The organism is Vibrio sp. SCP2, from assembly GCF_059295395.1.
Genome location: NZ_JCAFVV010000002.1, coordinates 634387 through 692057, shown reverse-complemented (window position 1 = coordinate 692057; position 57671 = coordinate 634387). Strand labels below are relative to the sequence as shown.

At 43.5% G+C, this 57671-nt stretch carries 55 protein-coding genes and 2 tRNA genes (2 of these 57 only partly in view); 32 read left to right on the top strand and 25 right to left on the bottom strand.

Annotation, left to right across the window (positions count from 1 at the left end; all coding sequences use genetic code 11):
• On the top strand, positions 1 to 1729 hold the 3' portion of the coding sequence (locus AC5O63_RS11010; protein ID WP_494504991.1) for a bifunctional molybdopterin-guanine dinucleotide biosynthesis adaptor protein MobB/molybdopterin molybdotransferase MoeA. 41 nt of this gene lie to the left of the window's left edge; the window shows 1729 of its 1770 coding nt (coding positions 42-1770); the start codon falls outside the window, past its left edge; the stop codon is at positions 1727 to 1729.
• Positions 1730 to 1788: 59 nt separating this feature from the next.
• Positions 1789 to 2055, top strand: coding sequence for a DUF2960 domain-containing protein (locus AC5O63_RS11005; RefSeq protein ID WP_494504990.1), 267 nt, complete (start codon positions 1789 to 1791; stop codon positions 2053 to 2055).
• 62 nt (positions 2056 to 2117) lie between these two features.
• Here the strand turns inward: AC5O63_RS11005 and nagK are convergent, their stop codons facing one another.
• Both nagK and AC5O63_RS10995 read right to left on the bottom strand, forming a co-directional pair.
• Positions 2118 to 3026: an N-acetylglucosamine kinase gene (gene nagK / locus AC5O63_RS11000; RefSeq protein WP_494504989.1), complete on the bottom strand. Its 909-nt coding sequence runs from the start codon at positions 3024 to 3026 to the stop codon at positions 2118 to 2120.
• 144 nt (positions 3027 to 3170) lie between these two features.
• Positions 3171 to 3911 (bottom strand): tRNA-uridine aminocarboxypropyltransferase, encoded by a 741-nt coding sequence (locus AC5O63_RS10995; protein WP_494504988.1) that lies wholly within the window; start codon positions 3909 to 3911, stop codon positions 3171 to 3173.
• A gap of 69 nt (positions 3912 to 3980) precedes the next feature.
• Here AC5O63_RS10995 and AC5O63_RS10990 point away from each other — a divergent pair, with 69 nt between their 5' ends.
• Positions 3981 to 4769, top strand: coding sequence for a sterol desaturase family protein (locus tag AC5O63_RS10990; protein WP_494504987.1), 789 nt, complete (start codon positions 3981 to 3983; stop codon positions 4767 to 4769).
• A 48-nt stretch (positions 4770 to 4817) separates the two neighbouring features.
• Here AC5O63_RS10990 and AC5O63_RS10985 read toward each other — a convergent pair whose 3' ends face one another.
• A complete protein-coding gene (locus AC5O63_RS10985; RefSeq protein ID WP_494504986.1) occupies positions 4818 to 6848 on the bottom strand; it encodes a methyl-accepting chemotaxis protein in 2031 nt (676 codons plus the stop codon).
• An 85-nt stretch (positions 6849 to 6933) separates the two neighbouring features.
• Here AC5O63_RS10985 and AC5O63_RS10980 point away from each other — a divergent pair, with 85 nt between their 5' ends.
• A complete protein-coding gene (locus tag AC5O63_RS10980; protein ID WP_486794026.1) occupies positions 6934 to 7449 on the top strand; it encodes an NlpC/P60 family protein in 516 nt (171 codons plus the stop codon).
• Between the two features lie 4 nt (positions 7450 to 7453).
• On the opposite strand, the gene AC5O63_RS10975 is transcribed toward AC5O63_RS10980, so the two are convergent.
• Positions 7454 to 7798 carry a DUF3802 family protein gene (locus tag AC5O63_RS10975; RefSeq protein WP_171324423.1) on the bottom strand — a complete coding sequence of 115 codons (345 nt, stop codon included), beginning with the start codon at positions 7796 to 7798 and terminating at the stop codon, positions 7454 to 7456.
• 341 nt (positions 7799 to 8139) lie between these two features.
• On the opposite strand from AC5O63_RS10975, the gene AC5O63_RS10970 reads away from it, so the two are divergent.
• A complete protein-coding gene (locus AC5O63_RS10970; protein WP_494504985.1) occupies positions 8140 to 9006 on the top strand; it encodes a fructosamine kinase family protein in 867 nt (288 codons plus the stop codon).
• Positions 9007 to 9252: 246 nt separating this feature from the next.
• Positions 9253 to 9456 carry a CPXCG motif-containing cysteine-rich protein gene (locus tag AC5O63_RS10965; RefSeq protein ID WP_004748960.1) on the top strand — a complete coding sequence of 68 codons (204 nt, stop codon included), beginning with the start codon at positions 9253 to 9255 and terminating at the stop codon, positions 9454 to 9456.
• A gap of 45 nt (positions 9457 to 9501) precedes the next feature.
• On the opposite strand, the gene AC5O63_RS10960 is transcribed toward AC5O63_RS10965, so the two are convergent.
• A complete protein-coding gene (locus AC5O63_RS10960; protein WP_272785030.1) occupies positions 9502 to 10110 on the bottom strand; it encodes a riboflavin synthase subunit alpha in 609 nt (202 codons plus the stop codon).
• A gap of 152 nt (positions 10111 to 10262) precedes the next feature.
• Here AC5O63_RS10960 and AC5O63_RS10955 point away from each other — a divergent pair, with 152 nt between their 5' ends.
• Complete coding sequence (locus AC5O63_RS10955; protein ID WP_494504984.1) at positions 10263 to 11633, top strand: MATE family efflux transporter; 1371 nt, start codon at positions 10263 to 10265, stop codon at positions 11631 to 11633.
• Between the two features lie 61 nt (positions 11634 to 11694).
• Here AC5O63_RS10955 and AC5O63_RS10950 read toward each other — a convergent pair whose 3' ends face one another.
• Complete coding sequence (locus tag AC5O63_RS10950) at positions 11695 to 12546, bottom strand: DNA ligase (protein ID WP_494504983.1); 852 nt, start codon at positions 12544 to 12546, stop codon at positions 11695 to 11697.
• Between the two features lie 304 nt (positions 12547 to 12850).
• Between AC5O63_RS10950 and AC5O63_RS10945 the strand changes: the two genes are divergently transcribed.
• The 20 genes from AC5O63_RS10945 (at position 12851) to AC5O63_RS10850 (ending at position 34651) form a co-directional block, all read left to right on the top strand.
• Positions 12851 to 13171, top strand: coding sequence for an STAS domain-containing protein (locus AC5O63_RS10945; protein ID WP_004748956.1), 321 nt, complete (start codon positions 12851 to 12853; stop codon positions 13169 to 13171).
• Between the two features lie 33 nt (positions 13172 to 13204).
• Positions 13205 to 14044, top strand: a complete 840-nt coding sequence (locus tag AC5O63_RS10940; protein ID WP_494504982.1) for an OmpA family protein — start codon at positions 13205 to 13207, stop codon at positions 14042 to 14044.
• Positions 14031 to 16124: an SLBB domain-containing protein gene (locus tag AC5O63_RS10935; RefSeq protein ID WP_494504981.1), complete on the top strand. Its 2094-nt coding sequence runs from the start codon at positions 14031 to 14033 to the stop codon at positions 16122 to 16124. The genes AC5O63_RS10940 and AC5O63_RS10935 overlap by 14 nt, the downstream gene beginning before the upstream one ends.
• Entirely contained in the window at positions 16124 to 16819 is a 696-nt protein-coding gene (locus AC5O63_RS10930; protein ID WP_494504980.1) for a P-loop NTPase family protein, read from the top strand. Before AC5O63_RS10935 ends, AC5O63_RS10930 begins: the two co-directional genes overlap by 1 nt.
• 8 nt (positions 16820 to 16827) lie before the next feature.
• A complete protein-coding gene (locus AC5O63_RS10925; RefSeq protein ID WP_494504979.1) occupies positions 16828 to 17628 on the top strand; it encodes a phosphate/phosphite/phosphonate ABC transporter substrate-binding protein in 801 nt (266 codons plus the stop codon).
• Positions 17629 to 17640: 12 nt separating this feature from the next.
• On the top strand, positions 17641 to 19953 hold the full coding sequence (locus AC5O63_RS10920; protein ID WP_494504978.1) for an ATP-binding protein: 2313 nt from the start codon (positions 17641 to 17643) through the stop codon (positions 19951 to 19953).
• 22 nt (positions 19954 to 19975) lie between these two features.
• Positions 19976 to 21445 carry a sigma-54-dependent transcriptional regulator gene (locus AC5O63_RS10915; RefSeq protein WP_494504977.1) on the top strand — a complete coding sequence of 490 codons (1470 nt, stop codon included), beginning with the start codon at positions 19976 to 19978 and terminating at the stop codon, positions 21443 to 21445.
• Entirely contained in the window at positions 21426 to 22445 is a 1020-nt protein-coding gene (locus AC5O63_RS10910) for a glycosyltransferase family 4 protein (protein ID WP_494504976.1), read from the top strand. Before AC5O63_RS10915 ends, AC5O63_RS10910 begins: the two co-directional genes overlap by 20 nt.
• Positions 22446 to 22600: 155 nt before the next feature.
• A complete protein-coding gene (locus AC5O63_RS10905) occupies positions 22601 to 23806 on the top strand; it encodes a glycosyltransferase family 4 protein (protein ID WP_494504975.1) in 1206 nt (401 codons plus the stop codon).
• The gene (locus tag AC5O63_RS10900; RefSeq protein WP_494504974.1) at positions 23799 to 24980 is read left to right on the top strand and encodes a glycosyltransferase family 4 protein; all 1182 of its coding nucleotides are present in this window, start codon (positions 23799 to 23801) and stop codon (positions 24978 to 24980) included. The genes AC5O63_RS10905 and AC5O63_RS10900 overlap by 8 nt, the downstream gene beginning before the upstream one ends.
• Before the next feature lie 42 nt (positions 24981 to 25022).
• Positions 25023 to 26450 (top strand): lipopolysaccharide biosynthesis protein, encoded by a 1428-nt coding sequence (locus AC5O63_RS10895; protein ID WP_494504973.1) that lies wholly within the window; start codon positions 25023 to 25025, stop codon positions 26448 to 26450.
• 47 nt (positions 26451 to 26497) lie between these two features.
• Positions 26498 to 27844: an O-antigen ligase family protein gene (locus AC5O63_RS10890; RefSeq protein ID WP_494505014.1), complete on the top strand. Its 1347-nt coding sequence runs from the start codon at positions 26498 to 26500 to the stop codon at positions 27842 to 27844.
• Between the two features lie 90 nt (positions 27845 to 27934).
• Positions 27935 to 28681, top strand: a complete 747-nt coding sequence (locus AC5O63_RS10885; RefSeq protein ID WP_494504972.1) for an acyltransferase — start codon at positions 27935 to 27937, stop codon at positions 28679 to 28681.
• Positions 28674 to 29789, top strand: a complete 1116-nt coding sequence (locus AC5O63_RS10880) for a glycosyltransferase (protein ID WP_494504971.1) — start codon at positions 28674 to 28676, stop codon at positions 29787 to 29789. Before AC5O63_RS10885 ends, AC5O63_RS10880 begins: the two co-directional genes overlap by 8 nt.
• Positions 29786 to 31216 (top strand): GumC family protein, encoded by a 1431-nt coding sequence (locus AC5O63_RS10875; protein WP_494504970.1) that lies wholly within the window; start codon positions 29786 to 29788, stop codon positions 31214 to 31216. The genes AC5O63_RS10880 and AC5O63_RS10875 overlap by 4 nt, the downstream gene beginning before the upstream one ends.
• Positions 31217 to 31369: 153 nt before the next feature.
• Positions 31370 to 32461: a glycosyltransferase gene (locus AC5O63_RS10870; protein WP_494504969.1), complete on the top strand. Its 1092-nt coding sequence runs from the start codon at positions 31370 to 31372 to the stop codon at positions 32459 to 32461.
• Positions 32458 to 33645 carry a glycosyltransferase family 2 protein gene (locus AC5O63_RS10865; protein WP_494504968.1) on the top strand — a complete coding sequence of 396 codons (1188 nt, stop codon included), beginning with the start codon at positions 32458 to 32460 and terminating at the stop codon, positions 33643 to 33645. The genes AC5O63_RS10870 and AC5O63_RS10865 overlap by 4 nt, the downstream gene beginning before the upstream one ends.
• 10 nt (positions 33646 to 33655) lie before the next feature.
• Positions 33656 to 34294 carry a sugar transferase gene (locus AC5O63_RS10860; protein WP_494504967.1) on the top strand — a complete coding sequence of 213 codons (639 nt, stop codon included), beginning with the start codon at positions 33656 to 33658 and terminating at the stop codon, positions 34292 to 34294.
• 167 nt (positions 34295 to 34461) lie between these two features.
• A tRNA-Val gene (locus tag AC5O63_RS10855) sits at positions 34462 to 34538 on the top strand.
• 36 nt (positions 34539 to 34574) lie between these two features.
• A tRNA-Val gene (locus AC5O63_RS10850) sits at positions 34575 to 34651 on the top strand.
• A gap of 33 nt (positions 34652 to 34684) precedes the next feature.
• Here AC5O63_RS10850 and AC5O63_RS10845 read toward each other — a convergent pair.
• Genes AC5O63_RS10845 through AC5O63_RS10835 form a run of 3 tightly spaced genes read right to left on the bottom strand, consistent with a single transcriptional unit; the run spans position 34685 to position 37388 of the window.
• Complete coding sequence (locus AC5O63_RS10845) at positions 34685 to 36031, bottom strand: sensor histidine kinase (protein ID WP_494504966.1); 1347 nt, start codon at positions 36029 to 36031, stop codon at positions 34685 to 34687.
• Positions 36028 to 36714 carry a response regulator transcription factor gene (locus tag AC5O63_RS10840; RefSeq protein WP_494504965.1) on the bottom strand — a complete coding sequence of 229 codons (687 nt, stop codon included), beginning with the start codon at positions 36712 to 36714 and terminating at the stop codon, positions 36028 to 36030. Before AC5O63_RS10840 ends, AC5O63_RS10845 begins: the two co-directional genes overlap by 4 nt.
• A gap of 38 nt (positions 36715 to 36752) precedes the next feature.
• Positions 36753 to 37388, bottom strand: coding sequence for a hypothetical protein (locus AC5O63_RS10835; protein WP_494504964.1), 636 nt, complete (start codon positions 37386 to 37388; stop codon positions 36753 to 36755).
• Positions 37389 to 38118: 730 nt separating this feature from the next.
• Here AC5O63_RS10835 and AC5O63_RS10830 point away from each other — a divergent pair.
• On the top strand, positions 38119 to 38772 hold the full coding sequence (locus AC5O63_RS10830; protein WP_367939408.1) for a winged helix-turn-helix domain-containing protein: 654 nt from the start codon (positions 38119 to 38121) through the stop codon (positions 38770 to 38772).
• Complete coding sequence (locus AC5O63_RS10825) at positions 38765 to 39232, top strand: hypothetical protein (RefSeq protein WP_272785053.1); 468 nt, start codon at positions 38765 to 38767, stop codon at positions 39230 to 39232. Before AC5O63_RS10830 ends, AC5O63_RS10825 begins: the two co-directional genes overlap by 8 nt.
• A 74-nt stretch (positions 39233 to 39306) precedes the next feature.
• On the opposite strand, the gene tnaA is transcribed toward AC5O63_RS10825, so the two are convergent.
• The 8 genes from tnaA to AC5O63_RS10785 form a co-directional block, all read right to left on the bottom strand.
• Positions 39307 to 40716 (bottom strand): tryptophanase, encoded by a 1410-nt coding sequence (gene tnaA / locus AC5O63_RS10820; protein ID WP_494505013.1) that lies wholly within the window; start codon positions 40714 to 40716, stop codon positions 39307 to 39309.
• A gap of 285 nt (positions 40717 to 41001) precedes the next feature.
• On the bottom strand, positions 41002 to 41907 hold the full coding sequence (locus tag AC5O63_RS10815; RefSeq protein ID WP_494504963.1) for a VirK/YbjX family protein: 906 nt from the start codon (positions 41905 to 41907) through the stop codon (positions 41002 to 41004).
• A gap of 151 nt (positions 41908 to 42058) precedes the next feature.
• On the bottom strand, positions 42059 to 43345 hold the full coding sequence (locus AC5O63_RS10810; protein WP_494504962.1) for an ATP-binding protein: 1287 nt from the start codon (positions 43343 to 43345) through the stop codon (positions 42059 to 42061).
• 18 nt (positions 43346 to 43363) lie between these two features.
• Positions 43364 to 44089: a response regulator gene (locus tag AC5O63_RS10805; protein WP_494504961.1), complete on the bottom strand. Its 726-nt coding sequence runs from the start codon at positions 44087 to 44089 to the stop codon at positions 43364 to 43366.
• Positions 44090 to 44243: 154 nt separating this feature from the next.
• On the bottom strand, positions 44244 to 45491 hold the full coding sequence (locus AC5O63_RS10800; RefSeq protein WP_494504960.1) for an aromatic amino acid transporter: 1248 nt from the start codon (positions 45489 to 45491) through the stop codon (positions 44244 to 44246).
• Between the two features lie 165 nt (positions 45492 to 45656).
• Positions 45657 to 46274: an IbrB-like domain-containing protein gene (locus AC5O63_RS10795; RefSeq protein ID WP_494504959.1), complete on the bottom strand. Its 618-nt coding sequence runs from the start codon at positions 46272 to 46274 to the stop codon at positions 45657 to 45659.
• Positions 46264 to 47505, bottom strand: a complete 1242-nt coding sequence (locus AC5O63_RS10790; protein WP_494504958.1) for a DUF3440 domain-containing protein — start codon at positions 47503 to 47505, stop codon at positions 46264 to 46266. Before AC5O63_RS10790 ends, AC5O63_RS10795 begins: the two co-directional genes overlap by 11 nt.
• A gap of 392 nt (positions 47506 to 47897) precedes the next feature.
• Positions 47898 to 49163 (bottom strand): hypothetical protein, encoded by a 1266-nt coding sequence (locus AC5O63_RS10785; protein ID WP_494504957.1) that lies wholly within the window; start codon positions 49161 to 49163, stop codon positions 47898 to 47900.
• A gap of 258 nt (positions 49164 to 49421) precedes the next feature.
• Here AC5O63_RS10785 and AC5O63_RS10780 point away from each other — a divergent pair, with 258 nt between their 5' ends.
• On the top strand, positions 49422 to 49616 hold the full coding sequence (locus AC5O63_RS10780) for a DUF2986 domain-containing protein (RefSeq protein ID WP_272785061.1): 195 nt from the start codon (positions 49422 to 49424) through the stop codon (positions 49614 to 49616).
• A gap of 91 nt (positions 49617 to 49707) precedes the next feature.
• Here the strand turns inward: AC5O63_RS10780 and AC5O63_RS10775 are convergent, their stop codons facing one another.
• Positions 49708 to 49893, bottom strand: a complete 186-nt coding sequence (locus tag AC5O63_RS10775) for a hypothetical protein (RefSeq protein ID WP_494504956.1) — start codon at positions 49891 to 49893, stop codon at positions 49708 to 49710.
• A gap of 70 nt (positions 49894 to 49963) precedes the next feature.
• Here AC5O63_RS10775 and AC5O63_RS10770 point away from each other — a divergent pair, with 70 nt between their 5' ends.
• Positions 49964 to 50800, top strand: coding sequence for an alpha/beta fold hydrolase (locus AC5O63_RS10770; protein ID WP_004745182.1), 837 nt, complete (start codon positions 49964 to 49966; stop codon positions 50798 to 50800).
• Between the two features lie 88 nt (positions 50801 to 50888).
• Here AC5O63_RS10770 and AC5O63_RS10765 read toward each other — a convergent pair whose 3' ends face one another.
• From AC5O63_RS10765 to AC5O63_RS10755, 3 genes are all read right to left on the bottom strand, one after another.
• Positions 50889 to 51785: a hypothetical protein gene (locus tag AC5O63_RS10765; RefSeq protein WP_004745183.1), complete on the bottom strand. Its 897-nt coding sequence runs from the start codon at positions 51783 to 51785 to the stop codon at positions 50889 to 50891.
• A 158-nt stretch (positions 51786 to 51943) separates the two neighbouring features.
• A complete protein-coding gene (locus AC5O63_RS10760) occupies positions 51944 to 52423 on the bottom strand; it encodes a LabA-like NYN domain-containing protein (protein ID WP_004745186.1) in 480 nt (159 codons plus the stop codon).
• A 34-nt stretch (positions 52424 to 52457) separates the two neighbouring features.
• Positions 52458 to 52829 carry a DoxX family protein gene (locus AC5O63_RS10755; RefSeq protein ID WP_494504955.1) on the bottom strand — a complete coding sequence of 124 codons (372 nt, stop codon included), beginning with the start codon at positions 52827 to 52829 and terminating at the stop codon, positions 52458 to 52460.
• A 112-nt stretch (positions 52830 to 52941) separates the two neighbouring features.
• Between AC5O63_RS10755 and AC5O63_RS10750 the strand changes: the two genes are divergently transcribed.
• Complete coding sequence (locus AC5O63_RS10750) at positions 52942 to 53826, top strand: LysR substrate-binding domain-containing protein (protein WP_494504954.1); 885 nt, start codon at positions 52942 to 52944, stop codon at positions 53824 to 53826.
• A 34-nt stretch (positions 53827 to 53860) separates the two neighbouring features.
• On the opposite strand, the gene cobA is transcribed toward AC5O63_RS10750, so the two are convergent.
• From cobA to nirB, 4 genes are all read right to left on the bottom strand, one after another.
• Positions 53861 to 54619, bottom strand: coding sequence for a uroporphyrinogen-III C-methyltransferase (gene cobA / locus AC5O63_RS10745; protein ID WP_494504953.1), 759 nt, complete (start codon positions 54617 to 54619; stop codon positions 53861 to 53863).
• A gap of 140 nt (positions 54620 to 54759) precedes the next feature.
• The gene (locus AC5O63_RS10740) at positions 54760 to 55608 is read right to left on the bottom strand and encodes a formate/nitrite transporter family protein (protein ID WP_494504952.1); all 849 of its coding nucleotides are present in this window, start codon (positions 55606 to 55608) and stop codon (positions 54760 to 54762) included.
• Between the two features lie 126 nt (positions 55609 to 55734).
• Entirely contained in the window at positions 55735 to 56058 is a 324-nt protein-coding gene (nirD, locus tag AC5O63_RS10735) for a nitrite reductase small subunit NirD (protein ID WP_005473845.1), read from the bottom strand.
• Positions 56059 to 56072: 14 nt separating this feature from the next.
• On the bottom strand, positions 56073 to 57671 hold the 3' portion of the coding sequence (gene nirB, locus AC5O63_RS10730; protein WP_494504951.1) for a nitrite reductase large subunit NirB. The gene runs 960 nt beyond the window's last position; only the last 1599 of its 2559 coding nucleotides appear in the window; its start codon lies off the right edge, out of view; its stop codon occupies positions 56073 to 56075.

The window sequence follows — 57671 nt, the reverse complement described above, 5'->3', positions numbered from 1 at the left end:
GTATTCAGGTACGGGGAAAACAACGCTGTTAGAAGCACTTCTGCCAAAGTTAACAGAAGCGGGTCTACGTATCGGTATGCTAAAACACGCACACCATAATTTTGACGTTGATAAAGAAGGCAAAGATAGTTACCGACTAAGAAAAGCTGGCGCCTCGCAAATGTTGATCTCCTCAAGAAACCGTTTTGCGTTAATGACAGAAACGCCTGAGCAGGAATCTGAGTTTGCCTACCTGCTATCACGCTTCGACACGGACAAGCTTGATGTTGTTTTAGTTGAAGGCTGTAAAAACATCGCCTTTCCTAAGATTGAACTTCATCGTGAAGCAGTAGGTAAACCTTGGCTATACAACAATGATGACAACATCATCGCAATTGCAGCAGACTCAATTGTTGAAGATAGCGACCTACCGCAAATGAACATCAACGACTTAGATGCAATCGCGGGTTTTGTCACTGAGTATGTACAGAGCCAAGCAGAGCCAAAGAAAAACGAAGCAGCTTGTTGCGACACCCTCTCCCCTGCTTTTCTATCCGTAGAGCAAGGACGTGACAAAATTCTTTCACTGGTTAACCCTGTTACAGAATCTGAAAAATGCCCTATCACACAATCATCCGGCCGGGTGTTATTTGAAGATGTCATCTCTCCGGTCAACGTCCCACAATACACGAACTCAGCGATGGATGGCTTTGCTATTCGTGGTGAAGATGCCGATTTAGATAGCTTTCAAGTCGTCGCTGAAGTTTTTGCTGGTCACGCTTACGATCATCCGCTAGAAAAAGGTCAAGCGGTCAAGATCATGACAGGTGCTCCTACCCCTCTAGGTGGCGATACCGTTATTATGCGCGAACAAGCTCAACATGATGGTGACATTGTCACATTTTCTGCAAGCATCAAAGTCGGTCAGAATGTACGACAGGCTGGAGAAGACTTAGCAATAGGCTCTTCCGTGTTTACCACTGGTCAGCGAATCGCTTCACCAGAGATGGGAATGATCGCATCTCTGGGCATGGCCGATTGCAGCGTTTATCGCAAACTTAAAGTCGCCATTTTCTCTACTGGTGATGAAGTCCAAGACCCTGGTAGCGAGCAAAAGCAAAACTCCATTTATGATTCGAACCGTTTCACCATCATGGCGATGCTAGAGACCTTAGGCTGCGAGATTCTCGACTTCGGTATTATCGAAGATGACGAAGCCCTGATGATAGAAGCGTTAGAAAATGCAGCATCACAAGCGGATGTCGTCATGACTTCTGGTGGAGTTTCTGTCGGTGACGCCGATTACATTAAACTTGCATTAGAGAAACTTGGTCAAATCGATTTCTGGCGAATCAACATGAGACCAGGTCGTCCACTCGCCTTTGGTCAAATACAAAACAAGCCGTTTTTCGGTTTGCCGGGTAACCCTGTCGCGGTCATGGTTTCGTTCATCAACTTTGTAGAACCTGCTTTAAGAAAAATGCAGGGAGAGCAAGGCTGGCAACCTCTTAAAGTTAACGCGATAGCCACAGAGAGCCTGCGTTCTCGCCAAGGCCGCACTGAGTTCAGCCGTGGCATCTATGAACTCGATCATCGCGGTCAATTGACGGTTCGTACAACAGGCAAGCAAGGGTCAGGAATCCTACGCTCTATGAGTGAAGCAAACTGCTTGATTGAGATTTCACCAGCGATAGATACAGTTAAAGTTGGTGAAAGCGTGACAATCATCCCGCTTCAAGGCAGAATCTAGCCCACAGAGACGAGGTCAGCCATGCTGACCTCTTTAGTTTTATCGATTTGGAATTATTTATGGCTCGCACAATCCTGTATACCTACAAAGACGAAGAGAAAACGTTAACCTTCTCATACCAGCAACATCGCAACATTCATGAAGCGGTAGCTGAAGCTGAAGGCATCGATATCTCTGAGTACTTGAAAATGGAGCAACAAATCGAAGCGATTTCTGATACTAAAGCAGTACGCAATTACCGTGACAACCACTTTAAGAAGCTTGGCTTTGGGCGTATCACCCTGCAGAAAAAAGAAAACCTTGGGGTTGGAAAAAAGAATAAGTAATACCAAGCGGGATAAACAAAAGGGCTGCAATCGCAGCCCTTTCTAATCTAATGTCAGTTACCTTACTTAATGTTAAGGAATGCTGCACCACGTACGCCGCCTGAATCACCGTGCTTCGCTTTGATGATTTTAGGGCACTTCGCTACAGAAAGAAGGTACTTAGGTACGCGCTTTGGCATTTCTTCATAGATCAGTTCGAAGTTAGAAAGACCGCCACCGAGTGCAACAACGTGAGGATCATTTGCTGTGAAGATGTTGGCAAAACAGATTGCAAGCAGCTCCATAAAGCGTTCTACATGCTCAGAAGCTTTCGCCTCTCCAGCTTCATAAGCTTTAATGATATCGAGCGCTTTCTTTTCTTCACCAAAGTAGTGAGCGTAGATCAATTCAAAGCCACGACCCGACAGGTAACTATCCAAACAACCTTTTTTACCACAGCCACAGCCTAATAGAGGTGCATTGTCACCAAGGTGGAACCAAGCATCAATTGGCAAGCGCATATGACCTAGCTCACCCGCAACGTGATTTCGGCCAGAGAATACCGCGCCATCATAAATCAAGCCGCCGCCAAAGCCGGTACCAAGAATCAAACCCATCACTGACGGCTCATCTTTCAATTCTTCGTCCCATGCTTCTGAAAGCGCAAAACAGTTCGCATCGTTTTCAATTTTAACGCTACGGCCAATCTTAGCTTCAAGATCCGCGCGCAAAGGCTTTCCTTTTGCCGCAGGCACATTGACTGTAAGAACTGTCGCGTCATCGGCATCTTCCATACCCGGAAGACCAAGGCCGATCTTGCCTTCGCAACCAAATTCTTGATCGTATTTGTTTACCAGACTAGCAATGGTCTCAACCAAAAGTGCATAGTCATCCGTTGGCGTTGGTACTCGCTCAGTCGCAACTCGCTCTAGTTTTTCGTTAAATGCACCAAATTCAATCTTAGTGCCACCAACGTCAAAGCCGTAGTACATCTCTTCTCTCCCAGAAAAATAACTCAAAAATTGGTTTAATTGACTCATTATCCATATAGCTACGCCTACAAACTGTGATTTGGAACAGATTTAGCTCGGAGGCAAAGCCAACTGCGCAGCCCGTATACAACCAAATAGCAATAATTAGAGGGGTTTCTCGTTTCTCATCTCGTCAATGAAACGATTCAAAGCAGGTTTTGCTTCATCTGGCCTGTTTCTCGTCTTACTGTTCATATAGCTTTCGCGAAATACGGCAAACCAACTCGATAAAGTTTGAGCCAGTTTTTCTTCACCAAACTGTTCAAACACTAAACTGGCGACCTCAGCGGTAGCGAGATGTTGCTCGTTGTCTGAACGGCGCATCATGTATTGCGATACTGTGTCCGGATTAATAGAAATAACAGGTAACGCATCTAAATACGGTGACTTGTTGAAGATTCGCCTAGCCTCTCGCCAACTTCCATCCAAAAAGATCAATAGGGGTGTTTTCTCCTCACAAAACTTTGATGCTTCTTGTTGGAGCAATCGGGCTGGTTCGTTAACGTATTCGTCTGGGAAGACGACAATCGGTTGATACTTGGGGTGATTGAGTAGCGCAAGCATCTCTGACGAAGGCTCAGTACGACTCCATTGATAGGCATAACCATCCTTCACCACATCAAGAATCAAACGACCTGTATTGCTCGGCTTAAACACTTCGTTTTCAGACAACAGCAACATCGCCGCAACGCCACTCTCTACATCGGGTTGATGGGCGCACAAACAGTCCTTTTCCGCAACTTGGCAGTACTTACACCGTACAACTTTACTCCCCCGCGCAACAAAAGGTTTGGTTGAACGGTCTAAACGTTGTTGATACAGGTGATGAAAGGCGTGGATTCTCATAGCGTATCGTAGATAATGAACAGGGTGAGCCAGTTTACTCACCAAACGAGCAGTTGCAAGGATTACACGATGCAAAACCCTGAAATGATTCGCTTCAGCTTCTTTCTTTCCGTATTGGTTCTATGCGGGTTATGGGAATGGCTAACGCCACGCAAAAAACTGACACAAAGTAAGCTATACCGTTGGTTGAATAACCTAGGGTTAATCGCATTTAATTCAGCCTGCTTGAGCTTACTGATGCCAATCCTAGCATTTGAATCAGCAATCTATGCGTTGGAAAACAACTGGGGTTTACTCAATCAATTCCAGTTGCCGTTGTATTTGGAAATCATCATTTCAGTCGTACTGCTTGACCTAGCAATTTACTTGCAGCACTTGGTATTTCATCGCGTCCCTATTTTGTGGCGTCTACATCGAATGCATCATGCTGACCAAGATATTGATGTCACAACAGGTACGCGGTTCCACCCTATCGAAATCATCTTGTCGATGTGGATTAAGATTGGTCTAGTTTTGTCGCTCGGCATCTCCCCTATTGCTGTTATCGTGTTTGAAATCATTCTTAATGCCAGTGCGATGTTCAATCACAGCAATGCCTATCTGCCACTAAAGCTAGATAAACTATTGAGGAGAGTAATCGTCACCCCAGACATGCACCGTGTTCATCACTCCGTGATTGAAAAAGAGACCCATTCCAACTTTGGTTTCTTCTTATCAGTATGGGATCAAGGATTCGGAACTTACCGTGAGCAACCCGCTCTTGGGCATGAGTCCGTCAAGATTGGTATTCCACTGTTTCAGTCCAAACAGGAGCAAAGACTCGACAAGATGCTAACTCAACCATTTAGGCAAGAATAGAAAAAGGAGCACTACGCTCCTTTTTGGTGTTGTTTCAGTTTAACCTATTCAAACGACGTACTTGTGGAGCATCGCTTGTTGATGACCTGCAATTTCAGCTACCTGTTCTGAGTTTTCTACCATAGACTCAAGCTGCAGCTTGGTATGCTCTCCCTGCTCTGAAACACGAGTAATAGATTCACTGACATGTGCCGTTGCGCGTTCTTGTTCTTCGGTTGCAACAGAGACTTGTTCAACGCGCGCTTTGATATGTTCAACTGCCGTTTCAATATCAGCAAACGTCGTTTTTACCAGTTCGCTCGATTCCAAAGCATTCGCCATTTCTTGTCTTGATTCTTCAACCGCCACACGAGAGCGCTCTGCTGCACCAACCAGTTGGTTCATACGATCTCGAATATTGGTTGTTTGGTTCGATGTATCACTGGCCAATTTGCGAACCTCATCCGCAACGACGGCAAAACCTCTGCCTTGCTCTCCGGCGCGTGCTGCTTCAATCGCCGCATTCAGTGCGAGTAAATTGGTGTTTTCTGCGATCCCTGATATCAAGTCAACCATTTCACGAATCTGTCTAACACGTTTATCTAGCTCAACCATCGAAGACTCATTTACATTCAATGTGTTTTCCAATGCTTGTAAACGGGCTTGGTTTTCTTCTATCGCGGTTACGCCTTGGCTTGATAGTGCCACTGCAGATTTTGATTCTTCATAAGACTCGGTTGTAATGGTCGAAATTTCACGAATCGAAGCTTCAAGTTGGTTAACGGTGGTGACCATACTTGCCAAAGAATCATTTTGTTCACTTAAGCTTTTGTTTGATTGCTCCGCAGCCCCGTGACTAATTTCTGCGGTTTGATAAAGAGTTTCACAGTTACGCGTCACGGTCGAAATCGACTCGTTGGTTGACGCCATCACTTGGCTCAGCTTTGAAGCAATCTCTTTCATCTCCAACGGACCGAGCAATTTCGCCTGACCCGTAAGATCGTGATTGGTCATCTTATTTAAGTTGCTTAGGATGTTGCTCAAACCTCGGTTGATCCAGTGCTTGAGAGAAAGCCAAGCAATCAATATGACAACCACCAACAGTACCCCACTAGCTAATAAAACCGCTGTTATTGTCTTCATGGTGTCAGTCACAACGCTTTGGCTCTCATCAATCAGTGCTTCGGCCGTCGAGGAGATTTGATTTAGCGTTTCGATGACTTGATTTGCAGTGATGACAACTTCTTCAACCTGCTTAGACTGTGTCGTCACTAATTGCAGTTTTGAAAGGATTTGGTCAACGATGCCATCTTTACCAAAGCCTGATAACACCATATCGTAGCCCGCTGTTAAGCTTGCAAAGTCGACGACATCAGGGTGCCACTCTTTAAAATCATCGTAGGCTAAATTCACCCCAGCTAAGCGATTTTTCATTTCACGATATTCATCTTGAGCTTTTGAGAGATCAGATTGCATCATAAGCTGAACAAACGAGCTTTCCATCGAGCTTACATTAGCGATAAATCGGTTAGCCGCGTCGGCTGACTCGGGATTGTCACCAACAAGGAAAGAGCTTATCCGATTCATTTCTGGACCTACTGAGCCAAGCCCGTAGCGAAAACCATCCATTTCTGCATCAATTTTTCCCTGTCTAGTCAGGATGTCTTGCTGCGTACTAATCACACTTGCGCTCAATGCGTTGAGAGATTGGATAGAATCCGAAAGCTGATCGGTCTGTTGAGCTGAAATAATCTGACTCAAATTAGATGAGACATATAGAACTTGATTGGTAAGCTGCGCAATGTTCGACTCTAGTGAGGTAATTTGTTGTCGGATACCCTCAAGCGTTTGGTTATCTAGGGTTTGGGTGACATAACTTAGCTGCTTTGCTTGCTCCAATATGCTTTGAGTTAACTGTGCATTGGTCATCGCAAGAGGTAAAGCTTGTTCAGATAAGCCAGAAAATTGTAAGTTAATTCGTTCTAAGCCCTTAATGCTCGTGACAGAAAGTAAAATCACCAGTATGGTAATCGTTATAAAAACTGCACTGATTGTGTGTATCAGTGATAATTTGAGTTTGCCTTTTTTCAGCGTGTCCATGTGGAAATAAGGTCCTAGTACTAAAGTTTACAGGGAGGCATATTATGTCTGTATTGTTACGCTTAGATTTCAGCAAAGGTTATTAATGAAGCATCGAGTATTTAGTGCGAGTCACTTCAAAACCGCTCTTTTATGCCTAGCCATTGCGGGTTGTAGTAACCAACCCAACCCTGAATTTAGTGCACAAAACAGCGCAGTGCTGACCGCACAGGAAGAGATCACAAAAAGTTCATTACTGGATGTTTATAAAGTCTGGAAAGGAGCGCCTTATCGCTTGGGAGGCTCAACGTTAAGCGGCGTTGATTGTTCCGCATTCGTTCAAACGACCTACAAAGATGCCTTAGGGCTGCAACTGCCGAGAACGACATTAGCTCAAGTTGAACTAGGTAAAGAAATTGAGTACTCAGATGCGCATGTGGGGGACTTAGTCTTTTTTAGAACAGCGCCGAAAGTGAGGCATGTTGGTGTGTATATCGGCAACAAGCAGTTTATGCATGCATCGACATCAAAAGGTGTGATTATTTCGAGATTGGATAACCCATACTGGGCATCAAAATATTGGCATTTCAGACGAGTTGCTTACTCGCCTGAAATGAACTGAATCATTAATCGTATTTAGCGACCGCTGAATCGAATAAATTTTTAACTAGGGCAATATACTCATCCAAAAAGCCAATCTGCTCATTGGTCGCTGGTTTTGCCCAAACACCTGCAAGCACTTCACTTAAGTCTTCAACGACTGAGTCTGCTTCTTTCAGCAATTGGAAGCGAACACTGGAGTGCAATTCTGGGTTTTGCTCAAAGATCGCCATAATATTGCTCGCGACCATATCAGTAACGACATCTTCCACGCTTTCTGTCCCGATATCGCCATCTTCCGATGCGAACACATCCAGATTAAAAGCCAAATGCTCAATTAAAGCCAAGTAACCATCGGTTTCAACAACCACAGCCCATCTCCGTTATAAATTATGTCGTTGACTAACATCTTTAATACTAAGTCATATCAATCGATATATACAACCAAAGTCGAATAGGTTGCTGACTTCCTGCACAAATTCAGCAATCTTTCTTGATTAAAGCTAGCATAGGATCAAGTTCGTTGGCGTTATAAATGGCTCAACAAGTATAATCTTGGAAAAAGTAATAAACGCTTAGTAGAGCGAGCTCACATTTTTACGTTGATGGCTGTCAATACGTCTAAATGATTGAATTTTTTGCACTATGAATCAGTATTCACTCAAAGCTTCTTCTACACTATTAGCAAAGCAACGAAATTCTAGGATGATTTATGTGGCAGGCCATTTCTAAGCAGCTTTCCGAAACCTTGATGTTTTCTTATGACATTGTAGAAAAAGAAAAAGTTCAAGGTGGTGATATTAGTGATTGCTATATGGTTTCAGACGGTGAGCAACGCTACTTTGTAAAACTTAACAACCGTGATTTTTTGCCTAAGTTTGATATAGAAGCGGAAAACATCCGTATATTGCGTGAAAGTAACACTGTCTTTGTCCCTGAGTTGATTCTTACAGGTAAATCCAAAGAACACTCTTTTATCATTCTTAACTACTTGCCGACTAAACCTCTCGACGACAGTAAGAACAGTTATGCCTTTGGTCAACAACTGGCCCGTCTGCATCAGTGGGGCGAGCAAAAAGAGTATGGTTTCGACCAAGACAACTATATCGGTGCGACTCTCCAGCCTAACAAGTGGAACCGCAAGTGGTCTCGATTTTTCTCAGAACAACGAATCGGTTGGCAACTCCAACTGCTGAGAGAAAAAGGCATCAATCTCGTCGATATCAACGAGTTTACCCAATTAGTCCATGATAGATTAGCTAACCACCAGCCTAAACCTTCATTGCTCCACGGCGATTTATGGCATGGCAATGCTGCAAATTCTGTATTTGGCCCTATTTGTTATGACCCTGCTTGCTATTGGGGCGATCGTGAATGTGACATTGCAATGACCGAATTATTCGAAGGCTTCCAACCGGAGTTTTATCAAGGTTATGAAAGTATCGCTCCGTTAGACTTTAGCTACAGCGAACGAAAAGACATTTACAACCTTTATCATGTGCTCAATCATTACAATCAATTTGGTGGTCACTATTTAGACCAATCAGAAAGACTGATAAAGCAAATACTTTCATACTAAATATAAATACTTCAATATTTACAATTAGTTACCTTCTCTCAATTTATTCGTTGTCAAATATTTTCACTATCAATAGTGAAGTACGGGGCAACGAATTTTTGTTTTCCTTACCTAAGTCATGTTTTGTACTTAATTCAGGTCTAATAGAAACTTCTCCGCTTAAGATTAAAGTGTCTACAGGGGCTCTCCTTTCTAGCAAGGAGGCAGTTAGGCACTGGTTTTCGATGGGTTGTAAGGAAAGAAGTTATGCGAAAATATACAGAGAAGATGGTTTCATGCCCTCACTGCGGACATTCAATTGGTATTACATTAGATGCTTCAAACGGTAGCCAAAATTTTTACGATGACTGCCCAGCATGTTGTCACGCAATTCACTTAAGTATGACGGTTGACGAGCAGATGGATAAAATCGAACTCCTCGTGGATGCAGATGACGAACAGATTTTTTAAAAAAGCGCCGTAAGGCGCTTTTTTTAAGTCAATGGAATAAGAGCATTAAGCCCTACTTGCTAATACTCGCTCTACAGTATCAACGATTGCTTGAGTTTGAGGATCAAACTCAACATTAATCTTATCCCCAATTTTTCGTTGACCAAACAGTGTTCTTTCTAACGTTTCTGGAATTAGGTGGACCGAGAAACGGTTCTCTTCAACTTCACCAATGGTTAAAGAACATCCATCTAGCCCAATGTAGCCTTTGGCTAGCACATATTTGATCATTTCAGCTGGGATACTAAACCAAATAGTTCGGTTGTTAGGCGTATCAATAACGTCAACGACCTCTCCCATCAATGAGATATGCCCAGACATAGAGTGCCCACCAATCTCATCGCCAAATTTAGCAGCACGCTCAATATTCACTGAGGCCCCGACTTTGAGCTCGCCGAGATTGGTCAGTGCTAATGTAGCCTGCATAAGATCAAAGTCGATCAAATCACCATTAATATTGGTCACTGTAAGGCAACAGCCATTGTGAGCAACTGAAGCACCGATGGTTAATCCCTCACCCATTTCCTGCGATAGCTTAACTGTGTGAGTCTGAAATTTTTCTTTTTTTTCTATGGCAATGACTTCCGCCATTCCCTGAACAATTCCTGTGAACATCAATCATTTCCGCGAGTTTTTGATGGTGCTTAGTGTGACATTTCTTTATCATCACGCACAATCATTTTCTCTTTTGTTCTCACGTTTCAATCACAAGAGATAGTCATTCGAACAACTTGTCATTGTTATCATCTAGTTTTGGAGTTTCCCTTTTGCATCGCTATAAAACAGAAGCCAATACATTAATAAAATTAGCGACCCCTGTACTTATTGCTTCAGTAGCACAAACAGGTATGGGCTTCGTCGATACGGTAATGGCCGGTGGCGTAAGTGCTACCGATATGGCCGCCGTTTCGATTGCTGCAAGCATTTGGCTACCTTCTATCTTATTTGGAGTCGGGCTGTTGATGGCGTTGGTGCCTGTTGTTGCCCAACTTAATGGTTCTGGTAGGCAACATAAAGTGCCCTTTGAGATCCAGCAAGGTATCGCAATGGCTTTACTTATTTCAGTGCCTATTGGTGCGGTCTTACTGCAAACCAAGTCCATTTTAGGATTGATGGATGTTGAGCCATTGATGGGTGAGAAAACCATTGGCTACATGCACGCCGTGATCTTCGCGGTCCCTGCCTTTTTGCTGTTTCAAGCTTTACGCAGCTTAACCGATGGTATGTCGCTAACCAAACCCGCGATGGTGATTGGGTTTATTGGTCTCTTGCTTAATATTCCTCTTAACTGGATCTTCGTATACGGTAAATTTGGTGCGCCTGCGTTAGGCGGTGTTGGCTGTGGTGTCGCAACCGCGATAGTGTATTGGGTAATGTTCGCAATGTTGCTATTTTATGTCATGACATCCGAACGTCTTGCTAAAGTAAAGGTATTTGAGCGATTCCATAAGCCAGACATTAAAGCTCTGATTCGTTTGTTTAAGCTTGGATTCCCAGTCGCAGCCGCTATGTTTTTCGAAGTAACCCTATTTGCGGTTGTCGCTCTGCTTGTTGCACCACTGGGGCCATTAGTGGTTGCGGCGCATCAGGTAGCGATTAACTTTTCATCCTTGGTGTTCATGTTACCAATGAGTGTTGGCGCTGCCACTAGCATTCGTGTCGGGCACCGCCTTGGTGAAGCAAACGTAGAAGGCGCAACAATTGCTTCAAGAGTCGGTCTGCTAGTTGCAGTCGCATTGGCTCTAATCACCGCCCTACTAACTGTACTGTTTAGGGAGCAAGTCGCTCTACTATACACAGATAACAAAGCCGTCATTGAGTTAGCTCTTCAGCTTCTTTTATTAGCAGCCGTTTACCAGGTGACGGATGCCGTGCAAGTTGTCGCGGCAGGCGCGCTGCGTGGATATAAAGACATGGCTGCGATATTCAATCGTACTTTCATTGCCTACTGGATTCTTGGCTTACCACTTGGCTATATCCTTGCGATGACAGATTGGATTATTGAACCAATGGGCGCTCACGGATTCTGGATGGGCTTTATAATTGGTCTCTCCGCAGCAGCAATTATGCTTGGTATTCGTTTACGCTGGATGCACAGGCTAAGTGATGAAGTTCAACTTGAGCTAGCGTCAAAATAAAACAAGAAAAGGCCCACATAATGGGCCTTTGATTAATCTGATATTCGCTTTGTTGGCTTCACTACTCTGGTCGCTCTCTCATGTATCTCGCAAATCTAGGCAAACCACTACTGGTGTAGCCGTTATAGCGGAAAGTGATTTTTGAACCAATCTCAGGTGGATTCATTCTTTGTACATCACTAAAGCCACTACCTATGTAGAACTGCTCTCCTGATTCAAGCTGTACAAGTAAAGCCCCCATCTGTCCTTTATACTTGCCATTGCCAACTTTATAACCAATAACGAGCGCTTCCGCATCTTGATGCTTTTTCAGTTTTAATAAATCGCTGCTACGACCTGCTTGATATCGGCTACAGATCTTTCGTAGCATCAGCCCTTCACCTTTTGAACTATCGACAGAATCCAGATAGCTAAACAGCTCTTGCTCATCCTCAATCGGCGTGTGTTCGATGTAACGAATATGATCGTGTTCAAGTGAGTTAACTAAATGCACCAGATTGAAGTAACGCTTCTTATAGTCGCCAGCAGAGTGCGGGACATCAAACAGCATAAACTTAATCTTTTTCCAACCGGCATCGTTGGGAACCTTATCTAACACTGTTTGCTGAACTAAATGAAAATTCCCACGCCCCGCCCACAACTCTCCTTCTAGTGGGTAGTCTGGCAGCGCCTCTGTAAACCAGTGCGGTGCTGATATCGGATTTCCATTTCGTGTAATCAGCTTATTACCATTCCAAATCGCACGAATCCCGTCTAGCTTTTCACTTTTCCAGTAATCTGATACATCTATGTTTGCCTCGTATGAGGCGGCAAGCGTTACTGGCAAAAAATCCGCAGCGACGTCTCTGGCTTGTGCTGTTCCCATCATTGCAGACATTACACTTACAGCGACTAGCGACAGTCTGATATTCATATCAATTATCCATAACCAACAATGGATAAATATTTACCGATATGCAGCATAACGAGCAAGAATGACAACTTACCCATTCGAGCGATCTCTAACTGTGAGTTAAATAATGGAAGACGTTATTACATTGAAAAATGACTAACTTACCACTCATCTCACTTTCATACTTTTGCTTGTCATTTTGAGATTATGAATTTCTCATTTTGAGAAAACAGCACAACCAAGCAATAAGTAGTTGATATTTAATGACTTAAAGTTTGGCACATTATCTGCTCTATACATATCAACACACTGAGGAGATAAGATTATGGAACTTCGTAAAATTGAAACTAACGACACAATCGTAACTTGGGTAATTAACGGCAATCTAGATGCAGACGGTAGCCGACATGCCCAGCCACACATAGATGAGATTCTTGCGGAGAACTCTTCTCGTGAAATTGAAATCGACTTCAGCCAAGTACAGTTTCTCGATTCTTCTGGCGTAGGTGCTATCGTTTATCTATACAAACGTCTTGTAGAACGTCAGCGCAACATGCGCATCGAGAACGTCTCTGGTCAACCGCTAGAGATTATGAACTTGCTCCGAATTAACCAAGCTATACCGGTTAATTCCCAAACTCATTAATAAAAATAATAAACACTAACAAAGGACGTTGGCATGAACTTTTCTATCAAACACATAGCCCTAGCTGTATCTGTAGCATCCGTTGTCGGATGTTCTAGCTACCCAGAAGAAGGGCGTGGCGGAATTGGTGAAGATTACATTCAATCCAATTTCACTCCGGTTATGCCGGATGAGCCACTTGGCCCAGAGCATGGCTTACGCTTCGACTGGCAACTCACCAAACTTCATCTAGATTCGCTCATTCGAGAAGGCGCTCGTTGGTGTTTTCCAGCTGCTGTTGTACAAGCACTTGAAAAACAAAACCGAATTGCCCGAGAGCTGGAAGGCGGCCTTCTGTTAGATGCAGCCAATGATATTGTCATCCAGCGCAAACGACTTAACGAGCTTGAGCTGCAACTCGACTACGTTACCTCGCAAGCCAAATGTGTACCGCCAATGGATGAAAACGCATTCCAACAACGTTTGGCGATGATAGACAAACTGTACAACCTGCTTAATGTCGACAACCAATTCGCATTCAATTCAACGGAAGTGAATCCTAAGTACATGGGACACTTGGCACGCGCAGCGAACATTTTGAATGAAAATAATAGCCTCAATCTTAAAGTCACTGGTCATGCAGATTCTGTTGGTGATGTTCAGTACAACCAAAAACTGGCCATGGGTCGAGCTAAACAAGTGAAACGTTATCTGATTATCTTCGGATTAAACCCATCAAGAGTAGAGACTCAATCCGTTGGTGACACGCTTCCTCTTTATGATGGCGAGTCAGAAGGTGTACGCCTAACCAACCGCCGAGTAAGTATTGAAGTGGTTGATACACAAGAACAAGCTGAGCAGCGTTTGCAAGGAGGCTACAATGAAATGGACTAACTATATTGCCCTATTCCTACTAACCTCACTTTGCTCTTTTGCCCAAGCAAATGAAGAACGTGTGCAGATTGGAGACCTTATCCAAGTTAATCTTCCTGGGGAGTCATCGTTAAACAAAGGCTTCCAAGTTGATAAACGAGGCCGAATTACGCTGCCTGAAGTTGGCGCTCTGTACGTCGCAGGTTATAGCGAACCTCAGCTAGAGCAAGCGGTAAAGGATGCGCTGGAAAAAGTGTATCGTGATCTATCCTCTGCTTCTGTTTACATCGCTGAGCAACAAATCCTTATCTCCGTACAAGGCTATGTTAACTCGCCGGGCGAATACACTTTATCTAAAACCTCTGATATCCAAATGGCGATTCACGCTGCAGGTGGTCTTCGTGCCGGTGCCCAGTTAAACAACCTTTTCATTAAACGCGGCAAAGATAAGATCAAATTTAACTATAAAACCTTTCTAGACACGGGTGATGAGACCCTACTGCCTGAACTTGAGTCACTTGATACCATCTTTATCCCGGCGTCACCGCTTGTGGGTAATATTGAGCAGGAGTTTGACGCTAACAAACTGGCTAATGCTGGTGACAGCGCTGATGGTCGAACAGCGATTAAAGTGTTTGGTGAGGTTAACGCGCCGGGTTCATTCAGTTTCAAAGCAAACACGGATCTGGTTGATGTCATCATGCGTGCAGGTGGTGTAACTCGCTATGCATCTGTTGAACAAATTCGAGTCATTTCAGACAACACACCTAAACTATTTAACCTTAAAACCTACCTTGATAGCGGTGATGTATCGCTATTGCCAACCCTCACACCAGGCACAACGATCTTTGTTCCTAAACAAGAGGAAGAGATCAAAGCGGGCGCCAATGTTGTTTACATCATGGGCGAAGTTGCAAGCCCTGGTGCTTATGAAGGCAAAAAGAACGCATCGTTCATGGATATTCTCGCTAATGCAGGTGGTCCTACGCGTTATGCAGAATCTCGTCAAATTCGAGTAATCAAAGCTGACGGGAAAGTGATCAAATTCGACTTAACCGCGTTCACCGAAGGTTTAACTCGTAAAAGTCCACCAGCTATCGGCCCTGGTGACGCGATTTTCGTCCCTGAAAAAACCGATATGAACGAGAAATCATGGCTGAAGATCGCACCTAGCCGCGCTGTAAGCGTTATCGGTGAAGTGGTTCGCCCAGGTCGCGTAGAATGGTCAGATGAAATGGATCTCATGGACCTTCTCTCTCATGTAGGTGGCCCAACTCTACGCGCTGACACCTCAAAAATTGAGGTCGTAACAGCGGGTAACAAGTTACATATCTTTAATCTGGACGAGTTCATTTTAGACGGTGCACCTAACAGCGAACTGCCAAACATATCTGCTGGTGCTATCGTTCGCGTACACGATCTTCCACAAGATCCATCGGATAATAAGTCTCAGTGGGTACGTCAGAGCTCAGATGCCTCTATCTATGTATTCGGTCAAGTGAATGCTCCGGGTCGATACCGCTTTACCAAAGATATGCACTTCCTCGATATATTGTCGGCGGCCGATGGCCCAACCAAAGACGCTGATATTCATAACATCCGTATTACCCATCGCGATAAAACCTATTCAAACGTGAGCAAACTTAACCTGTCACTTTACTTTGAAACAGGAGATGAAAGCCTGCTGCCAAATGTGACTATGGGTGACACTATTTACATCCCTGAAAAGGACAAAATCTGGCTAGACCGCTCGAAGGAATCAACGGTGCGTGTGCTAGGTGCAGTCAATAACCCAGGCCGATATGTCTTTGACGATAACATGACAGTGCTGGATCTACTCGCGGAAGCTGGCGGTCCGTCAGAGCGTGCCTATCTAGAGAAGATCTCGATTGTGAACATGTCTTGTTGTCAGGGACAAGCGAGAACATTTGACCTGATTGATTTCAGTAAAACGGCAAACATTTACAAGCTTCCCGTGTTGCGTGCTGGCGATACCATCTACGTGCCTGATCGCAACGAAAGCTTCCTTGAAAAAGCGCGTGTTGGTTTAGAAGACATTTTGCGCCTAACGACAACCATCGTTCTAATAGGAGCACTGTAATGATTATTCCTGCGACACATACAGAAATTGAGCAAATCTATCTAGCAGCGGAGATGAACGAATGCCGATCCCTTTGCATCACGGCATGCCAATCAGGTGACGGCGTCACATCCGTAGTCACTGCACTGGCAGAAAGATACTTGCTTGCCGGTCACAGAACCTTAGTTGTCGATCTTAATACCTTTCATCCCGCATTCGAATGTATAGACATTGCACCAAGTAACGATGACAACCTAGGTCTGCTTGTTGAACATGCCTCAACACATCAAATGTTTACCGGGTTAACGGTACCTAACAACCAATCTGCCCTACTGGCTTACAAAGACCCTGCGCAGTTGCAAAATGCCGTTACTCAATGGCTAACGCAATATGACCGCGTAATTTGCGATACCTCTCCATTGCTGCATATCAACAGAGGTAATATTCCGGCACAAGTTGTCGCGAGTGCCTGTGACCAGACAGCTCTCGTAATCATGGGTGGGAAAACTTCTTCAGGCCAGCTAGAGAAAGCAATGCAACTAATAAACAACCCATCGATATCCCTACTTGGCTCAGTGCTAAACCTAAAACAGCAAGCAACGCTCTCACAAGAAATGGTTCGCGAATTGAATCGACTTAAATTTATACCTAAGTCTTGGCGTGACAAGTGGGCAAGTAAAATCTTAACTAACGAGTTTCTGGCCCAGTCAGCATAGGAGTTTCTATGAGAACAACGATACTTGCTCTATCTACCCTCTTGCTATCAACGGCTGCCTTAGCTGATACACTCACATTTGGTGTTGTCCCTCAGCAGTCAGCTAGTAGGCTTGCCAAGCAATGGGGACCATTAGTAGAAACTCTCAAAGAGCAAACTGGTTACGAAATCACTTTCAGTACAGCGCCAAATATTCCAGAGTTTGAGAAGCGTTTGTCTGAAGGTGAATATGATTTGGCTTACATGAATCCTTATCACTACACCGTTTTTAGCCAAGTCAGTGGGTATAGAGCGATAGCAAAAGCCAAAGACAAGCGGATAAAAGGAATCATTGTCGCGAGAAAATCGAATGACTATCAATCGCTTGAAGATTTACAAGGTCAAACTCTTGCTTTTCCCTCCCCTGCAGCTTTTGCGGCTACTGTCCTAACTCAAAGTGACTTAAAAAATGCCGATGTTGAATTCGAATCGGACTATGTCTCTTCACACGACTCAGTCTACCTATCGGTTGCGAAAGGTTTCTATCCTGCAGGTGGCGGCGTGATGCGGACATTCAACACATTGCCAGACGTCGTTAAGTCGCAGTTGGAACCAATCTGGATCACTAAGCCTTATACCCCACATGCGATCGCTTACCACCCAAGGCTGACAAATGACCAAGCTAATGCCATTCAGGCTGCGTTAGTTTCACTGCAAAATACGTCCCAAGGTGGACAGCAGCTCAAATCTCTCAACATAAAGGGATTTGAGGCAGCTAGCGATTCAGATTGGGATGACGTAAGAGCACTTAATATTCAGATACTTGAGTAACTGGAGGCAGTTATGACATTGCGTTCGAAGACGATATTGGGTATTGCCGTTATTGAGATCACTGTGCTCGTTATTCTGGTGTTGAGTGCGATGAGCTTTCTCTCTGATTCAAATGAGAAACAGCTCCTACAACGTGCCAACTCAAGCGCCGTTATGTTTACCCATGCGGCTAAAGATGCCGTGTTATCAACGGATATCGCTACACTCGAAGACCTTGTTCAAGAGTTTATGACTTTAGAAGATGTGGCTTATGTTCGGGTGCTACGTAACGGTCAAGAGATGGCGTGCGCGGGTGATAAGCAACTTCTTCAGCGCTCAATGCTTAGCGACAGCTCTTTGAACGATGTCGACGACGGGATTTTCGATCTTCGTACTCCAATTGAAAGCAATGGTACAGTTTTCGGCTACGTGGATATTGGTTTTGAAACTAACGCGATTAAAACCATGCTCGATGAGGCGCAAAAAGCCATCATTAGTATTGCAACCATTGAAGTGGTGTTGGTCGCTATCTTTTCATTTATTCTTGGTACCTATCTTACGCGCAACCTTTCTCGTTTAACCGCAGCCGCAAACACAGTCGGTCAGCATGGCCCCGGATTCCAACTTAATGAGCATTCAAAAGATGAACTTGGTGAAGTGACCAAAGCCTTCGATGAAATGTCAGCCAAACTGGAAAGAGACTATCAAGTCCTTACCGAAGCAAGAGAAGGCGCAGAACAAGCCAATGATTCTAAAAGTCGCTTCTTAGCCTCAATGTCCCACGAGATACGTACACCGATGAACGGTGTACTTGGGATTTTAAATATACTGGAAGAGACAAAACTCACCGATGAGCAGAAAAAACTAGTCAACACCGCAACCGAATCAGGTCATTTCTTGTTATCCGTCATCAATGACATTCTTGATTTTACACGGATGGAGTCCAATACACTGATTTTGGAAGACAAACCATTCGATTTCCGCCACTGTGTTGAAAGTGTCGTCGATTCTTTCTCTCCCACCGCATCAAACCAAAACTTAATACTCCATTGTTATATTGAGGGGGCGGTTCCGAGTAAGGTGAGTGGTGACAAAAATCGAGTGAAGCAAATCCTGCTTAATTTAATTGGCAACGCAATCAAGTTTACCCATGAAGGCAGCGTCACAATTAAAGTCCGCTCTGAGGCTGTTACACAAAACAAAGCGAAAATCGTCTGTCAGATTCAAGACACTGGCATAGGGATCAGCAAAAGTGCTATCGAGTATCTGTTTGATGAATTTACTATGGTTGATCAAACATACTCTCGCAGTAAAGAAGGCTCTGGTCTTGGCCTAGCGATTTGCCGACGTTTGTGTAATCTGATGGATGGCGAAGTCAGCGTAGAAAGTGAGCCGGGTATCGGAAGCACGTTTACTTTTGATATTACGCTAGCGATCGCCGATGACTTAATTACTTCGCCGACTACAACGCCAAAACGTCAAGAGTTACTCCGCCCAGATGCCCGTATTCTTGTCGCTGAAGACAACAAAGCAAACCAACTCGTCATCCGCGAAATGTTTAAACGCGTTGGTCTCTCAATCGATATTGCTGAAAATGGTAAACACGCCGTATCAATGGTGCAAGAGTATCAATATGACCTGATATTTATGGACATTTCTATGCCAGAAATGGACGGTATGGAAGCTTGCCAAGCCATTCGCCATCTTGAAGACGAGCATACCGCTAACTTACCTATTATTGCACTGACGGCTCACTCCCTCGCCGGTGATAAAGAGAAGTTTCTTGCATCAGGTATGGACGATTACTTGTCAAAACCTCTTAGGTTGTCACAACTAATTGAAAAAATTAATCTATTCTTAAATAACGATCGTGTTGAAGATGAAGCTCAAAGAATAGAACCATCACGATTGAATGAGCAACATAATACATATAAAAAGACACAACAGAACTTAAGTAATCAACGTAAGGAAACGGCGGGTTTGGAACTGGTAGACGAACAAATTTTACAGCAAATGATCGAAGATACGAGCGCGGAAGTTATCCCTTTGCTAATCGACCACTACGTTGAAGAATCTGAGCAGCGCCTGGCGAAGATTTATCAAGCCATGGATGACAAAGACAAAGCGACGTTAGAGTTTGAAGCCCACACATTGGGCAGTTCTTCACTCGCTCTGGGTAATCGCACATTGTCTAATCTCGCGAGAAAAATCGAACACATGTGTTTGGATGGACAGCAGGAACAAGCATTCTCCTTTAAGCAAGAGCTGGAACATCTCGCCCAACAATCATTGCAAGCACTCGAAGAGCGCAAACAACAAGGGTTCAGCGAACCGACACAACTATAAAGGCTTAAGATAGGACATCGTAATGAAACCAAAAGTATTACTTATTGAAGACTCGACTTCGCTGGCGATTTTGTACAAGCAGTATGTAAAAGATGAGCCTTATGACTTGTTTCATGTCGAGACAGGTAGAGAGGCCATCGCCTTTATAGAAAGAAACGTTCCGCAACTGGTTATTCTAGATCTCAAATTACCCGATATGGACGGTGAACAGATTCTCGATTGGATAAATGACAACCAGGTGCCGACATCAGTTGTTATCGCAACCGCACATGGCTCCGTCGATCTCGCGGTTAACCTGGTTCAAAAAGGCGCAAAAGACTTCCTTGAAAAGCCGATCAATGCCGACCGTTTAAAAACCTCCATCGCGCTGCACCTGCAACAAGCCAAGCTCGAACACCTTGTGGAAGATATTGAAAACAAGTTTGATCGTAACCGCTTCCACGGTTTTATTGGCTCAAGCTTACCTATGCAAGGTGTCTATAAGATCATTGACTCAGTCGCGCCGACGACAGCCAGCGTATTCATTGTTGGCGAAAGTGGTACAGGTAAAGAAGTCTGCGCCGAAGCGATTCACAAAGAAAGTAAACGCAAAGACAAACCGTTTGTCGCTATCAACTGTGGTGCTATTCCAAAAGACCTGATGGAGAGTGAAATATTTGGTCATGTCAAAGGCGCATTTACTGGTGCGACAGCTGACAGAAAAGGCGCTGCATCGATGGCAAATGGCGGAACGCTGTTTTTAGATGAGCTTTGTGAGATGGAGTTAGAAATGCAGAAGAAACTGCTAAGATTCCTCCAAACTGGCACCTTCACTCCACTCGGCGCAAACAAAGAAATGAAGGTCGACGTCCGCATTATCTGTGCGACCAACCGAGACCCTTTGGTTGAAGTTGAAGAAGGACGATTTAGGGAAGATCTCTATTATCGTGTCCACGTCGTTCCACTTGATATGCCGCCTCTTAGGGAGCGCGGCAATGATATCCTTACTTTAGCAACGCACTTCCTTAAACTTTATGCCAAAGAAGATGGGAAAAAGTTCAACGCTATTCATCGTGATGCGGAATCAACATTGAAGCGTTACACTTGGCCCGGTAACGTACGCCAATTGCAAAACATTGTACGCAACATTGTGGTACTTAATGACGACAGCCATCTACGTCTCGAACATTTACCGGATCAGGTCACAACGAGTCGCAAATTGAAATCTAGCATTTCATCTAAACCCGCGCCCGCTGTAACGCCTCCCCCACCTCCATCCAGTGAGGAAGCGTTGGAAGGTCATACTATTCAACCAATCTCTGCCAATTCGCAAGCAGATAAACCTGTCACTATCCGACCAATGTGGCAGATCGAACGAGAAGCCATTCAGCAAGCCATTGACTATTGTGATGGTAACGTTCTCAACGCCGCTGTATTATTGGAGTTAAGCCCTTCAACGGTTTATCGCAAAAAACAAGCTTGGGAAGCAGAAGATGAGCAACAACTCGTCTGATGAAGTTTGGCTAGTTATTGATAGCTTAACTTTTGGTGGTATTGAAACTCATGTGCTTGAGCTTGCTAAAGGGCTCAAGCAATTTCAAGTTCCAGTGACGGTACTATTTCTTTGCACATACCCTCAAAAACAACTACTTGAAGAAAAGCTTGAAGCTAACCAAATTCCTACTAAACATCTAGACGGTGATGGCAATAGCTATTTCAAAGCACTGCTTCATCTTGTTCGAACACATAGACCTGCCCTTTTACACGCTCACGGATACAAAGCGAGTATTACAACTAAGCTGATTCGTTTGTTAACGGGTGTAAGACAGATTTCAACCTACCATGCGGGCGAAACTCCTTCAGGCAAGGTATGGTTGTATGACTTTATTGACCGCTTCACTTCGATTGTTTCAAATCACTCGATTGCTGTTAGCGACAAAATTGCTCGTAAGCTCGTTTCTAGAACGGTTTGTTTTAATAACTTCATTGATACACAGGAAACTCAGCATTCAAAAGGAACGCAAATTGCTTTTGTAGGTCGTCTCAGCCACGAAAAAGGGCCAGACAGGTTTGTCGAGCTAGCAAACGCGAATAGCCAACTCAAGTTCGATATCTATGGTTCAGGCGTTCTCGAAGATGAACTCAAACAGCGTGCTACCGATAATGTTCGTTTTCACGGCCACCAAAACAACATGAACGCTATTTGGCCTAATATTGGCGCTTTAGTGATCTGCTCTCGATTCGAAGGCTTACCAATGACAGCATTAGAGGCCATGGCACGCGGCATACCTGTTTTTTCCCTCAAGGTTGGCAACATGCCTAGTCTGATCCATCATCAAACAAACGGTTATCTAGCCAATGATATGGACGAGCTAAACTTGGCTTTAACCACTTTCCTTTCCCAAGATGAAAAGCAAATAGCCCAATTAAAACAACAGGCGGTCAATACTGTAGAGCAGAGATACTCTCAATCAGCGGTCATTCCCCAGATAATCGAGCTGTATTCAATCTGATTGTCAAATTGAGAAATAATCTTTCCTCTATTCATAAATTCCATAAAAACCATATAAAACAAAAAGTTAATAATAATCAATAATTGGCACTCCATTTGCGTTAGCTAACTCAATACAACTATTAATCCGTTTTTTGAGTACGCAAGGGGTCTACCGTGAAAAAGAAGATACTGTTTGTGCATTATGGTGACGATTGGATTCGAGGCAGTGAGAAATGTCTGCTTGATCTAATTAAGTACATGCGTAATCGCAGTTACGACGCATTTGTTTGGACTAATAACCGAGAGCTTTCAAAACAGCTTGAGTTGTTCAATGTACCTAACGAACTCGATAATTTTCCATTGTTACTAGGTTGGAAAGCACCTAAATACAACGTTTCAGGATGGATGGAGCTGATCAACCATGGACGCAAAATAATTGAACGCGAACAGATTGACTTGGTTCATATTAATAGTGGTGCACCTTGCCAATGGATGTTAGCGGCTGCGAGGCTAAGTAATGTACCTGTCGTCACCCAATTACACTGCTCTTATCCGACTAGAGATAGACTAACTCTTGGTCTGCACCTATCTCCGCATATCATTTCAGTCAGCAAATCAGTAAGTGAATCTTTAGTAAGAGATGGCTACCCACAAGAACGAGTGTCCGTTGTTCACAATGGGATTGACGTTAAAGCCCTATCTAATCAATCCGCTGTTGACCTCCGCCTTGAGCTTGATATTCCCAAAGAAGACTTTGTTTTCGCAACGGTTGGCTCACTCATTCATCGTAAAGGGGTAGATAGAATTCTAACCGCGTTACGCCACGTCACCTTGGAGTACCCAAATGTACGCTTGGTTGTGATTGGCGATGGGCCGATGTCATCAAAGCTTCAACAGCAAGCCGACTACCTGCATTTATCAGACAACGTTCACTTCGTTGGCGAGAAGTCCAATGTCGTTGGCTGGCTAAAAGGTTGTGACGCGTTTATTAGTGGCGCACGTAGTGAAGCTTTTGGTTTGGTTATCGCAGAAGCTGCCCTTGCTAAGCTTCCAATCGTTGCTCCTTTTGAAGGAGGCATTCCAGAGTTTATCCAACACGGTCAAACAGGGGTATTGTATCCAAATAATGGTGTCGCTCCGATTGCCAAAGCAATGCGCATTTTAGTTAACAACCCTAAGCTTTGTGCACGCCTTGCCAACCAAGCTCACGAGTCAATTGTTAAGCACCACGACATTTCTGTTAGCTGCGCCAAGATAGAGCGTTTGTATCTAACGCTTCTTGATCAACCTCAGCAGTCAAATCGTTCTTATCTAAACACGTTACTACCAATTAAGACCTACGTAGCGAATCGCCTTTCACTAGGAGGTCAGCATGGCTAACAACAAGAACAAAACATTGATATTTGACCCCATCACGTTCAAAGGTGGTTCTAAGATCGCGACCAGTGACGCGCTTAATGTTTGCCGAATCGCCAGCAATGAATTTATTGTGTTGACCGTTGACCCAGAGTTCTGGAAAGCGACTGAGTTCTATGCCAAACACAATGTCACTTTACGTAAAGTTTCCGCGGTTTCTCGGCTGATGAAAAAGCATAACGGTGCCTTCTACTGGTTAAACCAACTCTACCTTTTGCTCATTATGCTCAAAACCTTGGTGATGGAACGCGGTATAGCCAAAATAGTGGGAGCTTCCGGTCCTGGAATCGACATGCCAATGTACTTGCTTAAAGCCTTCTTAAACATTGAAGTCACCCAATTTATCCACGGTAATGTGGGGCTATCACGCTCTATCGGCTACTGCCTGACAATAGCCGATGCAGTTTTCTATTTGCCATCTACTCGCAAAAGTCTAAAGGTTGCTCTTGAAGCCTATCTTCAACACGCAACCAAGATTGAAGATACCTCGGCCTTAGCTGAAAGCTATTTAAAATCCTCAAGCTATCAGTCATTTGTCAATGGCATCCCTGCGCAGCGTTGGCCTACAGAATGTCAGAAGAGTGTGCCTATCTGCTTCTGGGCCGCTTCGCTGTTAAAGTGGAAAGGTCTCGATACGCTTATTGAAGCCTCCAAACTTGCCGCTCGCTGTAAACCTATTGCGCTTAATGTTTGCTTTATTCGTCCCGTCGACACCTGTCTACCAGTGTCTATGGCGCCAGTGTTACTAAAGCACACAGAATGGTACGAAGATCCTGACAATCTTGATGGAATCAGAAGCCAGTCCAACATCTTTGTCTCTACCAGCTGTAACGAGCCCTTCGGTCTTTCAATCCTTGAAGCATTAGCCGCTGGTATGTGCGTAGTGATCCCACAAGACGGATCCTTCTGGGATCAGCAATTGACGCACAATGAAAATTGCATCAAGTACCAACCAAACAACGCAGATTCATTGTGTGATGCTCTGCTTTACGCAACCAACGATAGCCAAGCATTTGAACGTTGCTGCACAAACGCACGAGTCGTAGCTGAACAATACAAAGCTGAATATCGCTATCAGAGATTTGCTCAGCATATAAACGGTGACATTGTCACATCAATGATTCGTGCTTGTGATTAGGGTCTTTTGACCGATAAATGGATAACTGGTTGGAGATTCGCTATGAACACAGAACATATTAAAAGCATTAGCCTATACGCCGTCAGCTTGTTCTTAATTAAAGGTGTATCCCTGTTCACATTGCCTTTGATGGCACACTACTTGTCGCCATCTCAAATCGGTCACTTAGAGCTACTAGGCGTCACGACCGTGTTTTTCAGCCTCATCGTCAGTCTCGCCATGCATGAAAACCTTTATCGCTTTATCGGCACAGTCAGTAGTAAAGTCATTAGAAAGAGAAAGGCATCTCAACTGTACAGCGCAACACTCCTTCTCTCTATGTCTCTTAGCGCTTTGTTGCTCATAGGTTACTACTTATTGCCTTTCAAAGCAGATTCGATCACTCATGAACAAGTCTTATTTATGGCGTTGGTCCTCTGCTATGAAGCTCCTTTGGCGATAAGTCTAGCGTGGTTGAGGCTGCACAATCAGGCAGGGTTGTTTTTTAAGATTTGTGTCAGCACTGTTATTGCCCAAGTGTCATTACTTATCATTGCGTTATTACATAAGCCTGATGTGACGGTGATATTCGCGCTTAACGTCATTTGCACATTCGTACAGTTTCTGTTTCTTCATATCTATATCAACTTCCCGCTTATGCTGCCTAACAAAGAGCGCATGAAACGATACATTCGATACTCGGCACCGTTAATGTTATCTGGGGTTGTTGCTTTCGGATTAAGTGGCGCAGAGAGATGGCTGATTGCAGGAGCAACAAACTTAGAAACTTTGGGTATGTATGCTATCGCAGCTAAGTTTGCGTTGGCTGTCGGTATCCTAATTCAACCTTTCCATATGTGGTGGATGCCAAAAAGATTTGAGGCAATGGACAACAAAGGCGCCGATTACGTCGCCAATGTCACGACGCAAGGCGTGGTATTGTTGTCCGTCATTTCGGTTACCGTCGCTTGGTTAAGCCAAATTTTTATTACAATCGCCTTACCCGAATCCTACCAACCCGCGGTCGCTTTGGTAGGTATGACCATTACTATGATGTTTTTCAAAGAGCTCGTTGAGCTGATGAACTTCGGTATTTTGTACAAGAAAAATACCACTCAACTGTTATATATCAACGTCATATCAACAGTTTTAGCCTTCATCGTTTGCTTCGCTTCCATAGAGTCAGGTATAGAGGCAATACTTTGCGGACTGATTGCTGGGCAGCTTTGCCGTTTCGCTCTCACCATTTGGTTTAGTCAACAAGCGCACTACCTCGCTTATCCGTCGAGCAACATTTTTGCCCTTCTGACACTAACTGCACTATTTCTTTTAACCAGCCGTTACCATCAAAATATAGAAGTTTCGGCATTAATGTTGCTACTTCAACCCTTAGGTGTCGTTGCTTTTGCAATTCGCTTTAAATTGATCTCGGGGGTTTCTTTGAAGAGCTTAACTCATACCGTCAATAACTACCTTGGTAAGTCACTATGAACAGTGTGAACCAAGCTAGTGCTAACAGAGCTGCACCAATCTTGTTAATGACATTGCTTAGCTTTGGATTAGCAATGCTATGGTACGTGGTGCCTCACCCTGCGATTGTGTTGGTCTTATGTTTTGTTCCCTTAGGTGCTCTGTTTGTACTCAATCAAACATTTTGGCTTGTTAGCTTATTCGTTTTATTTTCTTTCTTTCGCATTCATGAAGCTATTCCAGCACTTTACTCGCTCAAGATCCCGTTATTGCTCTCATTGGGCGCTCTTTCTGCGCTCATGTGGCATACATTGGTAAGCCGACAGTTACAAACGTTCTGGCACCCAAGTATGACGTGGTTAGCCCTGTTTTGGGGGCTGGTGGTTATTGGCGTTGTACTCTCATCAAATCCCGGTATAGCCATTACCTACTTTAAGAATATCTACTGGAAAATCATTGTCATGACACTGGCAATCGCCTGGTTGGTTAATACGGAAGAAGCCGTTCGAAAAATAGCGACGCTGATTATATTGGCTGGCGGGCTCATCGCCGTCGTTGCACTATATAATTCGTCAGCAGGCATAGGATTGGTGGAAGGCACTCGGGTTACCATAGGTCGCCAACTTGGATCTGTTCTTGGTGACCCAAATGATCTGTCGCTCGTGTTGATGTTCCCTCTTGCGTTCGCTATTAGCTTCGCAACGACTAAAGGGATTGGCTTTTCACGCATTCTAGGAATCGTAGGGCTTGGTCTCGCAATGGCAGCTGTCATCGCGACTCAAAGTCGTGGCGGGCTATTAGGCTCAGTCGCCGTATTTGGTATTTTCGGTCTGCGACTCATCCGCTCAAAATCACTACTCATTTTCATCGGAGTCATTGGTTTAGCGGTTTTATTTGCGGTCGCTGGTATTTCAGATCGACAATCCGGTGGTGCTGCAGAAGAAGGTATCGATGCGTCCGCAATGGGTCGTCTGTATGCGTGGGAAGCAGCATTCAAGATGGCACTGGATAATCCCTTCAGTGGTGTTGGTCTTAATAACTTCTATTCAAATTACTACTACTACAGCTCTCATTGGGACGGGCTAAACCACGCTGTACACAGTACATGGTTTGGTGTTCTGGCAGAGATGGGCTTCCTTGGCCTGATCGTCTTCATCGGTATCATCATTTCATTGATTAAAACCAGTAGGCAAACACTTTCAATTCTGGCTGAGTTAAAGGACTCTGTCTCTCCGTATCTGACTGCCACGGCGCTTGCCGTCTATGCTGGCGTAATAGGTACTGTTGTGTCTGGTACCTTCCTGACTCAAGGCTTTACCTGGCCAATTTACATACTTGCTGCGCTATGTATTGCCATCTCTCGAATTACTCAAAAACGTTCTCAATTTGAGAATCTTAACAAGACGAAAGAATAACCAAACTTATCTCATTGTTTTTAATCAATTTATATTTTGGCACGTTACGTGAAATAGTCTCTGCATAATTCAAATGTAAGGGACGCAATCATGTTGGCTCAGCAATTAAACCACTTCAAAGTTTGGCTACAACACAATGAGAATCCTGCGTATCGCAAATTGTTTCTCATTTTGAAAGCAATTCGCGCATGCGATATTCCAACGCCCAAGCTGTTTAACAAGTTCGTTGGTCTGCTCTACTCTGCATTTAGCTCTGTCTGGGGAAACCTTCTGCGCGTTTCAGTACACACTCCCGCCTTTAAAGGGCGACTATCAAAATACGGCAGAGGACTTTACCTGTTTGGTGGTGTGCCTTTTGTCTCTGGTCCCTTAACTATCTCCTTAGGTGACGATTGCCGTATTTCAGGACAAACTACTTTTAGTGCTCGACCTCAATCTGACAATCCTCAGCTCATTGTTGGTAGCAATGTTGATATCGGCTGGCAAAGCACATTCGCAATCGGCCATAAAATCGTGATTGGTGACAATGTTCGCATTGCTGGTCGAGCTTTTCTCTTTGGTTACTCAGGTCACTCTTTAGATGCGGCTATGCGGGCAAAAGGTTTTGGAGATCTAGATTGCGATGTCGGCGATATAATTCTCGAAAACGATGTCTGGCTTGGCACCAACGTGACGGTTTGCCCAAACGTCACTATTGGTGAAGGTACTATCGTTGGCACCGGAAGTGTTGTTACCAAAGATCTCCCTCCCTATGTGGTGGTAGCAGGCAATCCAGCAAGAGTGATTCGTTCACTTGCTGACTCTCCAACTAGTAATGAGGAAAACCGTCATGCGTGATCTTATTGTTTTCGGTGAAGACTTTGGCGGTTTGCCATCAAGTACTCAACATCTAGTAACTCGTTTGGCTAAGCAGCGTAAAGTACTGTGGGTAAATTCGATTGGCCTGCGTCAGCCTAAACTGACGATGCACGATTTCAAGCGAGCTGCGAACAAGCTATTAGGTAAAAGTAAAGGGGGCTTTAGTCGCCATAACGCACAACCGTCGAATATTAGTATCGTGAACCTAAAAACGATTCCAGCACCTCGTTCTTGGCTTGCACGTCAAATAGCGAAAACGATGATCTGCTCTCAGTTGAAACCCGTGATTAAAAAGCTTGGGTTAAACAAGCCCATCTTATGGAGTTCGCTTCCGACGACTGCTGATTTGTGTGGAACACTGGGTGAATCTGCCATTGTTTATTATTGTGGCGATGATTTTTCATCTCTTGCAGGTGTTGACCACGACGTAGTGGCAACGCACGAAAGCAAACTCGTCGAACATGCAGATTTAATTCTCGCGGCGAGTGCAAAACTACTGACTAAATTTCCTCAGTCTAAAACACATTATCTTCCTCACGGGGTCGATACGCATCTATTTAGCACTCCAGTGAGTCGCGCCATCGACTTACCTTCAGAAGAAAATAAAATCGCTGGTTTCTATGGCAGTTTGTCTAACTGGTTAGATTATGAACTTATTAAGCAAGTGTGCTTAGCTCATCCTACTTGGCAGTTCGTGTTTATCGGCCCATTGGAACTGCCGTCTAATCCTTTGCCAAAATTGCCTAACGTTCACTACCTTGGCCCAAAACCTCATAGTGAACTACCAAGCTATAGTCAGCATTGGAATGTGAGCTTGCTTCCATTCAAGTCTAATCGGCAAATCGCCTCATGCAGCCCGCTAAAACTGCTTGAGTACCTAGCCGCTGGTAGCAAAGTCATTGCGACGCCCTTCCCTGCACTTTCTCCATATAGAGAGCAAGTCAACGTAGTGACCAACGCTCAGCAGTTTACTGACGCCTTAAATGGCCTAGATTTAGATTCAAGCATTGGTGAGCAGCAATCTCTTGCATCGGAAAGCTGGGATGCTCGTACAGTTAAGCTTAATAGTATGTTGGAGTCATTATGAATGAGCTAAAAATGAGGTTCATCGTCATACTCAACTCAGCATGGCGACAGCGCTACGTAATCGTAGTACCTATTCTCATCCTTCCTTTTGTTGGCTACTTCATTGGAAAAGTCGCACCAACAAATTACGTGTCGCATACTTCTATGCTGATACAGGAAACGGCGAAGATGAACCCTTTCCTAGAGGACATCGCCGTATCAACGATGCTAAAAGAGCGACTCAATGCGCTCAGTACCTTGCTTAAAAGTCGTCACGTATTAACGGCTGTCGCGAAAGAGCATGGTTTGATAGATGACTCGATGGCTCCTGCAGAGCGAGATTACATCATAAGTAAGCTTTCAAGCAGCCTTACTGTGACTCAACCCGGTAAGGATTTTCTAAAGATTTCGTTAACGGCCCCCAATCCTACAGGGATGAAAGAGCTGTTGGAGTCGATTAGCGAGCACTTTATAGAGCAGCTGCTTGCTCCTGAACGCTCTTCGATTGAGGATTCGTCCGAATTCCTCAAGATTCATATTGAAAAGCGCAGAGAGGAGCTAGATATCGCCGAGAATGAGCTAGCCGACTTCAAAAATCGCTACGCTTCCGTCACGCCAGAAATGCAAAGCCAAGCACTAGGTAGGCTCGCTTCTTTGAAACAAAGCTACGCGGAGAAAAAAGCCGAGCTTGCAGGTGTAGAACGAAGCTTAGGCTCGCTTGATCAACAATTGTCTAAAACAAACCCAGTAGTCGGTAAAATTGAAGATCAGATCATCGAGATTCGCAGCGAGCTGACGCTTCTTAAAGCAAAGTACACCGAAAGCCACAGTGCCGTTCAAGGTAAAGAACGCGAGTTACGACGCTTAGAGAATGAGCGTTCTATCTTGCTACAAATGGAACAACCGAATATCAGTAGTGATCAGCTATGGGATATCGCTAGCAGCAACAAGCTCAAAGATCTTGGTGAAGTACAGCCCTTACTGGTAACCCAACTCCAAAGTTTGCAATTAGTTCGTGGCCGCTATGAATCCTTGACTGAAGAGACCAAAAGTCTCAAAGAAATGATCGCTCGATTGGAACAGGAAGCTAATCGCTTTGGTGACAACGCAAAAACCATGCACCGCCTAGTGAGAAATGCGGAAATTAAACGTCAGCTCTACGATGAATTGATTCAACGTTATGAGATGGCGCAACTAACCGGATCGTTAGGTGTATTCGAGCAAAATAAACGAGTCAAAATTATTGACCTTCCTTATACTCCGAGTCGACCTGCTAACCTTCCTGCGATTGTATTTGTCATCGCTGGATTCGTTGCTGGCATCGGATTGGGTGCAGGCGTCGCAATCCTTATAGAGCTGTTTGACTCTTCGATTAGACGTAAAGAAGAGATTGAGGTGATCACAAATGCGCCTGTGATTACTCATATACCTCGAATCCGTTGCCCCTAAGATTAAGCCTTATCAATCATAAAGATTTTCAATTTGATTATCAGGTTGAGAACTTACCCAGAAAACACATAACACACTGAAATATAAGCACTTAAAATCTGGCACACTATGTGCTCTTACTAACTTAAAGGAATTATTCGTTTAGGAGCTAGTATGAGCACACCTTGCAAAACAATCATCCATGTGGTCCAACACCTCTCTCCTGGTGGTCTAGAGGCGCTAGCTCTCAATATGCTTGCATTTTCTAACCCACAACAGAAAGTGCTCATCATTAGCCTAGAAGGGGCCAAAGAAGAATCCATCTCAAAATGGTCGAAACTTGAAGCCGTAAAGAACCAACTTATCTTTTTGAACAAACCATCGGGATACAGTGTTAAAACTTTGGTTCAGCTCTTCAGATTATTCCGCACACTCAAACCTAGCGTTGTCCATACTCATCATATCGGACCAATCCTTTATGGTTCGATAGCCGCAAGACTGGCAGGTGTTAAGGCGAGAATCCACACAGAACACGACGCATGGCATTTATCTGACGAGAAACATCGCTCTCTACAAGGCGTTGCTTTAAAAATAGCGAAACCAAGTATTGTTGCCGATGCGGCTTTGGTCAGAGAGCAAATTCACCGTCACTTCGACTATAAAGACGTGACGGTGATTAAAAACGGCATCGATTGTGAGCAGTTCACAACTGGCTCTAAACATCTGGCTCGCCAAGTTATTGATCTTCCTGTGCGCAGCACGATTATTGGTAGCGCTGGACGCCTTGAGAAAGTAAAGGGTCATGATGTTCTGATTGATGCGATGACCTTACTGCCTAATCACATTGAGCTGGTTATTGCCGGTGAAGGCAGTCAAAGGAGAAAACTCGAAGCACAAGTGAAGGAACTTGGCATTAGTCATAGAGTCACCTTTTTAGGTCTTGTCGATGATATGGTTCGATTCTATCAAGCATTGGATCTGTTCTGCCTTCCCTCACGTAGTGAAGGCTTCCCACTTTCAACATTAGAGGCCCAATCATGTGACATTGTCACTTTAGCAAGTAACGTGGGAGCTACAGGTGAGACACTCTGCCCAATTACAGGGAGCCTATTTGAGAGTGAAAACCCGCAAGCACTCGCTTCTAGTGTCCTCACTGCCCTTGAGCTACACCACACTGACTCTCCGCGTGACTTTGTACTTCACAACAATGACATCAGAGACATGATGAGAGCTTATGAAATGTTGGCAGAGGAGAAAAGCGCATGATCGACTTACTACTCACGATTCTATTTGTGGTCAGCTGCTTTTTGGTTATCTATCACCATGTTGGTTACCCAGTGCTGCTTTCTTGGTACTCGAAACAGCACCCTTTTAAAACGATAAATCACCGTAGTCGTGGATTCAAAAGTATTAAAGGAGACAGAGCTTGCGCGACCATCACAATTTTGGTTCCCGCATTCAACGAGGAGCAATGGATCGCAGACAAAATTCGTAACCTGTCTTCGCTCGATTATCCAAAAAACAAATACAAGGTCATCATTGCCTGCGATGGTTGTACTGACAACACTGTCTCAATAGCGGAGCAAACTATTCAAGAGGCGATTTGTGCAGATACTCACTTCGAGATCAGAGCCTTCGAATCCAATCGTGGCAAAGTTGCGGTCGTCAACGAACAGATGAAAACAATAACGAGCGACATTACCGCGTTGAGCGATGTCTCAGCTCTCATTTCAATTGATGCATTATGGGTTGCCAACAAACATTTTCATAATGAACAGGTTGGCGTGGTCAATGGCCATTACCAGCTGTTTAAACCGGGTAATGAAGGCGAAGCATGTTATTGGCAATATCAGAGTAAACTCAAGATGCGCGAAGCAACCTTAGGTTCTACTCTAGGCGCACACGGAGCTTTCTACCTGTTTAGAACTCACCTATTCGAATCAATGAGTGCTGACACTATCAATGATGACTTTATTATTCCTATGTCGATCGTACGTCAAGGTTACGTTGCAGAGTATGAGCCTCAGATGGTTGCACTAGAGATGGAGGCAACAAACGAGAAAGACGACTTTAGCAGAAGACTGCGTATTTCCGCAGGTAACATGCAACAAGCTATCGAACTTTGCGAAATGTTTTTACCAAAGTACAAAGGCGTTGCGTTTGCATTCTTTTCTGGAAAAGGGTTAAGACTCATCACCCCTTACCTACTGATTTTCTGCTTAATCAGTTCAATTGTCATGATGGACAACCCGCTCTTCATGGCAGCATTGATCGCCCAAATCGCGCTCTATTCGCTAGCAGTGCTTAGTCATCAATTGCCATACATTTTTAGCCATAAAGCCTGCAAACTGCTGCTTTATATCGTTGCAGGTCACTGTGCAAATTTCATCGGTGGTATGCGTTACCTATTCGGTCTTGAATCAGGAAAATGGTCTCGCGTAGGCCAATAAGGAGATTATTATGAGCAACGTATCAACACACATTTCAATTTGGTTAGCAAAACGTATGTTTGACCTATTTGGCGCGCTATTTGGCTTGCTACTGCTTTCTCCAGTCATGCCTTTTATCGCACTGGCGATAAAACTGAGCTCTCCTGGTCCTGTTTTTTACAAGCAATTGAGAGTCGGTAAATCAACACCAGAAAAGATGGTGTTTTTTGAAATCATTAAGTTTCGCACCATGTATCAAGATGCCGAGCAACGCACTGGTGCTGTATGGGCGACAGAAAACGATCCAAGAATCACCCCAGTCGGACGCTTCCTACGTAAAACGCGCCTAGACGAGATTCCTCAGTTGTTTAATGTTGTTATGGGTGAAATGTCATTAATTGGCCCGCGTCCAGAGCGCCCAAGCTTTTACAGTAAACTAGAGAATGCAATCCCTTACTTTGCTGACAGAACTTACGGTGTCATGCCTGGGATCACTGGATTAGCGCAAGTAAACCAAGGTTACGATACTTGTATTGATGATGTTCGCAGAAAGGTTGGCTATGACCATAGTTACGCACTTTCATTGTGCTCAATGAAGTCATGGCTAAGCATGGATATGAGCATTATCACGAAAACCATCGTGGTTATGTTTGATGGTCGAGGACAATAGCCATTAACGAACCGAGATATGTACGTGATTTAATGCACATTTTTTAACTGGCAATGCGTAAAACAACAACAATTCGATTAGTTATAAAGCAAACGAGTAAAAATCGAAGAAAATGCGCTTGCACGATTGAATAACTCTCGGTAACATCCCTCTCGTTCTTAAGGAATGGGTCCGTAGCTCAGTTGGTTAGAGTACTACCTTGACATGGTAGGGGTCGGCGATTCGAGTTCGCCCGGACCCACCACTCCTTAAAGCATTCAGTTGCAAAGAACATAAATTTGGGTCCGTAGCTCAGTTGGTTAGAGTACTACCTTGACATGGTAGGGGTCGGCGATTCGAGTTCGCCCGGACCCACCAAATTTAGTCCTTTAGGACGATCGCAAAGCCCGCTTAAAGCGGGCTTTGTTGTATTGGAAACTTGAGTGTGACTGCAAGACCTACCTTGTCATATAGATACTCATCCTTTAGCTCTAAGGTACCTCTCATACTCTTGGTGGCAGCAGCGACTAAGCTTAACCCTAGCCCATTGCCTTCTGTATTTCTGCTACTGTCGCTGCGGTAGAATTTTTGGCATAGGTGGGTTAATTCCTCTTCTCCTACTCCTCCACTTTGATCCGCTACAGTTAGTTCTACGTTGCCTGCTTTCTCTACTGAAGATATTCGAATCGTATTACCCGCTTGATTGAACTTACAGGCGTTATCGATCAAATTGGACACGACCTGCATCATTAATTCTTGGCTGGCTTTAATTTGGTGTTTCGGATCAATGTTCAACTCTAGGTTTAACTTATTGTCTTCTAAAACAGGCTCGTACAATTCTGCCGCGCACTCGACTAACTGTTGAAGATTGACAGCACTTTGAGTTATCTGCTCTCCATTGAACTCAAGTCGGCTTATTCGCAGCAGCTGATTAAAGGTATTAAGAAGATTTGCGACCATTTGCTCTACTTCTTCAAGTTCTGAGTGATTCTCAGAAAGTTGCTGAATTCGATGATAAATCGACGTAAGCGGAGTTCTTAAGTCATGCGCAATGTTGTTTGCTTGCTGCTTAGTCATCTCTGTCGACTGAGCAAGGCGATCCAACATCATATTCAGTTCTGAAATGGTCTCTGACAGCGGCCCTTCTAGGTTTTCATTGGGGATTCTAAGATGTAAATCGTTATCTTTAGTTATGCTGTTGCTCGCGGCGTTAATATCAGTCAGTCGAGTTTTAATGCTGTTTATCATGAAGTACGCGATGACAAAACCTACGATCATCAAAGCTCCAACTGCGTAAATAATCCCATTAATCAGTTGGGTTTGTTGAGTAAAGAAGGCATCTTCTACTCGAACTTCTAGCTTCCGCCACCCATCCCCTTCGGGAAGGTAAGTTTCAACGCTGACGTAATCAGACTCTTCATTCTCCTGAACATAAAATTCAATCCCAAATTCCATTTCTCCCATGGATTCATAGGCATCTAGCTTTTTCAATTCTTGGTCTGTGATATGCTCTTTGAAAACATAGCTAAAGATGGCCTCGTGATCGGCTCGCAGAACCTTCTTGGTTTCCACTGGGCCCAACTCTTCCCATAGCTCATACACATAGTTGGCTTCAGAAGCCACAATGGGAAAGACACTATTATCAATGAACCAGGCATAGATACTGGTACGCATCACGATCAGCAACACAATCGCCGCCACGACTAGCATCGCATATAAGTTTAGAAAACGGCGGAAAGGATCATTTACCCAATTCACGAACGTTCCTCCATGACGTAACCAGCCCCTCTCACGGTGTGCAATAGGGGCTTGTAGCCATCGAGATCAATCTTCTTTCGTAATCGACTAATATGAACATCAATGACATTGGTTTGCGGATCAAAATGATGATTCCAAACTTTCTCTAGCAGCATAGTTCGTGTCACGATGCGGCCGTGATTTTCCATTAAATAGAGTAAAATTTGATATTCACGAGTGTTGAGTGCTATGTCTACCTCTCCCCGCTTTGCCTTTCGGGTATAGGTATCTAAAGAGAGGGAATCTAGCTTTAACTCGGTGTTTTTGGCTTGAGATTGCGATTCAGTTGGTCTTCGTGCCAGCACCTCTATTCTCGCTAGCAACTCGGTATAAGCGTAAGGTTTAACTAAGTAGTCATCTCCCCCACTTCTTAATCCTTTGACACGTTCCTCTACACTATCCAATGCGCTGAGCACCAATACGGGAGTTTGGTTACCACCTGCTCTTAGCGCCCGAATCATTTGAAGACCATCCATTTCAGGCATCATACGGTCGCAAATAATAACGTCGTACTCATTTTGCAAAGCGCAAATCAAGCCCAACTTTCCGTTCTCGGCTCGATCAGTCTGATGCCCGGATTGCTCTAAGCTATGACTCAGAAAACGCGATTGTTCTACGTTATCTTCTACTAATAAAATTTTCATAACTCAAACTCCGAGCGACCAGCCTAGCTGTATAACATTTAAGATTGTTGTTGTGGACCAACTTGTAGCAATTCTAAGTCATTGGCACCATTAATAGAATGCGCATTGTCGTAGAAGTTTTCTTCATACATACCAAATTCAAACTCGACATTGCCCTCATCATTGAAAAACATCTCTTGCATATCGACCTTTTCAGTATCAATCACTTTTAATGTTTTAGCGTCAATAACGAGCAAGGTTGATAGAGGCTCATCGTAACTCTCTTTGAGCTCTACCATGTAGATGGTTCCCAGTTCTGGCACTAAATCCGAATGCGCTGAAACAATGAGCCCTTGGTGCGTCTTACCAACTTGCGCAAGGACCTCTTGAAGTGAAAAGTTAACTTTTTGAATCGTTTGGGTAACGTCTTTACCGCTTGTTGCATCAAAGAAAATGGTGTCTTGTTCTGCTTGTTTCTTTGCAGTGGCAACGTAGAGAAACCGACCATCTTCTTGTTCAATCAATTCAATAGAATCATAGCTAGCAGGCTTGAGCGTTTTAATCTGACTAAGCGCTTTTTCTGCGCTCATAGTAGGCACAAGATTAGCCTTGTTTGAATCCTCCATGGAGCTCGCCATAGCGCTAAAGCCAATCATGCTGCCAATCAAGATGCTAAGTGTAGTAAGTTTTTTCATAATCTTATTCCTGCTGTTGGTTAAGTTCGGAATTAGATTAGTCAAAGGAGCTAACGCCTTTCTAAACTCAAGATTAAATATTTGTCATCTAACTGGGGTGCCTTATCAATCATCATTTCAGCTTCCCCCCTCACGTATAAATAACGTTAATTAAATACCCTGCTTAACTGTTTCCTTTCAGAATTACCTCGTACATACAAAGAGACGCAGGAGAAACAAGAATGGCCAACACCCTTATATGCCGCTCTTTTCAATCATTCATGGATATTTGTGAGAATAACTTGGTAGAAGGCGCAAATGTTCACTGTACATTTCATCTATCCGAGCCGGAAATGATGCAAGATTTATTAACAAAGAAAGGAGGCTACCTACTTACCGCGACTCCATTCCTTCAACGCAAGGAATCAGTCTCAACAATTTGCCTGTGAGGTGAGCTTCTTAGGCGACTCTCACTCTCTGTTCCGGCTTCATTCCTCCCAATTTTGGAGCCGGCTTTTTTACTCGTTTTTCATCAACTCCTCTACTTACTTTCCCCCTGACAAGTCAATACAAACCCTTACAAAGCGATTACTCTAAACACGCTATCATCGTGCTTCAGATCACATAACTGCACCTAAAAATCACTAAATTACTCATTATTTACTGAACAATTAACATATTAATAACTAAAAATAGTGCGGCAAATTAACAAGTCAGCTCCAACTATTTACACTTACAAAGGAGGCGCTCTATGGCTACAAACGGGACGGAATGCTTCGATTTAAGAATCGGCAACTGTTTACTAAAAAGAAATGAATCTGGTGCTCAGATTCTACTCGACAATGAAAAATCGTTTTCTATCACTATTCCTGAAAGTAGTGTATTGAGACGATTAGTTGAGGAAGATGGTGAAGTGGTCAGCAGAGATGACTTAATCGTCGATGCTTGGGGACGCCCTGATATAATAGGTCCAAACTCTTTACCCGTTGCGATTACAAACCTTAGGAAAATCCTCGATCTTAATAACATTAAAATTACTAATGTTCCTAGAAAGGGCTATAGAATCGACCTTTCCGAAATTCAATGGGCTCAACCGCAAGAACCTTCCTTACAAGAGACTGCGCTGCCTCCCCCAGACAATAAAGATACAAGCTTTCCACCCCTTTACGAAACTTGGTGGGAAAGGGCTAAGCTAGCCATAGCTATCGGTGCCTTATTGTTTTGTCTCTACGCCGCCTTTTACATTGTATTCTCTTGGGTGCGTGTCGACTGCCAAAAATCAGGTAAAGCTACCCTATGTTCGATACAAGGGGACAGTGTCGACCCATCAATCGTCAATGGTAAAGAAGGGAGATTCTTTTATTCAAGTCAGAGCGGTTTAATGGAGGTCAAAGGCAATGGTTAAACGCATTATTTTAATAGCGGTGACCGTCTTAGGATTGTTTGCATCTATTACGACTTACGCTTTCTTAAACGGCTCATCTTGCCAATATTCGATGACTCTGCATGTGCCTGATGATGACAGAGATGTTTTTTTAACGTGCTATCGAGGAAAGGTAGTTGCACTACAAACCAAACAAGATGACAACGGTAACTACCTTTCTAAGTACAAAGTAGAAGCAAGACAACTTCGATTAGGCGAGCAAACCATCTATTTTGTCTACTCGCGCAAGATTTTAGTCGATGATAACAAGCAAGATGAAAATGATCATTTCAACCAGATCTCATCAGGATACAAGTTCTTGTTCTATCGCTTAATCCGTGATGGCGACGATATCTATGTCTTCCAGTCGTTCCCTAGGTACTATGTCCATAAAGGAACGATATCGGGTACATTAGATATTTGGGAAAAGTTTTTTAGCTAACAACAGAACCATTAGCGACTAAAAATACAAAAGCGCCATCCATCGATGGCGCTTTGTCATTTTAATACCCGAAACTAATCTAGGATTCGAAACTCAGCATTAAAGTGCCTTAAAGCGGGTGGCTCATAGGTAAAGGTCAACCCCTTAATCTTGTGAGCATTTTCCTTAATTTCGCTAAAGGCTTGAATCACATAATCAAGATGAGCTTGAGTGTATGTCGCTCGGGGAACCGCTAATCGCAAAAGTTCTGCTGGACACGGTAACTGCTGTCCTGTTTTTGGATCGCGCCCTAGCAATAAAGAGCCTATTTCTGCACCGCGAATTCCGGCTACGCGATACAATTCACATGCCATTGCATGACCGGGAAACTGGTCTGCAGGAATATGGGGCAATAAATCTCCTGCGTTAATAAACGCAGCATGTCCCCCAGCCTGTTGACATTTAATACCGACTCTTTCGAGTCCATCCACTAAGTACTGAATCTGGTCGATGCGTGAAGATAACCACTCTTCTCGCATCGCATCATAAAGACCTACGGCTAAGCGTTCCATAGCACCACCTTCTAGTCCACCATATGTTGGGAATCCCTCCTGCAGTACACATAAGGTACGGCACTCTTGAAAGACATCCGACAGCATATGGTTTTTAAATGCTAATAGTCCTCCGATAGGCACCATTGCATCCTTTTTAGCTGACATTGACAAAATATCTGCATATTTAAAGCTTTCTTTGGTGATCTCTTCGATAGACCAGCATTCGTAGCCGGGCTCGCGCTGCTTAATAAAATACGCGTTCTCGGCAAATCTTGCACAATCCATCACTACTGGAATATCGTATGAACTGGCTATCTCGTACACTTCCTTTAAATTGGCGAGTGATACTGGTTGTCCGCCAGCAGAGTTACATGTAATCGTGCTAACAACATAAGGCACATTTTTAGGGCCAATTTCCTCGATAGCAAAGATCAATTTTTCGATATCGAAATTACCTTTGAAAGCTGACTTTACTGATGTATCAAAAGCCTCTTCGGTGGGTACATTAACGACATGGCAACCATTTCGCTGGGTATGCCCCTGAGTCGTATCGAAAAAATAGTTTGAAATTGCGGCCATTTGCTCACGACATAGCCCCTTTTCACGCTCTCGCTTAGCAATCAAAGCCGGTACATAGAGCTGCTCTGCCCCTCTACCTTGGTGAGTTGGAATGGTATGCTCGTAGTCGAAGATGTCTTTGACAGCATCTTTTAGAACATAATAGCTTCGGCTACCACTATACGATTCATCCCCTTTCAGCATGGCTGCTTGCATTCCTTGGGTAACAGAGCCAGTACCGCTGTCAGTCAGCAAGTCTATAAATACCTCACTACTAGGAATTAAGAACGGATTATATCCATACTTTTCCAAAGAAGCTTCTCGTTCTCCGCGCGTCGTATGTTTAACAGGCTCAACCACTCGAATTCGATACGGCTCCGGTAAGTAGCTCATGCGAGTGTCAGCTTTATGGGTACAGTGCGAAGCACATGAATTTGGATTAGTAGTCATAGTTTTTCACCTTCATTTTTCTCTATGATTTGTAGAGCGGGCTCCATATGCATATACGTGCCCGCTACGACAAAACATAGAGTCGGGTGAAAAATCCAATGAGTAAGTTATGGATAAATAATCGTCAAAACCCCCTTACTTAAGACAATGACTGAAACCAATCTCAGAAAAAAGCCTGACTTATGTCAGGCTTAATATCTAATTCACATATTGTTTCGATAGGTATATCTAAAGGTCACTCAAACGAGTTTTGACCAATTCTTGCGTTTCCTCGATCCATGCGTAGCGTTTAGTGTACAAACGACGTTTCGTTTTCTTAAGCGAGCTTGGATCTTTACGAGGTGGTTGCAGTGGGATCTTGTACATAAACTTGGAAACATGCTCACCACCATACTCGGTCCACAATTCAGCGTAGTTGTAGGTGACACTTGAACGCTTAGAGCCCGTGTATCGCAATGCTTGGTAAATATGCCCCTTGTTTGTGATACCAAATACATCGTCTACTTGCCATTCTCGAGCAAGCATCAGCAAAACTTCAAGCATTAATGCTTTCGGACGTAAACCATGAATACCGCGAGTCAGTGACTTAATGATCTCTCCTCGATCACTAATGTGGTCCCCAGGCCCTTGTAGTGCACCAATGTGGATTTCTCTGCGTGGCGTGGTCGATAGATTAAACGCCAACGTAAACAGATCGCGGTTTTTCTCATCTGTCAGCTTTAGTGCCAATGAGCCCTCTCTTTCAGGCCCCGCACACAACAGCAGCTTACAATCCATAATTTCAGCAAGAAGCCAACCTTCATTGGAATAAAAGTCTAAGAATCCTCGGCCATACATTTCATGGAGGGTTTTAAAATGCTCATAGATTTTCTTCGCGCGCTGTTCTGGGCGCCAATTCAAGCAAACATAAGGTTTAAGAGGCTTTTCGAGCAATCGCGGGTTAACGTCCGTGATGGTTTTTAGATCGGGCTGAGCAAAGAGTTCTTGCATCTGTTTTAAAACACCTGGTTTAAGCAACGACCATAAGCAAAAACGCGCGTTATAGCGTAGCTTTTTAAGCCCATGAATATCCGGATATACGGCTTCAGCGACTTTAGGAAGCGATAAAACAAAATTAAGGTAGTTGGCTGACATATAGAATTCTCGATTTTCTGTCTGGGACTTTGCTCATAAAGTCGTTGCCTACTCAATGGATAGGCAAGCGTTAATGCACAGTGTACAAAACCATAAAAATGAGATGTAGATCTACTTTGTCGCTACTTTGTCACGCTTTTGTCAGCTTCGGTTACAATTTAGGGAATGTTAAGGTGAATAGTGCACCGCCTAGCTCGCTATGGCCCACTTCTACGCTGCCTTGGTGCCGTTTAACGATCAGCTCGACAATCGCGAGCCCTAAGCCAAATCCACTGTTTTCTTTGTTTCTTGACGCGTCAGCACTGTAAAATGGCTGGAAAATTGATGACCAATGCTCAGATGGAATGCCGTTACCATCATCTTCTACCATGAGCACTAGGTGTCCATCAGACTCTTTTACGCTTAGCTGCACTTGATTTTTCGCATACTTAACGGCATTCGAAAGCAAATTCACTACTCCGCGCTTTAACAATGAACGATCCGCGCACAGTTCTACATTGCTTTCGATATCAAGTGCAATATTAATATCACGGCTGTTTGGTAAGCGCTGAACGACTTCAGGTAGAAAATGATTCAAATTAAGCTGCTCGAGGCTCAGCTCGGTTTCAGGACGTTCCATCTTGGCGAAATACAGTAGCTCATCGACCATTCCCTCCATTTCTTCAGTATCTTCGATGATGCTCGCTATTTTGTCATGCTGCTCTTTAGACAAGTTCTGGTCTTGCAACATTTCAGCTTGCCATTGAATTCTGAAAATTGGCGTTCGCAGATCATGGGCAACCGCATTGGTTAGGAAACGGTTACTTGCAATAAGGTTAGAAATCTTATCTGCCATGTAGTTAAAGCTGGTATTCAACCTACCAACAGTATCTCTTCCTTTAGTCGGTGCCCTAACGTTAAAATCGCCCTGAGCAAACTTAACCGTCGCATTTTCCAGTAACCGCACTCTGCGGCTTAAGAACAAAATCAAACACAGTGAGTAGACAAAGAAGCCCCCGAGAATGAAGCCCCAAACAATATCATCATCAAATTCAATTGCTTGGCGTAGCTCAGTTTGAAAGTCTGGCGAGATGTAGTAAATCTCGTTGGGCTCTAACAGCTTAAACCAGAAATGTCTTTCTTCATCAAAATAGATATTAAGGTTTGATTGGTCATGGGCGAAAAAGTCCGCAACCTCTTTAGGAGCATTTAACGAGTCGATAATGAGTAAGGTCTTCGCCGTTTTTTGCACGACGCGCTCCATCGTATCGACGGCAGCTTCTTTACCTTGGTTTTGGTAAATGGTTAGTACCATATCCCTGAAAGCTTCACCTTCTCTTTCCTGAAGTACGTAGTCATAATCTGGATTGAGTTCATAGATAATGTACTCATACGCAAAAATACTTAATGTAAATAAGATCAGTAAACCAATGAATGATTCCAAGTAAATTCTGCGCATATACCCTCTTTAGGTCGACTACGATTGCCAAGTATCAGGGACAAACAAATACCCTTTTCCCCTGACAGTAATGATACGTTTTGGCGTTGCAGACGTGTCACCAAGCTTCTTACGCAAGCTCACAATCTTGTTGTCGACGGTTCTATCTAGACCATCATATTCAATGCCCCTGAGCGTCTTGGTAAGTTGATCCCGAGATAACACTTCGTCTGGTGAAGATGCCAAAGCCCAAAGTAAGTCAAACTCACTATCAGACATAGAGACCACCTCACCATCCAGTTCACACACTTTGCGTGCATCGTTGAGCTTCAACTGACCATACTCTAATACTTTTAAATGAGTTGATTGCGTCGTGGTTTGGGTACTTGTTTCAACTCTTCTCAGCAACATTCTCATTCGAGCGAGCAATACTCGTGGCTTAATCGGCTTTGTTACAAAGTCATCTGCACCAATTTCTAAGGCTGCGACATGATCAAAATCATCATCACTTGCTGTCAGCATAAGCACTCTACCCGAGTAGCTTGGACGGATCTGTCTACAAATTGTCAGACCATCAACACCAGGTAGCATAAGATCAAGGAGAACAATATCAGGCTGATTTTCAACAATGGCATCAATGGCACTTTCACCCTCTTCAAAAGTTGTAACACTGAACTCTTGAGAGACGAAATATTCACATAGCATCTGTCGAAGTTTAGGGTCATCTTCAACAATAAATAGCGTCTGATTAGCAGAATTTGGCATATAAACTAAAGCATTGCATCACTAACATAAAAGTAATTCTACCGTATTCGCCATCCCATTTCTGCAACAGATACTGAATCAAAATCGCGACGAAGATAAAAAGTCGAGGTGCTACCCTATTTTATTGCCACCTCGACACGACATTAGAGGACCATTATCCCAAAAACTTTGGTAGTGAATCACTTAAGGTCATGATATGAATGGTGATGACACTTATCCCAAACGTTCCAACCAGAATAAGCGCCAATTTACCCCCCGAAGCCCTATAGTCGTTGTGGTTATCATTGTTTAGATTACTTTGCCTAGATTTTCTTACTAACAATGCTGGGATGATGCATGCCCATATCGCAGCCGCTGATGCGGCATAACCAATGGCTACTAAAAAACCAAACGGGAAAAGTAGAGATATAAACAAAGGGGGTATAAACGTGATCGACCAGGTTTTTAAACGGCCTTTCTTGTTATCTTTGAAGTTGAAAACATCCGCTAGAAAATCGAATACACCAAGCCCAACCCCAACGAAACTCGATAAAATCGCTGCAGCAGAGAAAGCGCTAATCACATTAGATACAAATTCAGTTGGTATTACACCACTTAAGCTGCTGAGTAAGACGTTGATATCTCCTTCCTTTTCAATAATTTCTCCAAAGTGCATTCTCGGTAGGTTGCCGTAGATACTAACTAACCATATTGCATATATGAAAAAAGAAATAGCCGTCCCACCAACGATTGCTTTTTGTGCCTTCCGTTCATCCCGGTAGTAATCTCGCATGGTCGATACGGTGTGATGATAACCAAATGAGGCTAACGCTACAGGAAACAAAGCAAACATAAACTTACCTTGCTCTAAATTGACATCTCTCCACATTCCATTTAAGTCGATATTTAATACAAGCCCAGTAATACCAAATACAAAGCTAGCGACCATAAACAGCATTAAAATTATTGAAAACTTGTCAACCACACGCGTTGAGTGCCATACAAAAAAAGAAAATATCGCAACAAATAATATAGAAGCAAGCTTTGGATCTAATCCCATGTATTGATTTATTATAAGGCCCGATGAAGTTATATATGCATAGAGTAAAATCCCCCCGACAAAATAAATCATTATGTTGTTGAAGCAGCTAACAGGTTTACCTAGCAAATCTGTTGTAATCGAATCAAACGAAGACTTATAGGGATAGTTTTTTAAAACTTCCAATAGAAAGCACCCGCTCAACGTCATTATTAGCATGGTTACCGCCAATATAAACAAGGTCCACGCTATCCAAGCCCCTGCTCCCGCACTAGGTAAACCAAGCATTCCTGCGCCAACACATACACATGCAATGATGCACGAACCACCGAGGGTCGAAGGCGTTTTTTTTCTTAGAGAAAGATTTAGTTTCACATTATCCATACGTCATTAACCTTGTATTAACTAGGGTTTTAATTCGCCTTTATGTTATTAGAAATAATCTTCTAAAATATAAAAAGCGCCAGAGACTCAACCCTAGCGCCAATTATTACAATATTTTAATAATTAGTTTTAAATTAACATTCTTCGAATTATAAAATGACGTACTTACTCCCAAGCCTCCGAAAAGTCTTGATCTTTAAACGCTGCGGCCAAACCTGTCACCTGTTGCATTCTTAATACTTCATCTCGATCCATACCAAGCTCACAGCATATTTTCTCGTTGCTCCACTCAAGCTCTCTTAATTGCATCACCAGGTTAGCCGTTAACTCTACTTGGTGTGTTCCTCTGGCAACGTTATGCCTTACCGAAGTAGACATACTTTTCTCTTCAGACTTACTCATTACGATCGCTGGGACATATCCTGATATAGGTTGTAACTCTGGGTTTGATTTTACCAATTCGAATCGGTGGAAACCGTCAATCAACACATATTGATTGCTATTAACTGTTTGATTAACGATAACCGGCATTGTTAGGCCGTCTTGTTGAATTGAATGTTTGAGTAACCGATTTTCTGGTGACGCCATCTTGTTTGGATTATAGTGGTTTGCTGAAATCATCTCCAATTTCAACATCTGTACATTACAAACAGGTGGAAGATTTGGGTTTAGTTTACATAATAGTTGCGTAACTTGATTATAAAGAGCGACTGAAGCATCCAGATGCCCTACATCTTTTATCCCATCCGAACTAAGTAGAGACATAACAAACTTACTTTCCATAGAAACCACCATTCCCGACATAATCGGTGTACAAAGAACAGTATTGCTGAGCTACCGCTTTGTTATAGCCAAATGACAACCCTCGGCACCAGTAGTCATTCTTGATCAGCACTTTGCAAATCCTCCTCCAACTTGGGACTTGTTTTTTTGCCTCCAGTTTACTGTCAGCAAAATCGGGAATGCGCCTAATTCCTTTATGATGCCCGTTGCGGCGCCACCATTGAAGGAACTTATAGATACGCTCGCGATAATGTTTCTCAACATGTGGCGGCATGGTACTGAGTAGATGTTTGCTATATTGACGGTAGGTAAATCCGGTAGGCAAATTAAATCGGTAGTAACCAACGATACGCCCCTGGTCTTTAGAATACCGAGCGCCAAAGTTACACCCTTCAACTCGATCAACCAGTTTCTGCCAAGTGTCTGGCTCTAGTATTTGATACAACCAGAGTCCTTTACGTTGTTCGTCACCAAACGGTTGGCAGAGGCGTTGCTGTGAAATAGAGACACCTGCTTTGTACATCAGATCATAGACTTTGTTGTAATCCCATTGCCTACGTCCATTTGCAATCCAGATATCTCGTGTTTTCCAATCATATATAGGATAAGCCATGTAGACGTCTTTTTGCATCTTGGTTGTCCAAGGCAAATGATGGAACTTCTCTTTGTGTTGGTTTTTGATCGTGTTGTAACGATTCAAGGATTCGTCGGCTCTCAAGCCAATTAACACCGCAATCTTTGTTTGTTTCTGTTGTTGATACCAATGGGCAAAATCAAATACGAAATCTTCAAATTCCATTCCAGAGTAAAAAAAAGGAAGTTCTTTTGGGTTGTTAAATACCCCAAACACCTCAGGAAGATTTCGAACCCAGTTTGCTTTTTTATGTTCGTCCCAACACATCCATTTAGGTTCAAACTGAGACACCGAATTGCGCAAACTAATGGGTAAACAGATCCAATAAGGGCGAATCTTTTTAGTGATGACCATGCGTGTTATAAAGCTTTCTGTTTCCTTATATTGTGCTTCAAAGTCAACGATTAATGTATCAACCGGCAAACGTCCTCTGCGCTGCGCTTCCTCAATAGCAAGATTAAGTAGCACTCCAGAATCCTTCCCTCCGGAGAAGGAGACATATAGATGTTCGAAATGGTCATAGAGATATCTAACTCGCTCTTGCGATGCAAGCAACACATCTTTCCCAAGCAGAGACTTTTTACGTTGTCGAACCATACTCCTTCTCCATATTAGTCAATGAAACTCGGCTTATGATTTCGAAAAACAGTCTAAATCCTAATTAAGTCGTGAAGTGTTTTGGACGGATTTAAAGATAAGCCTGATGAGAGAGGCTAAAAGACTTAATATTATGTTTTAAATCATTAATTATTATTTAATAAAGATGGAGAGCACCTAAAGATAAGTAATGATTAATTTACTACAAAGTAACTCTTAATGACGTTTAGAGTAAGTGTGTGAACTGGAATCTTTGCTTACTTCGACGTCTCTAACATTGGCTAGGTTTCACTTCACAACTTCACTTTCCGACACACTAGCTACTTCTGGCTAAACTTCACTTCGCTGTGTTTTGGGGTGGCAACCGCCACCCCACTTTTTAGCTTTGACGTCTAAGATGACGCTGACTGTTCTGATACACATGTGGGTAAAGAGAGCGTGCTTGGTAACTTGCTCGAAGCTTGTCCTGTTGCCATATAGACATGTCTTAAGTGTAGACCTCCATTAGCTTCGCTCCTGTGGTGTACATTTGCAGAAGCGTAATATCCATCGACTGGCCAATCATAATTTGAACCTATAGCCATTGTTGACAATTCCAAAAGCTCTCCTTCAGTAGGTCTTCGCCAGTTGTCTCTACCATTAAATTTTATCGTAGCGAGATCTCGACAATATCGATCATGTTGGCCATAGTCTCCCCCGATGTTTTTTGAAGTGTCTTCAACTTTCTCGTCATAACCATCATTTCGCATAACAAAAAATTGGTTGGTACCACTGCCACCATCCACAAAAAGCCTTGAGTACGTATACCCAGAATTGTAAATGGTTCTATCAGGGCTGTACCACATGTAATGCATCACTGATACTCTAGGTGGTTCAGTAAACCATTTGTCGTCAGCTGCACCAGTACTTCCAACTATAATATGTAGGCAATCTTTTAAACGATGCGCTTTATCAGTATTGCCTTCCACCCCGCAAGTTTCTAACTTTCTTGGTGTTTCAAGATTTATTACCGGTGAGAGTAATCCATTGTACTCTGCCTGCATACTGAACTGACCAACAGCCCCCGCTACCAGCCTACCCTCTGAATCAAGCGAGTAACATGGCTCTCCATTACAGTTTTCAGAAACCGCAGCCCAAGTGACTTCAGTAGTGATATCTTGTAACTTGAGCTCATCGTCCAATGCATAGACTTCCAGTTGAAACAAACGTCCTGACAATTCTTGATGTTGCCTTTGTACATGGGGGGCTGAATTAGCAATGGGATTATCTCGAGTAAACTTTATATGCAATTTTGATGTATCAGTAGGCGTCTCATCGTCAGAGTCCGCATCACCACTATTAGAGTTATCTCCACCAGAACCAGAGCCGCTATCTTCACCAGGATTACCACTATCACCAGGACTTTCTGAACCACCTTGTTCGCCACCTGTCTCATCAGATGAAGAGTTATCTTCTGTTTCTTGGTTTGCACTGTCTTGGTTATCTGTCGTACCTGCAGACGTATCTTGTGTATCTCCGGTATCTACCTGAGTAAGCTCTCCACTATCACTACATCCGGAAAGAGCAACCATCAAGCTTAAACCGCATGCCAACAGTATTGAACGACGAACTTGTATATGTTTGTTTTTATTGTCTGTTTGAGGGTTAGTAATGCTCATATTTAATTCCCACCTATGACTTTAAATGTGTCTGCTTGTACAAACAGCTGAACAAGCGAGGCGAGAATATTTAATTGGCGTATAACAAACGACTAATTGGTTTTAATTTATTAATTTTAAATCATAAAAATCATGCACTTAAAAAATATATTATCATTAATAATTTTGTAAGCTCTAACGGCGCTGTGCAGAGTGCAAGTATTAAGATTATTTGATAGGATGCGCTTCCTAAGAGTTCCAACTGTTACTGAGCAACCCATGAACCGTAAAAAGAAGATCAACCAGATCCTGAAAGCCAAGCAAAAGAAGATGAATTCTAAGTTGCACAAGAGCAACAAGCCTCGCTACATCTCTAAAGCAGAGCGAGCGAAAATGGAGGAAGAAGAGCAGAGCCAGCAGCAGGTTGAAGCTACTGAATTAGCAGAAGAGCAACCAGAGACCAATGATAAGTAACTAGCTTTACTCCATGCATAAACGCAAAAAGCGCCAGCCGAGTTAACCTCGACTGGCGCTTTTTAGAATCCAGCTTGTCTATTCAATATATTTAGTCATAGCTACCATCAAATGAGACCAGTTTAATTTCTAGCTGCGCACCAAAATAACTTAAGGCAAGTTTAGGGTCTTTATTTTCAGACACTTTCTTACCAAGAGTTTCTAATAGTTCAGCCATAAAGTCTTTAACTGGCTGTTCTGCATCTGCCAAATGTTGTTCTAAATTGTGATTTTTCATTATTTACCCAGCCATAACGTTATCAATCAATCGTTTATAGTTGAGTCCTTATTCAACAGAGGACACAAAAATGGAAACTATAAAAACGATCTTAAATGGCAACCACTATCGCTATTCTTTTCACCACTGCCCGGGCTCGGATCAGTATGCGATATTTTTATTAGGAGCACTGCAAGATATAGAGAGCGTAGATTCGTTTTCGAAACACTTTGCCACTAAGCTTAATTGCATAACTGTCGAAGTTCCTGGTACTGGTCATACAGAAAACCTTGAATCAACGATCAGTATTCGTACTCAAGCGATGATGCTGCTCGATTTAATTGATTATCTAGGCGTCAACAGCGCACATATTATCGGCTTTTCTTACGCAACAGCCGTTGCTGTAGAACTTTGCGATATCTGGCCGAATGTGCTCACTATGTCGATATGTGGTGGCGTCCCTGGCATACCCTCTTCAGGGCGCTTAGCAACGAAAAAAATGATCGCTGCAGCCATGGACAACCCACATAGTTTCGCTAAGTCATTCACCGAATCGCTTACCGTGAGTAATAACGATATTCCAAGGAATAAAGCCATCATTAAAGCGACAGTGCGAAATATTACCAACATGGCTCAGGATAGGATCGATATCTTCTTCGAAAACTCAGTGAGGTTACTGGTTCACACCCCTACCAATATCGGAAATATCTCCGTACCATGCACCGTTTGTGTCGGTGAATACGATCCCTATGTCACCAAAGAAACTGCTGGCAAATTTGCTAGCCAGTTAAAAAATGGCCGACTCGTTGTCATTAAAAACGCCGATCATTTGGTGCATTTGCAGCATCCCGACAAAGTCGCTACCGCAATGCTCGCTCAAGCGAATGCCTCAATAGAGTTACAACACACGCTTGCTGCATTGACCTAAATAATACAGGGATATTGTTAGATTTTAGCTAAGCATAATCAACTCAAGGCGCTGTGCAATTTGAGTTGATTATTTTCACTCAACGCACCTAGATCACATTTTGTATGTAAATCTTTGATAAAGTAGTTAGTATTTCTACTGCCCGTTTCTTGCACTCCCCACTAAGTGGGCGCAATGCTTCTACGATCAACGAATCTCTGATGTGCTGAGCTTGTCTTAAATGGTGGAACTGAGGAAACTGGCGCATTTCACTGGTAAAGTTAACGTGCGAGTTTAATTCAAAGCCTAACTTAACTCTAAAGCCAATTGCAACTGAATAATCGCGTACTTTATGCACATCTTCTAGTTGTAGATACTGATAATCAGACAGGCCAAGTACCCGAGCAATCACTTCAACGGGGATCTGGTGCTCTAACCTAAACCGTTTAACTGTAATGGCGACTGAGCGGTAGTAGTCAATGGCAAACGCATTAATGTCGAGGACTTTGGGAGGCAGCAGCTCATTATAATGAATGTTTGGATCAATTTGAGATTGGGTTTCTTGTCTGAATGCCGCAAATTTTTCACGATCTGCACAATCCATTAGATTGGTTACAAGGTCGAGATACAACTCAAACTGCTCTGTGGGTAGTCGACCAATACAGTATAAGGCTTCAATCGCTTTATCATCCATACCACGATAAAACTCGCGCATTTTTACCGCGTAGTAAAAGCTCGTCATTGGAACCATCATTACCCACGACATAGCAGCGACCATGTGTATAGGTCGGATTGAGCGATAGCTCTGCTGCATGTAGCGTTTTAGAGTAGAGTTGTTTATTCCAGTGACGCGTTGTTCTAGATCGCGGAATGACATGCCTTGAGCGCGACGAACAAACGACATTGATACTGCCATATCAGTATCAATTGTTTCTAGAAGTGAATCCAACATTTGGATCTTCTCTTCCGAAACAGAAATCGTCACCTGATCGGCACTATTGAACATACAACCCCATCAAACACATATAAGAAATAGTGCGCTCACTCTAACATATCATGCCGATTTTTTGAACAATTAAGCATTTTATTTCAGTGTAAGTATTTGTATATGCTTACTTTTTCAATATGGCATATCGGAAAAGTCGTGCGTAGCAGTGTGATGGACTAGCGTGTTATTAGCAGTGATTCCTCGATCGGTATGTACTTATCACTCACATCAATAAGGGCTTGAGCCGTTAAACCAGGCACGCCATAGACATCAACCCTAGTGCCAAAACGTTTTTGAATTCGGTCAACTAACAGCTCGAAGTCTCCATCACCTGAGAGAAGTATGACGCGATCAACCTTTGACGCCGCTTCATAGACGTCTAAGGCTATCCCTACGTCCCAATCCCCTTTTGAACTGCCATCATGTCGCTGAATATAAGGTTTGAGTTTAACGTTAAAGCCAATACCACGCAGGATATGGTGAAATTGACGCTGTTTTGGATCATGAGAGGCAATAGCATAAGCATTCGCTTCTACGACTTGCTGACCTTCAGTCGCGATGTACCAAAACTGGTTGTAATCAAAGTTCGCTCGATACTTATCTCTAGTGGTGTAATAGATGTTCTGAACATCGACAAAAATCGCGATTTTTTCCATGATTGATTACCTTAGTTTCGACGCCGAGACTTTATCAGAACCATGATAGAATTTCAGCTTTCCACCCAATGATTAGCGCAGAAGACAGCAGTAACGTTATAATTGCGGGGATGGCATCTTTAAACGTATCAAATCTAGCATGGAAAAAGATGGCTCCGATAGATGTTAGAGCAATACCTAATGCTCCTAAAATACTTAAAACAGAGCTCATCAGATAGATCGAGGTAATCAGGGCTATTGCAGAAGAGAACTCTACTATCCCTACTGCGAACATTGCGTTCCTATTTAGTCCATATTTTTGAAAAAACCTTAGTTGTGTTTCATAAATAAACTTGTGCCAACCAAACAGTTTGATTGAGCTTGCGAAAGTAAAAAACACAGCGAGTAGCAAAGAAATAACTGTCATATCATTGAACCTTGTTTGAATAAGCTTTCTGTGACCACCAGTATATTCATTCCCAATACAACTAATAAATAATAGAATCAGCATGGTATGTATTCAAAATGAGAATAGATAAATGAACAAATTCGACTGCCTAAACGTGTTTTGCCAAGTTGCACGAGATGAGAGCTTCACCATTGCTGCCATGAACCTAAACACAACACAAAGCTCTGTAAGCAAAAAGGTCGCGTGGCTAGAACATAGCTTAAAGTTAACGCTATTTCATCGAACATCACGGAACGTCAAGCTCACAGAGCAAGGTAAGCAATACTTTGACTATTCATCCCGCTTGCTTGAAGAGATGTCGGTCACTGAATCACGGCTTAGAAACGAGTTAACTGCAGTAAGTGGTAGGTTGTTGCTTTCGTCACCTTCAGCATTTGCAACTATGCAATTAGCTGAACCAATAGCAAAATTTATGGAGTCTCACCCAGCCGTTACTGTAAACGTATCAGTAAATGATAGATTTGTAGATCTTTATCAAACAGAAACAGATATTGCGATTCGAGCAAAGCACCTTGAGGATTCAAATCTAAAAGCACGTAAACTGTTAGACCATCAGGCGGGTATTTTCGCGACACCTGACTATGTTTCGATATACGGTTCACCGAAGCTACCTGAAGATTTGCAACTTCATCGATGCCTTACTTATTCATTAATTTCCCCCTCCAACCATTGGCTGTTAGAAGGAGAAAAATATGAAGTGAATGAGGTATTCTCCAGTGACTCACCAGATATGCTATTGAAAATGGCACTTCTTGGTAATGGTATCACCTATTTACCAAAATGGATGGTGCAAGACTACGTCGATTCAGGTCAGCTTATAGAGCTTTTTAGTCAACTTCCGAAGGCTATTTTGCCTATGTACGCGGTTTACAAATCAACAGAGCATACCCCCTATCGAATTCGTGCATTCATCGACTTTCTAGCCGACTATTTTCAACAAAGAGAAGCCAAGTAAGTGAGTCATATTCAAGTAAACCTGCTTTCGATGATTAACTAAACCACTTCAACTTATCGTGCAAAGACGTCACGCTACCGACAACAATTAACGCAGGGCTCACTGCCTCTTTCGCCATGTTTGGCAACTCTTTCAGCGCCCCTGTAAATACCCTTTGTTCACGTCGGGTTCCATTTTCAATAATGGCACACGACATATTCGAATCTAGCCCAGTTTCCAACAATTTTTCGGTGATGTAACCGCTTTGCTTTAAGCCCATGTAGAACACGAGTGTGTTATTAGACTGAGCTAAAGAGTGCCATTCAATTTCACGGCCATCTTTCTGCACATGACCCGTAATGAATTGAACACTTTGCGCGTGATCGCGATGCGTTAATGGGATCCCCGCATAAGCCGTCGCACCCGCAGCGGCGGTGATACCCGGAACAACTTCAAAGCGAATGCCATGTTCGGCAAGCTTTTCTAGCTCTTCTCCGCCACGACCAAAAATGAACGAATCTCCGCCTTTTAGACGGACAACCTTTTTGCCTTGCTGCGCTTTCTCAACCAGAATCTGATTAATTTGTTCTTGAGGAACACAGTGGAAATCTAACTTTTTCCCCACGTAAATCATTTCGGCATCGCTATTGGCTAACGCCAGAATCTCTGGAGAGACCAGGCGGTCATAGACCACAACTTCTGCTTGTTGAATCACTCGATAGCCTTTGACTGTTAGTAGGTCTGGATCGCCTGGCCCAGCACCAACTAATGAAACAAAACCAAGGTTTGATGGAGAGATTGGAGTCATGCTCATAGCTATGCCTATCAACGTAAATTTGGATATAAAGAGTAGTACTCAACGGCTACGTAAAGTGAATGACTACTTTTTATATTCAAATCAAGACTGTATTTGATGGTTAGGAGCCCCACGTGACAACGTGGAGCTGTAAATCATTATTTCGCTAGTGCTGGTTTCGCATTAACTTCTTCTTCATCGCTTAGAGAAGGCGCTGTTTTTGCGTGAGTCAGGTATAGCGGAATACATGTCATGATCAAACCACCAACGATGTTACCAAGGATGGTTGGGATAAGGTTGAAGTTCAACCAAGTCGCAATCCCAAAATCAGCGCCTAGAATCATGCCTAGTGGGAATAGGAACATGTTTACTACTGTGTGCTCAAAGACCAGTGCAAAGAAGATGAAGATTGGGAACCACATCATTGCTACGCGACCGGCAACCGTACGTGCCGTCATGTTACCAATCACACCTAGACAAACCATTAGGTTACAGAAGATACCGCGCACGAAACAGGTAATCCATCCGTCCATACCCATGTTTTCGAAGCCTAGGCTACGTGCAGTAGAAACCGCGATGAACTTCTTCGCAACTGCGTTGAGTTCTAGAGAAAAGTTACCTGTTAGTGAGATTGCTACTAGGTAAGCAACAATCAAAGAACCGATAAGGTTACCTAGGCCAACAAGACCCCAACAACGGAAAATGCGGTTCCAAGTAATGCCAGGACGACCTTCAAATTTTGCCAGTGGCGCTAGACCAAATACACCGGTTACCAAGTCATAGCCCATCACAGATAGAATAACGAAGCCAACTGGGAAGACTAACGCACCGACAACACCGACACCCGTTTGTACGATTGTTGTAATTGCAACAACCACTGCAAGCGATAAGATGATACCAGCCATTGTGCCACGAAGAAGCAGATCACGAGCGCTTGTTTTCGTCTTTGCTTCGCCAACGTTAATCATAGTTTGCACGAACTCAGCAGGTTTAAAGTCTGTAGACATGAATGTGTCCTTATCCAAAATTGAAAGTTAAAAGTTAAAATCGAATAGTGAAAGACTCGCTGTTCCTCTGTTCCCCAACTGAGAAACAACGAACCTTTAAGCTATTAGATCTCGCTTAACACTTGATTAAGCCGCTATCTCCACTTTGCCCTTTGCAACACGTGCTTTGTACGACTTCACGCTCATGCGCTCATCTTCCATACATGCACCTGTTGCTAGGTTAAAGCGTTGCTTCTTAAGTGGGCTTGCTACCCATAATTGCTCATCGTGCTCAACAATCAGGCCACGTGACAGTACATTTGACTGAAAAAACGGGTCCATATTGTTGATTGCAAAGACTTCTTCAGTTGCTCGTGGGCGGAAGATAGCCACTTGCTCACCCTCAAATAGTGCGACTACGCCAGTGCCTGGGATGATGTCTTCGATGTTGCAAACTTTTGTAAATGCCATGATTTCTTCTCCCCTTAAACCACTTCTACGTGAAGGATGTCGCCTTTCGCTTCAGGATGTTTTTCAGTGAATGTTGCCGGGCGATGTTGCTCACGGCCATCTGTCACGAACATAACGTTGTCGTCACGCTCATCAGAGTTCACGAAGTGTGCAAAACGCTTAAGCTGAGTTTCATCGTTAATTGTGTCAGTCCACTCACAGCGATACTCTTCAACCAATTTCGCTACGTCTGTTTCAAGTTGGTCATTAATGCCTAACTTGTCTTCAATGATCACTTCACGTAGGTAGTCAATACCGCCTTCTAGGTTTTCAAACCATACTGATGTGCGCTGTAGTGGCGCAGCCGTACGGATGTAGAACATCATGAAACGGTCGATGTATTTGATCAGTGTTTCTTGGTCTAGGTCGCCAGCCAGTAATGTTGCATGGCGAGGCTTCATACCACCGTTACCACACACGTACATGTTCCAACCCGCGTCTGTTGCGATAATGCCCAAGTCTTTACCTTGCGCTTCTGCACACTCACGAGTACAACCAGACACACCAAACTTCATCTTATGAGGAGTACGAATGCCTTTGTAACGGTTCTCGATCATCACGCCAAGGCCAACTGAATCTTGAACGCCGTAACGACACCAAGTAGAGCCGACACACGTCTTAGCCATACGCAGTGCTTTCGCATAAGCCTGACCCGTTTCATAACCCGCTTCGATTAACTTCTTCCAGATTGCAGGAAGGTCATCTTTCTGTGCCCCAAATAGACCGATACGTTGTGCACCTGTAATCTTGGTGTACAGGTTGTATTCCGCAGCAACATCTGCAAGTGCTGCAAGTGCTTGTGGCGTTACTTCACCACCAGCCATACGTGGAATAACAGAGTACGTACCATCTTTTTGCATGTTACCTAGGAAGTTATCGTTGGTATCGTGCAGTTTAACCAGAGATGGCTTCAGGATATGGTCACCCCAGCATGACGCAAGGATAGAACCTGCTAGTGGTTTACACACTTCACAGCCATAACCTTTACCGTGTTTCTCAAGCAATTCTTCATACGATTTGATCTCGCCAATACGTACTAGATGGAAAAGCTCTTGGCGGGAGTAAGCAAAGTGCTCACAAACGTCTGCTTTTACTTCAACGCCTGCTTTTTCAAGTTCAGCGTTTAGTACTGACGTGACAAGTGGGATACACCCTCCACAACCAGTACCAGCTCCAGTCACTGCTTTGATGTCACCAATCGTGTGGTGACCTTGCGCTACCGCTTCAGCGATTTTGCCTTTTGTTACGTCAAAACAAGAACAGATAACCGCAGAATCAGGCAGAGCATCTGCGCCTAATGTTGGTTTTTCTGCACCCGCATGAGCTGGCAGTATAAGTGCATCTGGGTGCTCTGGTAGATCAATTTCATTGAGCATAAGCTGAAGCAGATCACCGTAGTCAGAGGTATCACCGACCATTACCGCACCAAGAAGCTTCTTATTATCTTCAGATACGATTAAGCGTTTGTATACTTCCTGCTCTTCGTTCTGGTAAACGTAGCTCTTACAACCAGGAGTACGACCGTTAGCATCACCGATAGAGCCAACTTTCACACCTAGCAGCTTAAGCTTGGC

Excerpts from the sequence above, each read along its gene's own strand:
- AC5O63_RS11005 (WP_494504990.1), top strand. The coding sequence starts at position 1,789 with ATGGCTCGCACAATCCTGTATACCTACAAAGACGAAGAGAAAACGTTA.
- nagK (WP_494504989.1), bottom strand. The coding sequence starts at position 3,026 with ATGTACTACGGCTTTGACGTTGGTGGCACTAAGATTGAATTTGGTGCA.
- AC5O63_RS10995 (WP_494504988.1), bottom strand. The coding sequence starts at position 3,911 with ATGAGAATCCACGCCTTTCATCACCTGTATCAACAACGTTTAGACCGT.
- AC5O63_RS10990 (WP_494504987.1), top strand. The coding sequence starts at position 3,981 with ATGCAAAACCCTGAAATGATTCGCTTCAGCTTCTTTCTTTCCGTATTG.
- AC5O63_RS10985 (WP_494504986.1), bottom strand. The coding sequence starts at position 6,848 with ATGGACACGCTGAAAAAAGGCAAACTCAAATTATCACTGATACACACA.
- AC5O63_RS10980 (WP_486794026.1), top strand. The coding sequence starts at position 6,934 with ATGAAGCATCGAGTATTTAGTGCGAGTCACTTCAAAACCGCTCTTTTA.
- AC5O63_RS10970 (WP_494504985.1), top strand. The coding sequence starts at position 8,140 with ATGTGGCAGGCCATTTCTAAGCAGCTTTCCGAAACCTTGATGTTTTCT.
- AC5O63_RS10965 (WP_004748960.1), top strand. The coding sequence starts at position 9,253 with ATGCGAAAATATACAGAGAAGATGGTTTCATGCCCTCACTGCGGACAT.
- AC5O63_RS10960 (WP_272785030.1), bottom strand. The coding sequence starts at position 10,110 with ATGTTCACAGGAATTGTTCAGGGAATGGCGGAAGTCATTGCCATAGAA.
- AC5O63_RS10950 (WP_494504983.1), bottom strand. The coding sequence starts at position 12,546 with ATGAATATCAGACTGTCGCTAGTCGCTGTAAGTGTAATGTCTGCAATG.
- AC5O63_RS10945 (WP_004748956.1), top strand. The coding sequence starts at position 12,851 with ATGGAACTTCGTAAAATTGAAACTAACGACACAATCGTAACTTGGGTA.
- AC5O63_RS10940 (WP_494504982.1), top strand. The coding sequence starts at position 13,205 with ATGAACTTTTCTATCAAACACATAGCCCTAGCTGTATCTGTAGCATCC.
- AC5O63_RS10935 (WP_494504981.1), top strand. The coding sequence starts at position 14,031 with ATGAAATGGACTAACTATATTGCCCTATTCCTACTAACCTCACTTTGC.
- AC5O63_RS10930 (WP_494504980.1), top strand. The coding sequence starts at position 16,124 with ATGATTATTCCTGCGACACATACAGAAATTGAGCAAATCTATCTAGCA.
- AC5O63_RS10925 (WP_494504979.1), top strand. The coding sequence starts at position 16,828 with ATGAGAACAACGATACTTGCTCTATCTACCCTCTTGCTATCAACGGCT.
- AC5O63_RS10920 (WP_494504978.1), top strand. The coding sequence starts at position 17,641 with ATGACATTGCGTTCGAAGACGATATTGGGTATTGCCGTTATTGAGATC.
- AC5O63_RS10915 (WP_494504977.1), top strand. The coding sequence starts at position 19,976 with ATGAAACCAAAAGTATTACTTATTGAAGACTCGACTTCGCTGGCGATT.
- AC5O63_RS10910 (WP_494504976.1), top strand. The coding sequence starts at position 21,426 with ATGAGCAACAACTCGTCTGATGAAGTTTGGCTAGTTATTGATAGCTTA.
- AC5O63_RS10900 (WP_494504974.1), top strand. The coding sequence starts at position 23,799 with ATGGCTAACAACAAGAACAAAACATTGATATTTGACCCCATCACGTTC.
- AC5O63_RS10895 (WP_494504973.1), top strand. The coding sequence starts at position 25,023 with ATGAACACAGAACATATTAAAAGCATTAGCCTATACGCCGTCAGCTTG.
- AC5O63_RS10890 (WP_494505014.1), top strand. The coding sequence starts at position 26,498 with ATGACATTGCTTAGCTTTGGATTAGCAATGCTATGGTACGTGGTGCCT.
- AC5O63_RS10885 (WP_494504972.1), top strand. The coding sequence starts at position 27,935 with ATGTTGGCTCAGCAATTAAACCACTTCAAAGTTTGGCTACAACACAAT.
- AC5O63_RS10880 (WP_494504971.1), top strand. The coding sequence starts at position 28,674 with ATGCGTGATCTTATTGTTTTCGGTGAAGACTTTGGCGGTTTGCCATCA.
- AC5O63_RS10875 (WP_494504970.1), top strand. The coding sequence starts at position 29,786 with ATGAATGAGCTAAAAATGAGGTTCATCGTCATACTCAACTCAGCATGG.
- AC5O63_RS10870 (WP_494504969.1), top strand. The coding sequence starts at position 31,370 with ATGAGCACACCTTGCAAAACAATCATCCATGTGGTCCAACACCTCTCT.
- AC5O63_RS10865 (WP_494504968.1), top strand. The coding sequence starts at position 32,458 with ATGATCGACTTACTACTCACGATTCTATTTGTGGTCAGCTGCTTTTTG.
- AC5O63_RS10860 (WP_494504967.1), top strand. The coding sequence starts at position 33,656 with ATGAGCAACGTATCAACACACATTTCAATTTGGTTAGCAAAACGTATG.
- AC5O63_RS10840 (WP_494504965.1), bottom strand. The coding sequence starts at position 36,714 with ATGAAAATTTTATTAGTAGAAGATAACGTAGAACAATCGCGTTTTCTG.
- AC5O63_RS10835 (WP_494504964.1), bottom strand. The coding sequence starts at position 37,388 with ATGAAAAAACTTACTACACTTAGCATCTTGATTGGCAGCATGATTGGC.
- AC5O63_RS10830 (WP_367939408.1), top strand. The coding sequence starts at position 38,119 with ATGGCTACAAACGGGACGGAATGCTTCGATTTAAGAATCGGCAACTGT.
- AC5O63_RS10825 (WP_272785053.1), top strand. The coding sequence starts at position 38,765 with ATGGTTAAACGCATTATTTTAATAGCGGTGACCGTCTTAGGATTGTTT.
- tnaA (WP_494505013.1), bottom strand. The coding sequence starts at position 40,716 with ATGAGCTACTTACCGGAGCCGTATCGAATTCGAGTGGTTGAGCCTGTT.
- AC5O63_RS10815 (WP_494504963.1), bottom strand. The coding sequence starts at position 41,907 with ATGTCAGCCAACTACCTTAATTTTGTTTTATCGCTTCCTAAAGTCGCT.
- AC5O63_RS10810 (WP_494504962.1), bottom strand. The coding sequence starts at position 43,345 with ATGCGCAGAATTTACTTGGAATCATTCATTGGTTTACTGATCTTATTT.
- AC5O63_RS10805 (WP_494504961.1), bottom strand. The coding sequence starts at position 44,089 with ATGCCAAATTCTGCTAATCAGACGCTATTTATTGTTGAAGATGACCCT.
- AC5O63_RS10800 (WP_494504960.1), bottom strand. The coding sequence starts at position 45,491 with ATGGATAATGTGAAACTAAATCTTTCTCTAAGAAAAAAAACGCCTTCG.
- AC5O63_RS10795 (WP_494504959.1), bottom strand. The coding sequence starts at position 46,274 with ATGGAAAGTAAGTTTGTTATGTCTCTACTTAGTTCGGATGGGATAAAA.
- AC5O63_RS10790 (WP_494504958.1), bottom strand. The coding sequence starts at position 47,505 with ATGGTTCGACAACGTAAAAAGTCTCTGCTTGGGAAAGATGTGTTGCTT.
- AC5O63_RS10785 (WP_494504957.1), bottom strand. The coding sequence starts at position 49,163 with ATGAGCATTACTAACCCTCAAACAGACAATAAAAACAAACATATACAA.
- AC5O63_RS10780 (WP_272785061.1), top strand. The coding sequence starts at position 49,422 with ATGAACCGTAAAAAGAAGATCAACCAGATCCTGAAAGCCAAGCAAAAG.
- AC5O63_RS10775 (WP_494504956.1), bottom strand. The coding sequence starts at position 49,893 with ATGAAAAATCACAATTTAGAACAACATTTGGCAGATGCAGAACAGCCA.
- AC5O63_RS10770 (WP_004745182.1), top strand. The coding sequence starts at position 49,964 with ATGGAAACTATAAAAACGATCTTAAATGGCAACCACTATCGCTATTCT.
- AC5O63_RS10765 (WP_004745183.1), bottom strand. The coding sequence starts at position 51,785 with ATGTTCAATAGTGCCGATCAGGTGACGATTTCTGTTTCGGAAGAGAAG.
- AC5O63_RS10760 (WP_004745186.1), bottom strand. The coding sequence starts at position 52,423 with ATGGAAAAAATCGCGATTTTTGTCGATGTTCAGAACATCTATTACACC.
- AC5O63_RS10755 (WP_494504955.1), bottom strand. The coding sequence starts at position 52,829 with ATGACAGTTATTTCTTTGCTACTCGCTGTGTTTTTTACTTTCGCAAGC.
- AC5O63_RS10750 (WP_494504954.1), top strand. The coding sequence starts at position 52,942 with ATGAACAAATTCGACTGCCTAAACGTGTTTTGCCAAGTTGCACGAGAT.
- cobA (WP_494504953.1), bottom strand. The coding sequence starts at position 54,619 with ATGAGCATGACTCCAATCTCTCCATCAAACCTTGGTTTTGTTTCATTA.
- AC5O63_RS10740 (WP_494504952.1), bottom strand. The coding sequence starts at position 55,608 with ATGTCTACAGACTTTAAACCTGCTGAGTTCGTGCAAACTATGATTAAC.
- nirD (WP_005473845.1), bottom strand. The coding sequence starts at position 56,058 with ATGGCATTTACAAAAGTTTGCAACATCGAAGACATCATCCCAGGCACT.